Annotated in this window: 46 protein-coding genes (2 of these 46 cut by a window edge); 31 read left to right on the plus strand and 15 right to left on the minus strand. The window is 59.2% G+C overall.

Annotation, left to right across the window (positions count from 1 at the left end; all coding sequences use genetic code 11):
• On the plus strand, nucleotides 1–922 hold the 3' portion of the coding sequence (gene gabT / locus GA0071314_RS01780; protein WP_074395035.1) for a 4-aminobutyrate--2-oxoglutarate transaminase. Its footprint begins 350 nt before the window's first position; 922 of the gene's 1,272 nt are visible here — the last part of the coding sequence; its start codon lies off the left edge, out of view; it ends in the stop codon at nucleotides 920–922.
• Nucleotides 923–1,179: 257 nt separating this feature from the next.
• Here the strand turns inward: gabT and GA0071314_RS01785 are convergent, their stop codons facing one another.
• The 3 genes from GA0071314_RS01785 to GA0071314_RS01795 all read right to left on the minus strand — a co-directional run bounded on the left by GA0071314_RS01785 (nucleotide 1,180) and on the right by GA0071314_RS01795 (nucleotide 3,610).
• On the minus strand, nucleotides 1,180–1,470 hold the full coding sequence (locus GA0071314_RS01785) for a type II toxin-antitoxin system RelE/ParE family toxin (RefSeq protein WP_074395036.1): 291 nt from the start codon (nucleotides 1,468–1,470) through the stop codon (nucleotides 1,180–1,182).
• Nucleotides 1,463–1,684, minus strand: coding sequence for a TA system antitoxin ParD family protein (locus tag GA0071314_RS01790; RefSeq protein ID WP_074395037.1), 222 nt, complete (start codon nucleotides 1,682–1,684; stop codon nucleotides 1,463–1,465). Before GA0071314_RS01790 ends, GA0071314_RS01785 begins: the two co-directional genes overlap by 8 nt.
• Before the next feature lie 348 nt (nucleotides 1,685–2,032).
• A complete protein-coding gene (locus GA0071314_RS01795; RefSeq protein ID WP_074395038.1) occupies nucleotides 2,033–3,610 on the minus strand; it encodes a cryptochrome/deoxyribodipyrimidine photo-lyase family protein in 1,578 nt (525 codons plus the stop codon).
• A gap of 106 nt (nucleotides 3,611–3,716) precedes the next feature.
• Between GA0071314_RS01795 and GA0071314_RS01800 the strand changes: the two genes are divergently transcribed.
• From GA0071314_RS01800 to etfB, 9 genes are all read left to right on the plus strand, one after another.
• Entirely contained in the window at nucleotides 3,717–4,019 is a 303-nt protein-coding gene (locus GA0071314_RS01800; protein WP_074395039.1) for an antibiotic biosynthesis monooxygenase family protein, read from the plus strand.
• A gap of 43 nt (nucleotides 4,020–4,062) precedes the next feature.
• The gene (locus GA0071314_RS01805; RefSeq protein ID WP_074395040.1) at nucleotides 4,063–4,302 is read left to right on the plus strand and encodes a hypothetical protein; all 240 of its coding nucleotides are present in this window, start codon (nucleotides 4,063–4,065) and stop codon (nucleotides 4,300–4,302) included.
• A 20-nt stretch (nucleotides 4,303–4,322) separates the two neighbouring features.
• A complete protein-coding gene (locus GA0071314_RS01810) occupies nucleotides 4,323–5,465 on the plus strand; it encodes a GlxA family transcriptional regulator (protein ID WP_074395041.1) in 1,143 nt (380 codons plus the stop codon).
• A 236-nt stretch (nucleotides 5,466–5,701) separates the two neighbouring features.
• Nucleotides 5,702–6,679 (plus strand): dipeptidase, encoded by a 978-nt coding sequence (locus GA0071314_RS01815; protein WP_074395042.1) that lies wholly within the window; start codon nucleotides 5,702–5,704, stop codon nucleotides 6,677–6,679.
• Between the two features lie 191 nt (nucleotides 6,680–6,870).
• Nucleotides 6,871–7,416, plus strand: coding sequence for a DUF5943 domain-containing protein (locus GA0071314_RS01820; protein WP_074395043.1), 546 nt, complete (start codon nucleotides 6,871–6,873; stop codon nucleotides 7,414–7,416).
• A 23-nt stretch (nucleotides 7,417–7,439) separates the two neighbouring features.
• The gene (gene dgcA / locus GA0071314_RS01825; RefSeq protein ID WP_074395044.1) at nucleotides 7,440–9,524 is read left to right on the plus strand and encodes a dimethylglycine demethylation protein DgcA; all 2,085 of its coding nucleotides are present in this window, start codon (nucleotides 7,440–7,442) and stop codon (nucleotides 9,522–9,524) included.
• 170 nt (nucleotides 9,525–9,694) lie between these two features.
• Entirely contained in the window at nucleotides 9,695–11,713 is a 2,019-nt protein-coding gene (locus tag GA0071314_RS01830; RefSeq protein WP_074395045.1) for a (Fe-S)-binding protein, read from the plus strand.
• Nucleotides 11,710–12,978: an electron transfer flavoprotein subunit alpha gene (gene etfA, locus GA0071314_RS01835; protein ID WP_074395046.1), complete on the plus strand. Its 1,269-nt coding sequence runs from the start codon at nucleotides 11,710–11,712 to the stop codon at nucleotides 12,976–12,978. Before GA0071314_RS01830 ends, etfA begins: the two co-directional genes overlap by 4 nt.
• Complete coding sequence (etfB, locus tag GA0071314_RS01840) at nucleotides 12,968–13,798, plus strand: electron transfer flavoprotein subunit beta (protein ID WP_074395047.1); 831 nt, start codon at nucleotides 12,968–12,970, stop codon at nucleotides 13,796–13,798. The genes etfA and etfB overlap by 11 nt, the downstream gene beginning before the upstream one ends.
• Before the next feature lie 76 nt (nucleotides 13,799–13,874).
• Here etfB and GA0071314_RS01845 read toward each other — a convergent pair whose 3' ends face one another.
• Both GA0071314_RS01845 and GA0071314_RS01850 read right to left on the minus strand, forming a co-directional pair.
• A complete protein-coding gene (locus GA0071314_RS01845; RefSeq protein WP_074395048.1) occupies nucleotides 13,875–14,762 on the minus strand; it encodes a DMT family transporter in 888 nt (295 codons plus the stop codon).
• 105 nt (nucleotides 14,763–14,867) lie between these two features.
• Nucleotides 14,868–16,619: a sodium:solute symporter family protein gene (locus GA0071314_RS01850; protein WP_074398387.1), complete on the minus strand. Its 1,752-nt coding sequence runs from the start codon at nucleotides 16,617–16,619 to the stop codon at nucleotides 14,868–14,870.
• Nucleotides 16,620–16,897: 278 nt separating this feature from the next.
• Between GA0071314_RS01850 and betC the strand changes: the two genes are divergently transcribed.
• Nucleotides 16,898–18,412 (plus strand): choline-sulfatase, encoded by a 1,515-nt coding sequence (gene betC, locus GA0071314_RS01860; RefSeq protein ID WP_074395050.1) that lies wholly within the window; start codon nucleotides 16,898–16,900, stop codon nucleotides 18,410–18,412.
• A gap of 139 nt (nucleotides 18,413–18,551) precedes the next feature.
• On the opposite strand, the gene GA0071314_RS01865 is transcribed toward betC, so the two are convergent.
• Nucleotides 18,552–20,141 (minus strand): BCCT family transporter, encoded by a 1,590-nt coding sequence (locus tag GA0071314_RS01865; RefSeq protein WP_074395051.1) that lies wholly within the window; start codon nucleotides 20,139–20,141, stop codon nucleotides 18,552–18,554.
• Nucleotides 20,142–20,386: 245 nt separating this feature from the next.
• Here GA0071314_RS01865 and fdhA point away from each other — a divergent pair, with 245 nt between their 5' ends.
• The 7 genes from fdhA to GA0071314_RS01900 all read left to right on the plus strand — a co-directional run bounded on the left by fdhA (nucleotide 20,387) and on the right by GA0071314_RS01900 (nucleotide 31,099).
• Nucleotides 20,387–21,577 carry a formaldehyde dehydrogenase, glutathione-independent gene (gene fdhA / locus GA0071314_RS01870; protein WP_074395052.1) on the plus strand — a complete coding sequence of 397 codons (1,191 nt, stop codon included), beginning with the start codon at nucleotides 20,387–20,389 and terminating at the stop codon, nucleotides 21,575–21,577.
• Nucleotides 21,578–21,716: 139 nt separating this feature from the next.
• Nucleotides 21,717–23,435, plus strand: coding sequence for an NAD(P)H-dependent oxidoreductase subunit E (locus GA0071314_RS01875; RefSeq protein WP_074395053.1), 1,719 nt, complete (start codon nucleotides 21,717–21,719; stop codon nucleotides 23,433–23,435).
• Between the two features lie 4 nt (nucleotides 23,436–23,439).
• Nucleotides 23,440–26,286: a formate dehydrogenase subunit alpha gene (gene fdhF / locus GA0071314_RS01880; RefSeq protein WP_231896498.1), complete on the plus strand. Its 2,847-nt coding sequence runs from the start codon at nucleotides 23,440–23,442 to the stop codon at nucleotides 26,284–26,286.
• Between the two features lie 285 nt (nucleotides 26,287–26,571).
• Nucleotides 26,572–27,711 carry an ABC transporter ATP-binding protein gene (locus GA0071314_RS01885; protein WP_074395054.1) on the plus strand — a complete coding sequence of 380 codons (1,140 nt, stop codon included), beginning with the start codon at nucleotides 26,572–26,574 and terminating at the stop codon, nucleotides 27,709–27,711.
• A gap of 79 nt (nucleotides 27,712–27,790) precedes the next feature.
• Complete coding sequence (locus GA0071314_RS01890) at nucleotides 27,791–28,900, plus strand: extracellular solute-binding protein (protein ID WP_074395055.1); 1,110 nt, start codon at nucleotides 27,791–27,793, stop codon at nucleotides 28,898–28,900.
• Nucleotides 28,901–28,990: 90 nt separating this feature from the next.
• On the plus strand, nucleotides 28,991–30,244 hold the full coding sequence (locus GA0071314_RS01895; RefSeq protein WP_074395056.1) for an ABC transporter permease: 1,254 nt from the start codon (nucleotides 28,991–28,993) through the stop codon (nucleotides 30,242–30,244).
• A 3-nt stretch (nucleotides 30,245–30,247) separates the two neighbouring features.
• Nucleotides 30,248–31,099, plus strand: coding sequence for an ABC transporter permease (locus tag GA0071314_RS01900; protein ID WP_074395057.1), 852 nt, complete (start codon nucleotides 30,248–30,250; stop codon nucleotides 31,097–31,099).
• A 40-nt stretch (nucleotides 31,100–31,139) separates the two neighbouring features.
• Here the strand turns inward: GA0071314_RS01900 and GA0071314_RS01905 are convergent, their stop codons facing one another.
• From GA0071314_RS01905 to GA0071314_RS01915, 3 genes are all read right to left on the minus strand, one after another.
• Nucleotides 31,140–33,176, minus strand: coding sequence for an NADH:flavin oxidoreductase (locus GA0071314_RS01905; RefSeq protein WP_074398389.1), 2,037 nt, complete (start codon nucleotides 33,174–33,176; stop codon nucleotides 31,140–31,142).
• 156 nt (nucleotides 33,177–33,332) lie between these two features.
• Nucleotides 33,333–33,968 (minus strand): TetR/AcrR family transcriptional regulator, encoded by a 636-nt coding sequence (locus GA0071314_RS01910; protein ID WP_074395058.1) that lies wholly within the window; start codon nucleotides 33,966–33,968, stop codon nucleotides 33,333–33,335.
• A 122-nt stretch (nucleotides 33,969–34,090) separates the two neighbouring features.
• On the minus strand, nucleotides 34,091–35,377 hold the full coding sequence (locus GA0071314_RS01915; RefSeq protein ID WP_074395059.1) for an aromatic ring-hydroxylating oxygenase subunit alpha: 1,287 nt from the start codon (nucleotides 35,375–35,377) through the stop codon (nucleotides 34,091–34,093).
• Nucleotides 35,378–35,738: 361 nt separating this feature from the next.
• Between GA0071314_RS01915 and GA0071314_RS01920 the strand changes: the two genes are divergently transcribed.
• From GA0071314_RS01920 to GA0071314_RS01960, 9 genes are all read left to right on the plus strand, one after another.
• Nucleotides 35,739–36,845 carry a hybrid-cluster NAD(P)-dependent oxidoreductase gene (locus tag GA0071314_RS01920; protein WP_074398390.1) on the plus strand — a complete coding sequence of 369 codons (1,107 nt, stop codon included), beginning with the start codon at nucleotides 35,739–35,741 and terminating at the stop codon, nucleotides 36,843–36,845.
• A gap of 41 nt (nucleotides 36,846–36,886) precedes the next feature.
• Nucleotides 36,887–37,921 carry a GlxA family transcriptional regulator gene (locus GA0071314_RS01925; protein WP_074395060.1) on the plus strand — a complete coding sequence of 345 codons (1,035 nt, stop codon included), beginning with the start codon at nucleotides 36,887–36,889 and terminating at the stop codon, nucleotides 37,919–37,921.
• Nucleotides 37,922–38,207: 286 nt separating this feature from the next.
• Complete coding sequence (glyA, locus tag GA0071314_RS01930; protein ID WP_074395061.1) at nucleotides 38,208–39,509, plus strand: serine hydroxymethyltransferase; 1,302 nt, start codon at nucleotides 38,208–38,210, stop codon at nucleotides 39,507–39,509.
• Between the two features lie 25 nt (nucleotides 39,510–39,534).
• The gene (locus GA0071314_RS01935; protein ID WP_074395062.1) at nucleotides 39,535–40,785 is read left to right on the plus strand and encodes a sarcosine oxidase subunit beta family protein; all 1,251 of its coding nucleotides are present in this window, start codon (nucleotides 39,535–39,537) and stop codon (nucleotides 40,783–40,785) included.
• Nucleotides 40,786–40,799: 14 nt separating this feature from the next.
• Nucleotides 40,800–41,159: a sarcosine oxidase subunit delta gene (locus GA0071314_RS01940; protein ID WP_074395063.1), complete on the plus strand. Its 360-nt coding sequence runs from the start codon at nucleotides 40,800–40,802 to the stop codon at nucleotides 41,157–41,159.
• The gene (locus tag GA0071314_RS01945; protein WP_082934175.1) at nucleotides 41,156–44,206 is read left to right on the plus strand and encodes a sarcosine oxidase subunit alpha family protein; all 3,051 of its coding nucleotides are present in this window, start codon (nucleotides 41,156–41,158) and stop codon (nucleotides 44,204–44,206) included. Before GA0071314_RS01940 ends, GA0071314_RS01945 begins: the two co-directional genes overlap by 4 nt.
• Entirely contained in the window at nucleotides 44,199–44,861 is a 663-nt protein-coding gene (locus GA0071314_RS01950) for a sarcosine oxidase subunit gamma (RefSeq protein WP_082934176.1), read from the plus strand. The genes GA0071314_RS01945 and GA0071314_RS01950 overlap by 8 nt, the downstream gene beginning before the upstream one ends.
• 57 nt (nucleotides 44,862–44,918) lie before the next feature.
• Nucleotides 44,919–45,785 carry a formyltetrahydrofolate deformylase gene (gene purU, locus GA0071314_RS01955; protein WP_074395064.1) on the plus strand — a complete coding sequence of 289 codons (867 nt, stop codon included), beginning with the start codon at nucleotides 44,919–44,921 and terminating at the stop codon, nucleotides 45,783–45,785.
• Between the two features lie 36 nt (nucleotides 45,786–45,821).
• Nucleotides 45,822–47,201 (plus strand): L-serine ammonia-lyase, encoded by a 1,380-nt coding sequence (locus tag GA0071314_RS01960; RefSeq protein ID WP_074395065.1) that lies wholly within the window; start codon nucleotides 45,822–45,824, stop codon nucleotides 47,199–47,201.
• Between the two features lie 90 nt (nucleotides 47,202–47,291).
• Here GA0071314_RS01960 and GA0071314_RS01965 read toward each other — a convergent pair whose 3' ends face one another.
• The 5 genes from GA0071314_RS01965 to GA0071314_RS01985 are packed head-to-tail and all read right to left on the minus strand — an operon-like array spanning nucleotide 47,292 to nucleotide 52,635.
• Nucleotides 47,292–48,692 carry an amidase gene (locus GA0071314_RS01965; protein ID WP_074395066.1) on the minus strand — a complete coding sequence of 467 codons (1,401 nt, stop codon included), beginning with the start codon at nucleotides 48,690–48,692 and terminating at the stop codon, nucleotides 47,292–47,294.
• Nucleotides 48,693–48,694: 2 nt separating this feature from the next.
• On the minus strand, nucleotides 48,695–49,969 hold the full coding sequence (locus tag GA0071314_RS01970) for a Zn-dependent hydrolase (RefSeq protein ID WP_074395067.1): 1,275 nt from the start codon (nucleotides 49,967–49,969) through the stop codon (nucleotides 48,695–48,697).
• 30 nt (nucleotides 49,970–49,999) lie between these two features.
• Complete coding sequence (locus GA0071314_RS01975; RefSeq protein ID WP_074395068.1) at nucleotides 50,000–50,827, minus strand: FadR/GntR family transcriptional regulator; 828 nt, start codon at nucleotides 50,825–50,827, stop codon at nucleotides 50,000–50,002.
• 28 nt (nucleotides 50,828–50,855) lie between these two features.
• Nucleotides 50,856–52,379: a sodium:solute symporter family protein gene (locus tag GA0071314_RS01980; protein WP_074395069.1), complete on the minus strand. Its 1,524-nt coding sequence runs from the start codon at nucleotides 52,377–52,379 to the stop codon at nucleotides 50,856–50,858.
• Nucleotides 52,380–52,392: 13 nt separating this feature from the next.
• Nucleotides 52,393–52,635 (minus strand): hypothetical protein, encoded by a 243-nt coding sequence (locus GA0071314_RS01985; protein WP_074395070.1) that lies wholly within the window; start codon nucleotides 52,633–52,635, stop codon nucleotides 52,393–52,395.
• Between the two features lie 254 nt (nucleotides 52,636–52,889).
• On the opposite strand from GA0071314_RS01985, the gene GA0071314_RS01990 reads away from it, so the two are divergent.
• The 4 genes from GA0071314_RS01990 (at nucleotide 52,890) to abiEi (ending at nucleotide 57,104) form a co-directional block, all read left to right on the plus strand.
• Nucleotides 52,890–54,263: an aspartate aminotransferase family protein gene (locus tag GA0071314_RS01990; RefSeq protein WP_074395071.1), complete on the plus strand. Its 1,374-nt coding sequence runs from the start codon at nucleotides 52,890–52,892 to the stop codon at nucleotides 54,261–54,263.
• A 20-nt stretch (nucleotides 54,264–54,283) separates the two neighbouring features.
• Complete coding sequence (locus tag GA0071314_RS01995; protein ID WP_074395072.1) at nucleotides 54,284–55,780, plus strand: CoA-acylating methylmalonate-semialdehyde dehydrogenase; 1,497 nt, start codon at nucleotides 54,284–54,286, stop codon at nucleotides 55,778–55,780.
• Between the two features lie 95 nt (nucleotides 55,781–55,875).
• On the plus strand, nucleotides 55,876–56,496 hold the full coding sequence (locus GA0071314_RS02000; protein WP_074395073.1) for a TetR/AcrR family transcriptional regulator: 621 nt from the start codon (nucleotides 55,876–55,878) through the stop codon (nucleotides 56,494–56,496).
• A 68-nt stretch (nucleotides 56,497–56,564) separates the two neighbouring features.
• Entirely contained in the window at nucleotides 56,565–57,104 is a 540-nt protein-coding gene (gene abiEi / locus GA0071314_RS02005; protein WP_074395074.1) for a type IV toxin-antitoxin system AbiEi family antitoxin, read from the plus strand.
• A gap of 32 nt (nucleotides 57,105–57,136) precedes the next feature.
• On the opposite strand, the gene GA0071314_RS02010 is transcribed toward abiEi, so the two are convergent.
• On the minus strand, nucleotides 57,137–57,671 hold the 3' portion of the coding sequence (locus GA0071314_RS02010) for a helix-turn-helix domain-containing protein (protein ID WP_074395075.1). Its footprint extends 410 nt past the window's final position; only the last 535 of its 945 coding nucleotides appear in the window; its start codon lies beyond the right edge, outside the window; it ends in the stop codon at nucleotides 57,137–57,139.

The following is a 57,671-nucleotide window of genomic DNA, read 5'->3' on the forward strand; positions in this document are numbered from 1 at the left end:
CGCCGTGAAGATTGCCCGCGCCGCCACTGGCCGCACCGGCATCATTACCTTCGACGGCGCCTTTCACGGCCGCACCATGATGACCCTAGCGATGACCGGTAAGGTGCTTCCCTACAAGAACGACTTCGGCCCGATGCCGGGCGACGTGTTCCGCGCACCGTTCCCCAATCCGCTACATGGCATTAGCGAAGAGGCGTCGCTGGACGCCATTCGCACGCTGTTCAAGACCGATATCGCCCCGCACCGCACAGCGGCCATCGTGATTGAGCCGGTACAGGGCGAAGGCGGCTTCTACATTGCCTCACCGGGCTACTTAAAAGCGCTGCGCGCGCTGTGCGACGAACACGGCATTTTGCTGATCGCTGACGAAGTGCAGTCCGGCTTTGCCCGCACCGGCAAGCTGTTTGCGTTGGAGCACAGTGGCATTGAGGCGGATATTCTCACCACCGCCAAGAGCCTGGCCAACGGCATGCCGCTCTCGGCTGTCGTTGGTTCTGCCAAGGTGATGGACGCCTCCGGCCCCAACTCACTGGGCGGCACCTACAGCGGCAACCCGCTCTCCTGTGCCGCGGCGCTGGCGGTGATCGAGGTGATTGAAGAGGAAGATATCCTGGCCCGCAGCGAGCAGATGGGCAAAATGCTGGCCGAGCGTTTCGCGGTATGGGAAGAGCGCTTCCCCGCCGTTGCCCACGGCCGCCAGCTAGGCGCCATGGCGGCCTTTGAACTGCTTAACAGCGACGGCAAGCCGGACGCGCAGATGACCGGCGCGCTATGCGCCAAAGCGCGTGAGAAGGGCCTGATCCTGCTCTCCTGCGGCTTCTACGGCAACAGCATCCGCATTCTGGTGCCGCTGACGGTGTCTGTCGCCGTGCTGGAAGAAGGCTTGAGCATTATCGAGCAGTCTTTGGAAGCGCTTAGCTAATACCGTTTAAGCAGCACTAAACCCGCCATCGTCAAGCAGTGAAAGCTGTTGGCGATTGGCGGGTTTTGTTATGCGTTGAAAGCTCATAGCTGAGATAGTCATTCGCTCCCAAGGCCTTGTGCTAAGCTGGGTTTGGCAGGTTAGATGAGAAAAATAGCAATACAGGTACCCTCCAACGTATCGCAGGCACGGCGACGCCTTTTTCATTGCGGCTTCGCCTCCATTACAAAGCCGCGCGTGCTGCGGGCGTTACAGCGTCACTGCTTACGCTTAATATCGCGGTAGAAGTTTTCGTGTGAGCCTAGTGCCATCAGTTCAAGGACAAGAGTGCCATCATCAAAACTGTAGCCGAGTAGCGTCAGTTGCTTGTTCATCTTGAACTTATGGACTCGCAGGAAGGCTAGGTCCCCTTTCTTTTGTTCTCCGATGTTAGGGTTGGCCATAAGCTCCTTAACGGCCAAATCAAGGTCCTCTTTCTGGTTAGGCTTGAGCTTCTTTACCGCTTTTTTGAATGTAGGTGTCTGTAAGACACTCGTGGCTTTAACCAAAATCGTAGGCCTCTAGCTTTCCGGCGTCTCGTTCTGCCTGCGCGATGATGGCCTGCCTTACAAACTCGTAGGGTAAGTCGGGGTTATCTTCCATGATTTCGCCGATTTTTGCCCAATGTTCTATTTGCTTGGGCGGGGTCCGATTAAGCGCCTTGGCCATAATGGTTGCCTTTTCAATTAGCTTTTGATCTAAGCGAATGCTGTTCGTAGCCATTTGTACCTCCAAAGTTGGGTTTTCTTGAATGTAGCAATACGCAACAATTGATGCAAGTTGCTACAAAGTTCTGTTGTCGGGCTGTGTTTCCGCTGGCGCTCTAAAGCAGCTGCAAAGCGCGGCGTTAGGCACTTTCCTGTCAACTGAGTAAGCACATATCGGCCGTTCCTCAAACGAGACGCAGGATGGGTAGCGTTTGGCGGCATTGCTGAAGAAATTCACTAATAATATCAGCGATGTGGCGAATTTTAGGCTCCTCCTCATGGCGCATATGCCATGCCGTATTGTTCCCCGATGTGGCCGCGCCCTCTGTTGACAAGCTAGCTATAGCTAAGCGGTAACAGCTACCTATCCTTCCAACCCGCCGTCATCAAACAGCGAGAGCTGCTGCCGATTGGCGGGTTTTGCTTTTTTAGCGCGCTGCTTTGAAGGCCGACGCTGGCTAGCCAGCTTATCCACAATCGCTTGGCTGGCGTCTCGGGCATCCGGGGTGCGACGCAGCTCGTACAGCATCTTCTTCCAGTGGCGCGCCTCACACTCAAAGTCGTTGGGCAGCGGGTAGTGCTCGCCGGGCTGAAAGCCGAATCGCTGGTGCAGGCTTTCCGGCAGCGCCCAGGGTTTGGCGCGCCACTCCAGCGGCAGGGCAGTTAACTCCGGCACCCAGCGGGCGATGAACTCGCCGGTGGGGTCGTTATCCTCCGCTTGCTTGATGGGGTTGTAGACCCGCAGCGCGTTGGTGCCGGTAGCGCCCGCCTGCATCTGCACCTGAGGGTAGTGAATGCCCGGTTCGAAGTCGGTAAACAGCCGCGCCAGGTGGAGGGCGGGTTCACGCCAGTGCAGCCCTAAACCAAAGGTGGCGTGGGAAATCAGCATGGCGCGCATGCGAAAGTTAATCCAGCCGGTGGCGATCAGGCTGCGCATGCAGGCATCCACCAGCGGCACCCCGGTTTGGCCGCGCTTCCAGGCAATCAGGTTGGGGTGGTCGGGGTCGCGTTCGCGCAGGCCGCACAGTGCCGGGTGCAGCGTCTGGTACTCGATACTGGGCTCGCTTTCCAGCTTTTGAATAAAGTGGCAGTGCCAGTAAAGCCGCGAGGTAAAGGCGCGCAGCGAACGGGCCCAGGCGGTATCGTCGACGTGCTTTTGCCGCTGGCGGCGCAGTGATTGGACCACTTCGCGCATGGAAAGCGTGCCCCAGGCCAGGTGGGGCGACAGCCGCGAGCCAAATTCCCAGGCAAGCAAAGGTTTAGACAGCGATCCACGATAGCGCCGCCCGCGCTGGTTGATAAAGCTGCGCCATACTGCGCGGCCTTCGCGACGACCGCCTGACTGGCGCTCGGGGCAGGGCGTGGTATCAAATCCCAGCGTTAGGTTATGAAGCTGCTCAACGTCGATGTGATGAAAGGCTTGCCATCCTTGGGCCACTCGCGCGTTTTGCGGTGCAGAAAAGGGTGCCGCCGCCATTAGCGTTTCCCAATGAGTTTCCCAGCGAGTTTTGTGCCCGATGCGGCTGGTTAGACCCCGCACCACTCCCTGTTGGCGAGCCTCCTGCCACGTAATGCCATGTTGACGACACCATTGGTTAACGTTTTTATCGCGTTCAAAGCTCCAGGCGTTGCCGGTTCCCTGGTGGGAGTGAAGGGTAAAGTGGCTGTAGTGCACTTGCAGGGCGTTCAGCAAATCGACAATATCGCCCTGCCAAATACACAGCGGCAGGCCCAGCGTCTCCAGGGCGTTGGAAAGGTCGATAAGTGAGTCAGCGGCAAACTGCCAGTGGCGCAGAGCACTGTCGGGTGCTTGCCACTGTTCAGGTTCGATCGCAAAGATGGGCAGGACCGGGCCCGCCGCTGCCGCATTGGCAAGCGGTGCGTGGTCATGGATACGTAAATCGCGCTTAAACCAGACGACCTGAAGGTGTGTGTTCGCCATACGCCCCCGAGTGGCAAAGGGCTATCCGCCGTTACGCCTTGACGTTACCATCAAGCTACCGTTTGCGTAATCAACCTAGCGCTACCCAACCCGTAGGAGAGACACAATGTATATTGCCATGAACCGTTTCCGTATTGCCCCCGGCCGCGAAGAGGACTTCCTAGAGGTATGGCGTAACCGTGACTCTCACCTGGAAGAAGTGCCGGGCTTCAAACAGTTCCAAATGCTGCAAGGCGAAAGTCAGGAAGATCACACCGTGTTTATTTCTCACAGTGTCTGGGAGTCGGAAGAAGCCTTCCGCGACTGGACCAAGTCAGAGGCGTTTCGCAAGGCTCACGCCAATGCCAAGTCGCCCGAAGGGATTTACCTTGGCCCGCCCAAGTTTGAAGGCTATGAGGTGGTGCTCTAAGGCCATTCATTAACTAGACGTCATCAAATAAAGTGTCATAGGCATGGCCGCCAATCAGACCTTTCTGCTGAGCGATCATAGCCCACGGTTTGAAAGCGACATCGAGCGTTTAATTTGCGACGCGTTGCTGGCTTTTCGAGAGAAAATTTGTCGCGTTTTAAACTATTCGTGCCAATATACGACTAAAGAGCAGTACCCATGTGTGGGTGAGAATTTGACGCCGCACAGGGAAGCCGAACAACGCCAGCGACACCTAAATCAACAAGAAAATTTGATGACGTAAAGGTGACCGAGGTAGTAAAGATGAGTTCTCATCAAGCAAATGACCAGACAGCACCGCTCAATCGTACAGGCGAACCGCAAACCCTGGGCTTTCTACTGTTAGATAACTTCACATTGATTTCTCTGGCATCCGCAATAGAACCTTTGCGGATGGCCAACCAGTTGGCCGGCCGAGAGCTGTATCGCTGGTATACCCTGACCCAGGACGGCTTGCCCGTGCGCGCCAGCGACGGCTTACAGGTGACGCCGGACGCCTCTATGCATACCCCGCTGTCGCTTGAGTGGGTGGTCGTTTGCGGCGGGGTAGGCCCGCAGCACAGCGTTACCCGGGAGCACGTGCGCTGGCTTCAGTCGCAGTCGCGCCAACTAAAACGGTTAGGCTCGGTATGTACGGGCAGCTGGGCGCTGGGGCAGGCGGGGCTGCTCGATCACTATCAAACCAGCGTACACTGGGAGTGCTTGGCTTCCATGCAGGAGGCTTTTCCAAAAGTCGTTCTGACCCCGCATTTATTCTCTATCGACCGTGATCGATTCACCGCCTCTGGTGGCACCGCACCGCTGGATATGATGCTCAACCTGATTGCCCACGACTATGGACGCGAGCTTTCGGCAGGCATCTCAGAGATGTTTATCTATGAGCGCGTGCGTACCGAGCAGGATCAGCAGCGTGTGCCGCTCAAACACGTGCTGGGTACTGCCCAGCCCAAGCTGTTGGAAATCGTCGCCTTGATGGAATCCAATCTTGAAGAACCGATCGAACTCGATGAATTGGCACGTTACGTTAATGTGTCCCGTCGCCAGTTAGAGCGGTTGTTCCAACGCTACCTGCTCTGCTCACCGTCTAAATATTATCTCAAGTTGCGGTTGGTACGGGCACGGCAGTTGCTTAAGCAAACCTCCTTATCGATTATTGAGATCGCTTCCGTTTGCGGTTTCGTTTCCACGCCTCATTTTTCCAAGTGTTACCGTGAATACTTTGGCGTGCCGCCGAGAAACGAGCGTCTGGGTGGCTATGATCGCCAAGGCAATAACAGTCAGCCGTTACCTTTAATCAGGCAGTGGGGAAGCAAGCCGACAGCCAACGAGCCGTCATCAGGTGCTCAGCAGGCGCTTGCCAATGCACAGGGCGAACCTACTTTTGCCAGCGTGTTGTTGCTGGACTAATCTCCACTGCGCAAGCAATGCTTATAACGTGCTACCCGTTGCCGGGTAGCACGTTTTTTATGATCGCTACTGGCTATTTTGGCGTTATTCGGCGGCAATGTTGGCAGAAGCACGCGTAGTGGTCGTGTTCAAGACACAATGACGTTTTTGGAATTTCCGCTGTCGTTTCCAAGAGCAGTTCACCCCAACGTCAGCGCTATGCTCGCTACATTCATCAATGTTGCTGGAGCTTAGCCATGACCCCCACCGAACTGCACGATGACGCTATCGTCATCGATGGTCTGATTATCGCCAAATGGAACCGTGAGCTGCTTGAAGACATGCGGCGCGGCGGGCTTACTGCCGCCAACTGCACGGTCTCGGTGTGGGAGGGGTTTCAGGCCACGGTCGATAACATTGTCGCCTCCAACCAGCTGATGGCGGAATGTAGCGACCTGGTACGCCCCGTGCGAACCACCGCGGATATTACCCGCGCTAAAGAAGAGGGCAAAACGGGCATTATCTACGGCTTCCAGAACGCCCACGCCTTTGAGGACCAGATCGGCTATGTCGAGATCTTCAAGCAGTTGGGCGTGGGCATCGTGCAGATGTGCTACAACACCCAGAATCTGGTGGGTACCGGCTGCTACGAGCGCGACGGCGGGCTCTCCGGATTTGGTCGCGAAATCGTCGCCGAGATGAACCGCGTCGGCATCATGTGCGACCTTTCCCACGTGGGTGCCAAAACGTCCGAAGAAGTCATCCTCGAGTCCAAAAAGCCGGTCTGCTACTCCCACTGCCTGCCCTCAGGTCTCAAAGAACATCCGCGCAATAAATCCGATCAAGAGCTGAAGTTCATTGCCGACCACGGCGGCTTTGTCGGCGTCACCATGTTTACACCGTTCCTCAAGAAGGGTGTCGATTCGACCATCGACGATTACTGCGAGGCCATCGAGTACATCATGAACATCGTCGGTGAAGACGCCATCGGCATCGGTACCGATTTCACCCAGGGGCACGACCAAGCGTTCTTCGAGTGGTTGACCCATGACAAGGGCTACGCCCGCCGCCTGACGGACTTCGGCAAGATCATCAACCCCGAAGGCATTCGCACCATTGGTGAGTTTCCCAACCTGACCGAGGCGCTACTGAAGCGCGGAATGAGCGAGTCCCAGGTGCGCAAGATCATGGGCGAGAACTGGGTGCGGGTATTGAAGGATGTATGGGGTGCCTGATTGAACTGAGACCGACACTGGACGCGATCGGGGCGTCGGGGATAGGCCGGAGAGGAGGTTCTTCGCCATGGATGGCGAAGGTAGCGCCCAGGGATGGGTTCACAGCGCCTCCTCGCAGGTCTATCGCCGAACCAGCCCCGAGACTGCCAAGCCAGATGTATTGAAGAACAATGATTTTGAGGAATATAACCGTGACCAAACTGGCCCCTGCACTGCCCATCGAAGTGGATAGCGAGACCGGCGTCTGGACAAGCGACGCCCTGCCGATGCTGTATGTACCGCGACACTTCTTTATCAACAACCATGTGGCCGTCGAAGAGGCGCTGGGTGCCGAGAAGTATGCCGAGATCCTCTACCACGCCGGCTACAAGAGCGCCTGGCACTGGTGCGAGAAAGAAGCCGAATGCCATGGGATCGAGGGCGTGGCCGTCTTTGAGCACTATATGCTGCGCCTCTCCCAGCGCGGCTGGGGACTCTTTATTACCGAGCACATCGACCTCGATGCCGGTACAGCGAGCGTGCGTCTAGAGCACAGCGCCTTTGTTTACCAGCTGGGCAAGACGGGAAAAAAAGAAGAGTACATGTTCACCGGCTGGTTCGCCGGGGCTATGGACCAGATCCTCGCGGCACGTGGCAGTTCACTGCGCACCGTCGCCGAGCAGACCCAGAGTGCCGCCGAGCCTGACTGCGATGTGGGCATCTTTGACGTCAAGCCGCTGACCGACGGCGCCCGCTAACCCGGCTACGAGGAGAGAACATCATGGCATTCGACGCAATCTTCGAGCCGATCGACATCGGCAAGCTGACCATCCGCAACCGCGTGGTCAGTACCGCTCACGCCGAGGTGCATGCCACCGACGGCGGCATGACCACCGAGCGCTACGTCAAGTACTACGAGGAAAAGGCCAAGGGCGGCTGCGGCCTGTGTATCTGCGGTGGCTCGTCGGTGGTGTCCATCGACAGCCCCCAGGGCTGGTGGAGCTCGGTAAATCTTTCCACCGACCGCATCATCCCGCACTTCCAGAACTTGGCCGATGCCGTGCACAAGCATGGCGGCAAGATCATGATCCAGATTACCCATATGGGACGCCGCTCGCGGTGGGACGGCTTTGACTGGTCGACCCTGCTATCGCCCTCGGGTATCCGTGAACCGGTGCACCGCTCCACCTGTAAGACCATTGAGGAAGAGGAGATCTGGCGCATCATTGGTGACTTCGCCCAGGCCGCGCGCCGAGCGAAAGAGGGCGGGCTCGACGGTGTCGAACTGTCTGCCGTGCACCAGCACCTGATCGACCAGTTCTGGAGCCCAAGGGTCAACAAGCGTACCGACGAGTGGGGCGGGAGCTTCGAAAATCGTATGCGCTTCGGTATGGAAGTGCTCAAGGCGGTGCGCGCTGAAGTGGGTGACGACTTCTGCGTCGGCATGCGGATCTGTGGCGACGAGTTCCATCCGGATGGCCTCTCCCACGACGACATGAAGCAGATCGCCGCCTACTACGATGCCACCGGCATGGTGGATTTCTTCGGCGTGGTCGGCTCCGGTTGCGACACCCACAACACCTTGGCCAACGTCATTCCTAATATGTCCTACCCGCCAGAGCCTTTCCTACATCTGGCGGCAGGGATCAAGGAAGTGGTGAACGTGCCGGTGATCCACGCCCAGAACATCAAGGATCCCAACCAGGCCCAGCGTATTCTCGAAGGGGGCTATGTCGATCTGGTCGGCATGACCCGGGCACATATTGCCGACCCCCACCTGATCGCCAAGATCAAGATGGGCCAGATCGACCAGATTAAACAGTGCGTGGGCGCTAACTACTGCATCGACCGCCAGTATCAGGGCCTTGATGTGCTGTGTATCCAAAACGCCGCCACGTCCCGTGAGTACATGGGGCTGCCGCATATCATTGAGAAGACCGAAGGCGCCAAGCGCAAAGTCGTGGTGGTCGGCGGTGGCCCTGGCGGTATGGAAGCAGCGCGGGTCGCTGCGGAGCGCGGTCACGATGTCACTCTGTTTGAGGCTGCTGACGCTTTGGGCGGACAGATCACCATTGCCGCCCAGGCCCCACAGCGCGATCAGATTGCCGGTATCACCCGCTGGTTTCAGTTGGAATTGGCTCGGCTGAAAGTCGATCTGCGCCTGGGCACCCGCGCCGATGAGGCGACCCTGCTCGACCTGCGCCCGGATATCGTCGTGCTGGCCACCGGCGGCCAGCCCTTCCTCAGCCAGTTCCCGGAGTGGGGCTACGACGAGAACCCTGAGGAGAGCCTGGTGGTCAGCACCTGGGATATCCTCAGCGGCAAGGTCGCCCCGGGCAAGAACGTGCTGATTTATGACGCCATCTGCGAGTTCTCCGGCGTCTCGGCGGCGGATTACCTGGCCGACAAGGGCGCCAAGGTGGAGATCGTCACCGACGATATCAAACCCGGCGCGGCGGTGGGCGGCACCACCTTCCCCACCTACTATCGCAGCCTCTACGAGAAAGAGGTGATCATGTCCTCGGACCTGATGCTGCACAAGGTCTACCGCGAGGGTGATGGCCTGGTGGCGGTGCTCGAGAACGAGTACACCGGTGCCCTGGAAGAGCGCGTGGTGGATCAGGTGGTGGTCGAGAACGGCGTGCGTCCCGATGAAGCGCTTTACTACGCCCTGAAAGCCCAGTCCCGCAACAAAGGACAGGTGGACCTGGAGGCGCTGTACGCCATCAAACCGCAGCCGTGCCTGGTTGATGAGAAAGGCGAGGAAGGCGATGGCTTTCTGCTGTTCCGCCTGGGCGACTGCACGGCACCGCGAAATACCCATGCGGCTATCTATGATGCCCTGCGGATCTGCAAGGACTTTTAACGCGAGCTTGAAGCAGGGGATCTGGGCGCCGGTAGCGGGCTGTTGCGAGGGTTGTTTGCCATGGATGGCAAACGTAGCGCCCAGGGATGGGTTTACAGCGCCCTCGCAACAGCCCGCTACCGGTATTCCCGGATGCGATCGCTAGTTGTTCCAGCCATGAGGTGAGCACCATGCTCGAAACGCTCTTGCCGATATTAATCTTCACCGCCCTGGCGCTGGCGGCGATCGGCGCTGTACGCCGTATACGCCTGTGGCGTCAGGGGCGCCCCTCGCCGGTCAATTTCTTCAAGGGGTTGGCGGCCGTGCCGCGCCGCTATCTGGTGGATCTGCACCATGTGGTGGGGCGCGACAAGATGATTTCCAACACCCACGTGGCTACCGCCGGTGGCTTCGTGGCGGCCGCCGTGCTGATGATCCTGGTGCACGGGCTGGGGCTGGCAAGCCCGATCCTGGGAGGGCTGCTGCTGCTGGCCAGCACCTCCATGTTTATTGGCAGCCTGTTTGTCGCGCGGCGGCGCATTAATCCCCCCGCCCGGCTCTCCAAAGGTCCCTGGATGCGCCTGCCCAAGAGCCTGATGGCGTTCTCGCTGGGCGTCTTTCTGATCACGCTGCCCACGGTGGGGCTGCTGCCCGAAGGTCTGCTTGAAGGAAGCGGCAGCTGGCTGCTGGCGCTGGTATTGGCGGGCGTCGTGGCCTGGGGCCTGGGGGAAATGTTTTTCGGCATGACCTGGGGCGGGCCCATGAAGCACGCCTTCGCCGGCGCCCTGCACCTGGCCTTCCACCGTCGCGCCGAGCGCTTCTCCACGAAAAATGGGGGCGTCGGCCGGTCGACGGGCCTCAAAGCGCTCGACCTGGAAGATGAAGCAGCGCCCCTGGGCGTGGAAAAGCCCGCCGACTTCACCTGGAACCAACTGCTGGGCTTCGACGCCTGCGTGCAATGCGGTCGCTGCGAGGCGGTGTGTCCGGCGTTTGCCGCCGGTCAGCCGCTCAACCCCAAGAAGCTGATCCAGGACATGGTGGTGGGCATGGCCGGGGGCAGCGATGCCGCCTATGCCGGCTCTCCCTACCCTGGCAAACCGGTAGGTGAACACGCGGGCTCGCCCCATGGGCCCATTGTGGCGCTACAAGGCAAGGCGCTGGTCGACGCCGATACGCTATGGTCATGCACGACCTGCCGCGCCTGCGTGGAAGAGTGCCCGATGATGATCGAGCACGTGGATGCGATCGTCGATATGCGCCGCCACCTGACCCTGGAACGGGGCAAGACGCCCAACAAAGGCGCCGAGGTGCTCGACAACCTGATCGCCACTGACAATCCCGGTGGTTTCGACCCCGGCTCGCGGCTCAACTGGGCGGCGGATCTCGACCTGCCGCTGATGGCCGATATCAAGCAGGTCGACGTGCTGCTGTGGCTGGGTGATGGCGCCTTTGATATGCGCAACCAGCGCACCCTGCGCGCCCTGATCAAGGTGCTTAAAGCCGCTGAGGTAGACTTCGCGGTGCTGGGTAATGAAGAACGCGACAGCGGCGATGTGGCACGGCGTCTGGGCGACGAGGCGACGTTCCAGTCCCTGGCGAAACGCAATATTGCCACCCTGTCCAAGTATCAGTTCTTGCAGATTGTGACCTGCGACCCCCACAGTTTTCATGTGTTGGGTAACGAGTACGGCGAACTGGGCGGTCCCGATGTTAATGCCAACTACAAGGTGCGTCACCACAGCACCTTTATCGCCGAGCTGTTTGAAGCCGGTCGGCTGTCCTTTGCCCCCTGGAAGGGCGGCAGCGTCACCTATCACGACCCGTGCTACCTGGGCCGTTATAACGGCGAGTTTGAGGCGCCCCGCAACGTGCTCAAGGCGCTGGGTATCGAGGTCAAGGAGATGGAGCGCTCCGGCTTCCGTTCGCGCTGCTGCGGTGGCGGTGGCGGGGCACCGATCACCGATATTCCCGGCAAGCAGCGGATTCCCGACATGCGCATGAACGACGTCAAGGAGACCGGGGCCGAACTGGTCGCGGTGGGCTGCCCGCAGTGCACCGCCATGCTGGAAGGTGTGGTGGATGCCAGCGCCGAGGTGCGCGACATCGCTGAGCTGGTGGCCGATGCGCTGGTTGAGCGCCCCGCCGCCGATGCGCCCGACGCGTCCCGCCGGCCGGCAGCAAACGCAACGGCTGAAGAGGTGACCGTATGAGCGAGATTATACGTCGCGATCCGCGTCGCGAGTGGATCGCCCGGAACCGTCTGCATCCCGACTACGCCACGGTGCTGGCTGCAATGGGCGGTGGTGCGACCAGCGAATGGATGGGCCCCAACGGCGTGGTGCGCAAGGACCCGCGTGCCATCGGCTTTATCGGCCCCAATGGCGTCAGGCGGATTGACCGTAGCGGCCTCCAGCAGGGCGGGCAGTCACCCGCCGCCGCTGCGGCGGCACGCGATAGTCGGCGCACGGTGACCATTGAGCAGCCCGCCTTCCTGGTGGCCGTGGTGCCCGACATGACCGGTGGACGTCTCTCCGGTCACGACAAGGACCTGCTGGGGCTGGCCCGGCGCGTGGCGGATGCCGACGCCGACCAGCCAGGCGCCGTGGTGGCGATCCTGTTCGGCGAGCACAAGGAAGACGCCCTAGGCGAAGCCGGCATCGATTGCGTCGTGCACCTTGAGGATGAGCGCTACGCAGGCTTCGCCCCCGAGGCACGCCTGGCGGTGTTAAGCGCCGTCGAGCGGGAGATGGCGCCGCGTTTCTGGCTGCTACCGGACTCTCCGCTGGGCGGTGCCGATCTGGGGCGGCGGCTGTCCCTGCGTCTGGGCGAGCGGGCCGCCACCGGGGTGTGGCAGATTGAGGCCGACCAGGACGCACCGCTTGGCTGGCAGTGTACGGCCCGGGGCGGCGCCGGAAGCCTGGATATTCAACGGCCTCTACCGCGGGTGGCGCTGGCGCTGGCCGAGTGTGCCGAGCCGGTGGACGAGACCCGCCACGCAGCCGAGCACCTGACCCTTTCGGCGTCAATTCCCACCAACTTGTCCCGCATTGAAGACCTGGGGCAGGTGGCGGTGGACCCCGCCGGCGTGGCGCTGGACGAGGCCGAGTTCATCCTTTCCGGCGGCAACGGCGTCAAGGATTGGGAGGCTTTCCATCACGCTGCGAACGTCCTCGGCGCGACCGAAGGCGCGTCACGCGTCGCGGTGGACGACGGCTTCATGGCCCGCGACCGGCAGGTGGGCGCGACCGGTACCTGGGTCACTGCCCGGGTCTATGTGGCGGTGGGCATTTCGGGCGCTATCCAGCACCTGCAGGGCATTCAGCGCTGCGACAAGGTGGTGGCGATCAACCTCGATCCGGGGTGCGACATTATCAAGCGCGCCGACCTGGCGGTGATCGGCGACAGTACCCAGATCCTGGCCGCGTTAGTGGACATGGTGGAACAGCAGCGGGGAGGGCAGCGCGATGCAGCCTGAACGACAGCAACAGGGAATCGACGTGGCGGTACTGGTCTCCATCGGTCGCCACCCAACCACCGGTCGCCCGCGGCGCGCCGAGCAGGATGCCCGGGGGCTGGAGCTTGCACTGGCCATGGAGGCGGATCTGCCGGATATGCGGATCAGCGTGCTGCACGCGGGTCCTCAGGATGATGACAGCGAAGCCGCCCTGCGCGGCTACTTAGGTATGTCCACAGGCGCTGGCATGGGGCTTGAGTCCATGACCCTGCTCGAGCAGCCCGAGGGCAGCGACGCCATTCCCGCGCTGGCGGCGCACCTGGCGAACGCCGCGCCCCAACTGGTGATCACCGGCGCCCGGGCGGAGCGCGGTGAAGGGTCGGGGCTTTTGCCCTATGCCCTGGCCGAGCGCCTGGGCTGGCCGCTGGTGAACGGTCTGGCAGCGGTCGAGTCGGTGGAAAACGGCGTGGTGACGCTGCTTCAGGCATTGCCCCGGGGGCAGCGTCGCCGACTCCAGGTGCGCCTCCCGGCCATCATCAGCGTGGACGAAGCGGCCCCGGCGGCTCGCCAAAGCGCCTTCGGTCCGGCGCGTCGGGCCACCTTCGCGTTCGCACCCACCAATCCTGAAGCCGACAGCGAGCTGGCGCAATGGCAGCTGGCCCCCGCGCGTAAACGGCCCAAGCGTCTGAAGATCGTCAAATCCGCTTCGGCCAGGGATCGCTTCAAGGCGGCAGCCGCCAAGTCGGAGGGCAAGGGCGGGCAGGTGCTCACCGACGTGACCCCCGAGCAGGGCGCCGAGGCGATCTACAAGCTGCTCAAGGAAGAGGATGTACTGCGCTGACGTTGCTTGCGCATCACGCTGCTAACCCTCTTTCAAGCCCGCTTTGGCGGGCTTTTCTTTTGTTGAGGCGTGCGTGCTATTGGCTGGTAAACCCCGGATAAAGCAGCAGGCGCTGTCTTTCCAGGCGCAAGCCGATCCAGGCGTGCACGACCAGCACCAGAATCACCACGCCACCGCCAATAAGCGTCGAGGTCGTGGGTGTCTCACCCAGCAGCCACCAGACCCACAGCGTGCCCAATGCGGTTTCGACCAGGTAGAACAGCGCCACCTCCGTCGACGGCAGGTAGCGGGTGGCGCTGTTGATCAGCACCGTGGCAAGCGGCATCTGCACCAGGCCCATGAGGGCCAGTACGCCATAACGCTGGGCATCCAGCGTCAGCGGCGAGGCCATGGGTAGGGCAATGGCCGCCGAGAGCAGCCCTCCGCCGGCAATTACCGTCATAGGGTCAATCGCTGGATAGCGGCGCAGCAGCGTCAGGTTGCCACCGATGGCCGCCGCGGCTGCCAAGGCATAGAGGTTGCCGGTTAGCATCCCCATGGCTCCCTCGCCCATAAATACCAGGCCCATGCCCAGCATGCAGACGGCAATGGCCACCAGCGTTCGCAGCGCGACTTTTTCGCCCAGGAAAACCCGCGAAAACAGCGCGGCAAATAGCGGCGCGGTACTCAGGATCACCACCACGTTGGCCACGTTGGCGTTCATGACCGCCAGCACAAACAGGCTGGATATCAGGCCCAGCAGCAGGGCTGAGGCCAATGAGGAAAACGGGTTGCTGCAGAGCGTCGCAAGCCGCTTGCCTGCCCAGCACAGAAGCCCCAGCACGCAAAACATCAACAAACCGCGCCAGAACACGATGGTCCAGCCGTCGGTGCGCGCCAGGCGTATCAGCAATCCGTCGAAGCTCAGGAACACCACGCCTAGGACTACCGTAAGCAGACCGCGTTGGTACGAACTTAGCTGCATTGACTTACTCCCGGCGGGTAAAAAGCTAACCGCCCGCCGGTTAGGCGAGCGGTTGAGAAATGCGCAGCGGGCCAATGGTCATTGGCTCGCTCGGCTGCCCTGCGCTTAGCGATTGTCTGCCATGGTTGCGCGCGCAACAGCGGCTTGCTGATGGCGAGGGCGCACTATCCAGTAGCCCACGCCCCCGGCAATCAGCAGCATGCTGCCGCAACCTACTGCCAGCAGGTAGGCGCCTTGAACCGCGCCTGATGAGAGCGCAAAGCGCTCGGCGAAGCCCGCCAGGGTGACCGCATACTGTTGCCACAAAAACAGCCCGATAGCGACCCCGGAGAGCATGGTACATAGCGCAATCCAGCGGGTGCCGGACACCCAGCCGCTCAGCGCCCGGGTATCAAACTCATGCAGAAACGCACGGTAGTCTACCTCGGACTGGCTCACGCGGGTCATGGTGGATGCCAGCACGATTGCCGCCAGCGCCATCAGCGTACTCAACAGCACCGGGTGTAAATACACTGGCAGACTGATCCACTCGGCCTGCGCCATTAACGATAGGACCAGGTTGCCGACAAATCCGACCACCAGGCCCCAGCTGGCCCCGGCGGCGGTAATCCGCCGGCTCCAGATGCTCATCAAAGCCACCGGACCCCAGGAGGAGGCAAACAGCGTGGCGGCAAACCAGACCACCGCCATGACCGCGGGCGGCTGAAAAAGCGCCAGCAATAGAGCTGTAAGCCCCGCCGAAAGCACAGCGATACGGCTTTTACGCATGGCCTTTTTTTCGTCCAGCGAGGCAGGGAGAATATCGTTGGAGAGGCTAAAGCCGATGATCGACAGGAACGTCGAGCAGGACGACAGGCCGGCGGCAAACACCCCGGTGAGAATCACCACCCCAAGCCAGGTCGGCAGGATGTTGAGCGCCACCCAGACCATGGAACGTTCGGGCTCGAGGGTCGGGTCGTAGAGATTGATTGCCGCGCCGGTCATCATCATCAGCGCATAGAAGACGGCGAGCGCCACCGCCGTCAGCATGGCCGAGCGCATGACCACGTGCTCGTTGCGAGCCATCAGGTAGCGGCTGGACTGCCAGGGGCTTGCCGCCAGCACCGCCGCCCAGACAAGGCCCAGGGTCAGGCCCCAGACAAGCGCCTCGCCGGGAGAGGAGAAGTTGGCATCAGGCCCTTCGATCACCCCATGCCACAGGCCAATGCCGGGCTTGTCCGTCTGGGTTAAAAGCCCCTCAACGACGCCACTCCAGCCGCCAAGATCCTGAATGACATACAGCGACCCGCCCACCGCGGCCAGCGAAAAAATCACGAACATGACGGTGTCGGTGATCATCACGCCGGGCGAGCCCGAATACAGAATGAAGCCGGTGTAGGTCATCCACACCAGCACCAGACCCACCCAGTAGGGCATGCCGGTCAGCTCGGCGAACATGATGCCCGCGCCTTGCATGACCCCCAGCAGATACGCCCCCAGGCCGATGACCGTGGTGAGCCCGGCAATGACCTGGACGCGCCGCGAGGCAAAGCGCTTGCCAAAAAACTCCGGCACGGTTTTGGCGCCGCTACGGCGCAGGTAACGGCCGAACACCAAGGCCCCCAGCAGGCAGCCCGAGGTGCTGACCGCCGCAAAAATCAGCATGACGAACGGATAGCCCTGGTAGGCAAAGCCCGTTTCGCCGAGAAAGGCGCTGGTGCTCAGGTAGCTGGCCACCAGCGTACCCAGGATAAAGAAAGTGGGCGCATTGCGGCCAGCGACCAGGTAGTCATCCAGTCCCTTGACGCGCCGCCCAGCCAGATGCCCGATGACAAAATAGCCGACCAGGCTCAACAGTATTGCGATGGTATAAATCATGAGCATAACCATGGGGTTGTTAACATTGTGCCGTCATGGTGCAGCGCTTTATAAGCACGCTCATAGTCGCCAGCGGCACCCAATGAAAGAATTACGACATGCCGTTAAAAAGTCGGGACGTCGCGTCGTGGCAGCACAAAAGGCAACGCTGGGTGGGTCGGCCGCTGAGCCCCAGCTAAGCTGGGGCTTTGAGCCTAAATAAATCGTTTGTGCCGCTTTGTCTTTGTAACGCAAGCTGAGGCTTCTTCCGTCACCCTAACCACACCCCAGAGGCAGCGATGACAAAACCCAATATTCTGGTGCTGATGGCCGACCAGGTTAACGGCACGCTGTTTGAAGATGGCCCGGCAGATTTTCTGCATATGCCGAACGTGAAGGCACTGGCCGAGCGCTCGGTGCGCTTTCGCAATGCCTACACGCCGAGCTATCTCTGTGCTCCCGGGCGTGCGGCTTTCATGTCAGGTCAACTTCCCTCCCGTACCGGCGTCTACGACAACGCTGCCGAGTTTCCGTCGAGCATTCCGACCTGGGCGCACCACTTGCGGCGCGCTGGCTACCAAACGTGTCTCTCGGGCAAGATGCACTTCGTCGGCCCGGATCAGCTACACGGCTTCGAGTCGCGCCTGACGACCGATGTCTATCCGCCTGATTTCGGCTGGACGCCGGACTATCGCACCCCTGGTGTACGCATCGACTGGTGGTATCACAACCTGGGCTCTGTTACCGGGGCCGGCATCGCCGAGATATCCAATCAAATGGAGTATGATGACGAGGTTGCCTTCCACGCCGAGCAAAAGCTCTACGACCTGGCGCGCGGTCATGACGAACGCCCCTGGGCATTATGCGTGAGCTTTACTCATCCCCACGATCCCTACGTAGCGCGCCGCCAATACTGGGATCTCTACCGTGACTGCGAGCATCTCGAGCCAACGGTGGGTGAGATTCCCTACGCCGAGCAGGATCCGCACTCGCAGCGTCTCTTCGATGCCAACGACTATACCCAGTTCGACATAAAGCCCGAGAATATCCGCCGTGCTCGCCAAGGATATTTCGCCAACCTGTCTTACATCGACGACAAGGTGGGCGGTATTCTCGACGTGCTCGAGCGCACCCGCATGCTCGACAACACCATCATTCTGTTCGTCTCCGATCATGGCGACATGCTTGGCGAGCGCGGATTGTGGTTCAAAATGAGCCCCTACGAAGGCTCATCACGCGTACCGCTGATGATCAGTGCGCCGGGTCTTGAGCCCAAGTGTGTCGGTACGCCGGTGTCTGCGCTGGATATCAATCCGACGCTGGCTGATCTGGTGGGTATCGACCTGAGTGCCATCGAACCGTGGACCGACGGCGAGTCGCTGGCACCGCTGATGAAGGGCGAAAGGCGCGATACACCGGTTTGCTTGGAATACGCCGCCGAGGGCAGCTACGCGCCGCTGATCACGATCCGGCATCGTCAGTGGAAGTTCAACCATTGCGAGCTTGATCCGCCGCAGCTATTCAATCTCGCCGAAGACCCGCACGAGTTGAATAATCTGGCGGAAGATCCGGCGCATGCCGAACAACTCGCCGACTTCCAACAGCAATGCCGCGAGCGCTGGGACATGGCGCGCTTCGACGCCGAGGTGCGCGAAAGCCAGGCGAGACGGTTGATCGTCTACGAAGCACTGCGCAACGGCGCCTACTATCCGTGGGATTATCAGCCGCTGCAGGTGGCCTCGGAGCGCTATATGCGCAACCACATGGACCTCAACATACTCGAAGAGGCCCAGCGGTTTCCCCGCGGAGAGTGAGCCACGCTCGCGAAAAGATAAGCGGCCGGGGCACGGCGCTGGGAAGGGGTATGCTCGCGTTTAGCGTTTTTGCTATCACTGATGGCTAAACGAGCCCCAAGAAGGAGCGCCTACAAGGCGCTCCCGTCATGTTGCGACATCACTTTTGGAGCGACGTGGTGGGTACCTTGCCAGAAAGTCGCTGCTGCTCCTTGTGCAGTCCTATATACAAGCTGAAGCACATCACCAGCAGCACCAGCGTAAAGGGCAGGCCGGTGGCGACCGCGCCTGCCTGCAGCGCGCTGAGGGCCGTGCTCCCCCCGCCATACAGCAGCACGCCGGCAATCACCCCTTCAAGCGTGGCCCAAAAGACCCGCTGGCTTTTGGGGGCATCGGTCTTGCCGCCCGCGGTGATGTTGTCGATCACCAGCGAGCCGGAGTCCGATGAGGTAATAAAGAACACCAGCACCAGAATGATCGCGAGCGTCGAGGTAATGCTGGTCAGGGGCAATTGTTCCAGCATGTGGAACATGGCAAGCGAGACGTCGTCAATACCGTTTGCCAGCTCGCCCACTTCGTTTGAGGCCTGAAAAATCGCCGTGCCGCCAAAGGCGCTCATCCATACCAGGGTGACCAGCGTCGGCACCAGCAGCACCGCGATCAGGAACTCACGCACCGTCCGGCCTCGCGACACGCGCGCGATAAACATGCCGACAAACGGAGACCAGGAGATCCACCATGCCCAGTAAAAGATGGTCCAGCCGTGATACCAGGTATCGTCGTCGCGACCAACCCAGTTCGACAGCGGCAGAAGGTGGCTTGCATAGTCCAGCGCGGTGGTGCCAATCCCTGTCAGAATCATCAGGGTCGGCCCCGCCACGACCACAAACAGCAACAGCACGGCCGCGATGACCATGTTGATATTTGAGAAAAGCTTCACGCCGCCGTCGATACCCCGCCATACCGAGATCAGCGCAATCACCGTGACTACCACGATAATCGCCAGCTGGGTGCCGATGGTATTAGGGATATCGAACAGATAGGCAAGCCCGCCAGCTGCCTGGGTAGCGCCAAAGCCAAGCGAAGTGGCCAGGCCGAAAATAGTGGCCAGCACGGCAAGAATATCGATGATATGGCCTGCCCAGCCGCGGGTTCGCTCGCCAAGTATCGGGTAAAAGGCGGAGCGAAGCGTAAGCGGCAGGCCCTTGTTATAGGCAAAGAAAGCCAGTGACAGTGCCACCACACCATAAATGGCCCAGGGGTGCAGGCCCCAATGGAACATGGTCGCCCCCATGGCGGCGCTGGCGCCCTCCGGGGTGCCCGCCGGCGCATTCAAAGGCGTGCCGTACCAGTCGGTGTAGTAGGCCACGGGCTCAGCAACGCTCCAGAACATCAGGCCGATGCCCATGCCCGCCGCAAACAGCATGGCGAACCAGGAGGTGCGCGAGTATTCCGGCTTCGCATCTTTGCCGCCCAGACGAATCCGCCCCAAAGGCAAGCAGATCAGTACGAGACAGAACACCACAAAGATGTTGCCCGCGATCATGAATAGCCAGTCGAAGTGTTCGATCGACCAGTTCTTGGCAAGCCCCAGGTGAGTATTAGCGGCATCTGGGTAGACCAGCGCGTAGATAATAAACAGTAGGATGGCGAGAGCGGAAAGCGGAAAGACGGGGTTATGAAAATCCAGCCCCATTATCTGAGTATTGTCCTGTCCGGGCGACAGGACCGGGTCGTCATTGTTGTTCATCAGGGTTCCTTGGTTGCTCTTGTTAGACGTCGGATATGAGCCAGGCATCGCCGACGCACCGAATTGTTGGCCCTGTTTAAGAACAAGAGTGTCGTGAAAGCGACCTCTATCTATTCGTTCTGGCTAGGATGTCTTGAATAGATATGTGAGTGCCTTTTTGGGGTAAGTCCTAAGACGCGGAGGGGATAGGGTGGAAAAGCGCAATCCACCCTATCGAGCAGAACAATAAACTACAGGAGCCAGCCATGAATGCAGCCAACCGCGGAGTGGTCTACAAAGGACCGGGTGAAGTCGCCGTTGAATCCATTGCCTATCCTGAACTTGCTTTAGGCAATCGCAAATGCGAGCACGGCGTGATTCTCAAGGTCGTTACCACCAATATCTGTGGCAGCGACCAGCATATGGTGCGTGGTCGCACCACTGCCTCACCTGGCCTGGTACTCGGCCACGAAATCACTGGGCTGGTTATTGAGACCGGCCGTGACGTCGAATTCATCAAACCGGGCGACCTGGTCTCGGTGCCATTCAACATCGCCTGTGGCCGCTGCCGCAACTGTAAAGAGGGCCGCACCGGTATTTGCCTCAACGTCAATCCAGCCCGCCCTGGCGCCGCCTATGGCTATGTGGATATGGGCGGCTGGGTCGGCGGCCAGACCGAATATGTCATGGTCCCCTACGCCGACTTTAATCTGCTGAAGTTCCCGGACGCCGATCAGGCCATGGAGAAGATCAAGGATCTGACCCTGCTTTCCGATATCTTCCCCACCGGCTTCCACGGCTGCGTGACCGCCGGTGTCGGCCCGGGCAGCACCGTCTATATCGCCGGTGCCGGGCCCGTCGGGCTTGCGGCCGCGGTTTCCGCTCAGTTGCTGGGTGCGGCCTGCGTGATCGTTGGCGATATGATCGAAGAGCGCCTGGCCCAGGCCCGCAGCTTTGGCTGCGAGACCATCGACCTGACCCAGGACGGTGACATGGCCGACAAGATCGAGGTGATTCTCGGCGAGCGCGAGGTCGATGCCTTTGTCGACTGCGTTGGCTTCGAAGCCCACGCCTGTGGCTGCAACCACGGCAAAGAAGCGCCCGCCACGGTGCTCAACTCGGCGATGTCGCTGACCCGCGCGGGTGGCCAGATCGGTATCCCCGGCCTGTACGTGACCGAAGATCCCGGCGCGGAAGACGATGCTGCCAAGCAGGGTGCCTTGAGCATGCGCTTTGGTCTTGGTTGGGCTAAGTCCCACAGTTTCCATACTGGGCAGTGTCCGGTGATGCAGTACCATCGCCCACTGATGCAGGCTATTCTGTTTGGCAAGGTCAATATCGCCGATGCGGTCAATGTCCAGATGATTAACCTGGATCAGGCGCCCCAGGGCTACGCTGACTTCGATGGTGGTGCGGCCAAGAAATTCGTTATTGACCCACATGGCAGCGTGGCCTAATAACGTATTAACTCAGCACTTTAGTAAACAGCCCTAACCCCTGCCTGGCGGTGGGGTAGCGAGACCCTAGACGGCGCCCCGCGGGGTGCCGTCTTCGTTCCTACGTAAAAAAGCCGATCAAGATAATAATGAGTGCCCAATGACCGTTCAGACCGTGACCCCCAAGCGCCCCTTTCGCGGCAAGCCCCGCGGCCGTGAGCTCGATCCCAACCGCCTTGAGGGATTGCGTGACCTGCTGGGCGACGAACGCGAAGACGCCACGCTGCGCCGCCGTGACCTGCTGATCGAACATTTGCATGTTATTCAGGATGCCCGGGGCCATCTGCTGCTGGCGGACCTGCGTGCCCTGGCGGCCTACATGAACCTGCCCATGGCGGCCGTCTACGAGACGGCCACCTTCTATGCCCACTTCGATGTGATTCACGACGATCAGGAGACGCCGCCCGCGTTGACCATCCGCGTTTGTGATTCTCTGGCCTGCCAGCTGGCCGGTGCCGAGGCGCTGAAGGCCCAGTTGGAAGCCAATGTGGATATCGAGCAGGTGCGGGTACTGCGGGCGCCCTGCATGGGCCGCTGCGACACGGCACCGGTGGCGGAAGTAGGACATCATCATGTTTTGTTTGCCACCCAAGAGAGTATTGCGACGGTGATCGAGGGGGCGCACTTTCACCCCGCTACCGTCGACTGGCAGCGGCTGGACGACTACCGGCACGAGGGTGGTTTCGCACTGCTCAAGGCCTGCCGCGACGGTGAGGTCACGGTGGAAGCGTTGATGGAGGCGATGCAGCAGGCCAACCTGCGTGGCTTGGGCGGCGCGGGCTTCCCCACCTTCAAGAAGTGGACCTTCGTGCGTCAGGAGGCCGGCCCCCGCTACTGCGCCATCAATGCCGACGAGGGCGAACCTGGCACCTTCAAGGACCGCTATTACCTTGAACGCTCGCCCCACCAGTTTCTTGAAGGCGCCCTGGTCAGCGCCTGGGCGGTCGACGCCGAGGCGCTGTATATCTATTTGCGCGATGAGTATCCGGCCTTGCATGGCGTACTGCGCGAGGCCATTGGCGAGCTTGAGGCCGCCGGCCTGGTGGCGCCTGGTTACATCGTGCTGCGTCGCGGCGCCGGGGCCTATATCTGCGGCGAAGAGTCGGCGATGATCGAATCCCTGGAAGGCAAGCCGGGCAAGCCCCGCCATCGCCCGCCGTTTGTGGCCCAGAAAGGGCTCTTTGATCAGCCGACGCTGGTCAATAACGTCGAGACCGTCTATTGGATCCCCATGATCTGGCAGCGTGGCGCGGAGGCTTTCGCAAGCCAGGGTCGCCACGGCCGCGTGGGGGTGCGCAGTTTCTCGGTCTCGGGCCGGGTCAAAAACCCTGGCGTGTATCTGGCGCCGGCGGGGATCACGCTTAGCGAATTGATTGACGAGTATTGCGGCGGCATGGCCGACGGCCACCGTCTGGCGGCCTACCTGCCCGGCGGCGCCTCCGGCGGCATTCTGCCCGCCGCCAAGGCCAATATCCCCCTCGACTTCGACACCCTTCAGGAACACGGCTGTTTTATCGGCTCCGCCGCGGTGATCATACTTTCTGACAAGGACGATCTGCGCGGGGTCGCGACCAACCTGCTGGCTTTCTTTGCCGATGAATCCTGTGGTCAATGCACGCCCTGCCGGGTGGGCACGGAAAAGATGCTCACGCTGCTCGAGCGCAATGAATGGGACGCCGGGCTGATGACGCAGCTTTCCCTGGTGATGATAGATGCCTCTATCTGTGGGCTTGGCCAGGCAGCACCTAACCCGGTGCTCGGGCTGCTCAAGGATTTCCGCGGCGAGCTGGCCGCCCAGAACGTCATCGTCAAGGGGTAGGGGGATGAACATGACCATGAGCGAACAAAACTCGGACACAAGCTTCACGCTGACGCTGGACGGCATTGACGTCAGCGCTTACCCCGGTGAAAGCCTCTGGCAGGTGGCCAAGCGCGCCGGTGAAACCATTCCCCATCTTTGTTTCAAGGACGCCAGCGGCTACCGCGCCGACGGCAACTGCCGGGCCTGCATGGTGGAAATCGAGGGTGAGCGGGCGTTGGCCGCCAGCTGCCTACGCCAGGCGGCGCCCGGGATGGTGGTCAATAGCGCGGGCTCTGAACGCGCAAACGCGGCCCGCAAGACGGTCATGGAGATGCTGCTAGTCGACCAGCCAGAGCGGGAAGCGAGCCCCGACAGCTCAAGCCACTTTTGGGCCATGGCTGACCAGTTGGCTATTGATGCCACAGAGGTGCGCCGCAAGCTGCCCCGGCGCGATGAGCGCGAGGCGCCCACCGTACACCATGTGGCCTCCCGGGCGGATAGCCTGGAACATGACAGCAGCCACTCTGCCATGCGCGTCAACCTTGATGCCTGTATCGAGTGCAACCTGTGCGTGCGCGCCTGCCGTGATGTGCAGGTCAACGACGTCATCGGCCTGGCGCACCGCGGCGCGGCCTCGAAGATCGTCTTCGACTTCGACGACCCCATGGGGGATAGCACCTGCGTGGCCTGCGGGGAGTGTGTCCAGGCCTGTCCCACCGGCGCCCTGATGCCCGCGACCCTGGTCGATCAACATGGCCACGGCGACTCCGCAGCGGCCGATCGCCAGGTCGACTCGGTATGCCCGTACTGCGGGGTGGGCTGCCAACTGACCTACCATATCAAGGACGACGAGATCCTGTATGTGGAGGGCCGCGAAGGCCCCTCCAACCAGAACCGGCTATGCGTCAAAGGGCGCTTCGGCTACGACTATCCGCGCCATCCCTCCAGGCTGATCACGCCGCTGATTCGTCGCGAAGGCGTGGCCAAGGGCATCGATCCGGATTTCGATCCCGCCAAGCCCCTGACCCATTTTCGCGAGGCGAGCTGGGACGAAGCCCTGGAGGTTGCCGCCGGCGGGCTGGTGGACCTGAAAGCGGCCCATGGCCCCGACGCCCTGGCCGGGTTCGGCAGCGCCAAGTGCTCCAACGAAGAGGCGTGGCTATTCCAGAAGCTGGTGCGTACCGGCTTCGGCTCCAACCATGTGGATCACTGCACGCGGTTGTGCCACGCAAGCTCGGTGGCGGCGTTGATGGAGTGCATTGGCTCCGGTGCCGTGACCGCCTCCTTCATGCAGGCCGAGCAGGCAGACGTGGTGATCCTGACCGGCTGTAACCCGGCGGTGAACCATCCCGTGGCGGCCACCTTCTTCAAGCAGGCCGCCAAGCGCGGTACCAAGATCGTGATCCTCGACCCCCGCGGCCAGGCGCTGGATGCCTACGCTCACCTGAGCGTGCGCTTCTCGCCGGGCGCCGACGTGGCGCTGTTCAACGCCATGCTCAACGTGATCATCAGTGAAGAACTTTATGACACGGCCTATATTGCCGAGCACACCGAAGGCTTCGAGGCCCTTAAAGTGCATACGGTAGATATGACGCCCGAAGCGATGAGCAGCCTATGCGGCGTTGCGCCTGAAACCATTCGTCAAGTGGCGCGGCTCTATGCCAACGCCGAGCGGGCGATGATCTTCTGGGGCATGGGTATTTCCCAGCATACTCACGGCACCGACAACGCGCGTGGCCTGATCTCGCTGGCGCTGGCCTGCGGCCAAACCGGGCGCCCCGGCACCGGCTTGCACCCTTTGCGAGGGCAGAACAACGTTCAGGGGGCGTCCGATGCGGGCATGATCCCCATGGTGATGCCCGACTACCAGCCGGTCAGCGATGATCAGGTACGCGCGGCGTTTGAAGAGCTGTGGAACTCCAAGCTGGATCCCAAGCCGGGCCTCACCGTGGTGGAAATCATGGATGCCATCGCCGCCGGCACCATCCGCGGCATGCTCATTCAGGGCGAGAACCCGGCCATGTCCGACCCGGACCTGGACCACGCCAGGGCAGCCTTGGCCAAGCTGGAGCATCTGGTGGTTCAGGACCTCTTCGTCACCGAGACCGCCCAGTTCGCCGACGTCATCCTGCCGGCCTCCGCCTGGCCGGAGAAGAACGGTACCGTGACCAACACCAATCGCCAGGTGCAGATGGGCCGTGCGGCCGTGCCGCTACCCGGCCAGGCCAAGCCGGATTGGTGGATTACCCAGGAAATGGCCAAACGTTTCGGCCTGGACTGGAACTACCAGCACCCGCGGGATGTCTTCACCGAGATGAAGCAAGGCATGGCCTCTCTCGACCATATTTCCTGGGAGCGTTTGGAGCGCGAGCAGTCGGTCACCTATCCCTGCCCAGCGGAAGACGCGCCGGGGCACGACGTGGTCTTCAGCGATGCGTTTCCCACCGCCAGCGGCCGGGCGAAATTTGCGCCCACGCGCCCGTTACCGCCGGATGAGCCGGTGGACAACGACTACCCGACGGTACTGACCACTGGTCGCCAACTGGAGCACTGGCATACCGGTTCCATGACCCGCCGCGCCAAGGTGCTCGACGACCTGGAGCCGGAAGCCGTAGCGAGCCTGGCGCCCGCTGAGTTTATCCGGCTGGGAATGGCGCCGGGCGATGATCTGACGATCGCCACCCGGCGAGGCTCCATCACCCTCAAGGCGAGAACCGACCCGGGCATGCCCGAGGGCATGGTCTTCGTGCCCTTCTGTTACGGCGAAGCGGCAGCGAATCTACTCACCAATCCGGCGCTGGACCCGTTTGGGAAGATTCCCGAGTTCAAGTACGCCGCCTGCCGGTTGAGCCGCGCCGACGTGGCCTGACTGATCACCATTCCCCTGCCCGCCCATGGAGGTTGCCTCCATGGGCGTTTTCGTTTCCAGGCATGCAGAAAACACTTCCTTAGTTGACTTTGCTGCGCGTGTGACAGGTTGATATTCAACGCTAATTGTCCCCTCGAAAATTGTAATGCGATGTAAGCTCGCCTTATTGTCGTTATCAAGCATTAGCAAAAAAATATAAATCAATCGCGTTCCAGGGGAGGCGTGAGGTGGGTGTTGAAACGTGCACCGACCTTAGCGCAACGGGACCTTTATCGGGGGATGTGCATGAACGAGACCCTTGCAGACGCTGGGGAGGCGAGGGCGGCGACGAGCGAGGCGCCGTCGAGTTTTGCCCGCTTCGTCAATGTCCAAAAGAGCTATGACGGTGTCGAACTGGTCGTCAAGGACTTCAACCTTGATATCCGCAAGGGTGAATTCGTCACCCTGCTGGGGCCTTCGGGCTCTGGAAAGACCACTTGCCTGATGATGATGGCAGGCTTCGAAACCCCCACCCACGGTGAGATTCTGCTGAAAGACGAGCCGATCAGCGGCTTGCCGCCGCACAAGCGCGGCATCGGCATGGTCTTCCAGAACTATGCGCTGTTCCCGCACATGACGGTGGCTGAGAACCTCGCCTTCCCGCTCGAAGTACGTCACCTCAACAAAGCACAGATCAAGGAAAAAGTCGCCAAGGCACTGGCCATGGTGCGCCTTGAAGAGTTTGGCGACCGCCGCCCGGCACAGCTCTCCGGCGGCCAGCAGCAGCGCGTGGCCTTGGCCCGGGCGCTGGTCTTCGAGCCTGAACTGGTGCTGATGGACGAGCCCTTGGGTGCGCTGGACAAGAATCTGCGTGAAGAGATGCAGTACGAGATCAAGCGCATTCACGCCCGCCTCGGGGTGACCATGATCTATGTCACCCACGACCAGACCGAAGCACTGACCATGTCCGACCGCATTGCGGTCTTCAACGACGGTGTCGTGCAGCAGCTGGCCTCGCCGGATGAGCTCTACGAGCGGCCAGAGAACGCTTTCGTTGCCTATTTCATTGGCGAAAACAACCGCCTGCAGGGTGAGGTCAGTGAGCGCCTTGGTGATAACTGCAAGGTGCGCCTTGATAGCGGCGACACGGTGGTTGCCAAAGCAGTGGCGGTAAGCGGCGCGGGCACACGCACGACGCTGTCGCTTCGCCCCGAGCGGGTCAGCATCCTGCGCGGGGATGCGGCGGAACAGTTCGAGAATCAATTTACCGCCACCGTGCAGGAAGTGATCTACCTTGGCGACCATTTGCGCACGCGGGTGTCGGTGTGCGGTAACGATGACTTTATTTTGAAAACACCCAACGCCCAGGGGGGCGGGGTTATGCGCCCCGGCCAGCAGATTCAGGTCGGCTGGTCGAGCGCCGATTGCCGAGCGCTGGATGCATGAGCAGGACGGCAGTCAAGTGCGCCGTTTCTCGGCATCCCACGGTGTCGGCGGCGATGGCAACAATAAACGGAGAATAACCATGAAAATCAGCATCAATAATCGCATTGTCAAGACGGGTGTCGCTGCCCTGGGGGTCTCGGCACTGGCCGTGGCGGTCAGCGCCCATGCCGAGCAGACGTTGAACATTGTGTCCTGGGGCGGTGCTTACAGCATGAGCCAGCACGAGGCTTACGATAAGCCGTGGATGGAAAAGACCGGCGACGAGATCGTCAATATTGACCGCAGCGGGAATGCCCTGGCCGGATTACGCTCCCAAAGTCAGGCTGGCAACGTCACCTGGGATCTGGTCGACATGCTCCCGGCCGATGCCATGATTGCCTGTGATGAAGGCCTGATCGAGCCGCTTGACCATGACGAACTGCTGGCCGACGCCCCGGATGGTACGCCGCCCAGTGAGGACTTCGTCGACGGTGCCCTGGGCGACTGTTTCGTGGCATCCATCGTCTATTCGAATATCGTCGCCTTCAACAGCGAGATGTTTCCCGAAGACGACCAGCCCAGCACCATCGAGGATGTCTTCGACCTGGAAAACTACCCGGGCAAGCGGGCCCTGCTGCGCAAGCCGATCAACAACATGGAATGGGCCTTGATCGCTGATGGCGTCGAGCGTGATGAGGTTTACGCCATGCTTGAGACTGAAGAAGGCGTTGAACGTGCTCTTGCCAAGCTCGATACCATCAAGGACGAGATCATCTGGTGGGAAGAGGGCGCCCAGCCACCGCAGCTGCTGGCCGACCAAGAGGTGGCCTTCGCCTCTGCGTATAATGGCCGGATCTTTAATGCCATGGTTACTGAAGACCAACCCTTCGAGATCATCTGGGATGCCCAGGTATTCGAGCTGGATGGCTGGGTCGTACCTACCGGAAAGCTCGACAAGGTGAAGGATTATCTCCATTTCGCCACCGATACCCAGCGTCTCGCTGACCAGGCCAAGTACATTTCCTACGGCCCGGCGCGCAAATCTTCCGCGGAATTTGTCTCCACTCATGCCGAGACCGGCATCGAGATGGAAGAGCATATGCCCACCTATGATCCGAACTTTGAGACGGCGATACAGAAAGATGACCTGTTCTGGGCGGACTTCAACGACGAGCTGACCCAGCGCTTTGACGCCTGGCTGTCCCAATAAGGGTCTGCCGCCGCCCGGTGACCATCGGGCGGCGGCATGTTGATCACCGATCTTGCTGATCGCTTCTTTCGCCTGATGGGAGAGACCTAAGTGTCCGAGTCTCCGGAAGCCCCTTTGAGAACGGCGGATGGTGTGCCGCTCAAGGTCAGTCTGCGTCGTACTGTGCGACGCTCGAAAATCAAGGCGCTGCTACTGGTCGCGCCGCTGCTGGCGTTCCTGATCATTGCCTTCGTGATGCCCATTCTTGAGATGCTGTGGCGCAGCGTCGACAATCCTGAGGTTTCTACCTACTTGCCGCGTACTGCCGCCGCCCTGGAGCGCTGGGACGGCACTGACCTGCCCGACGAGGAGGCCTTCGCCGCGCTTGCCGAGGACCTGCGCGTGGGCCAGGCCGAGCGCAGCATGGGAACCTTGTCCAGTCGGTTGAACTACGAGAAGTCGGGCATGCGCTCGGCGATAAGCCGCACTGCGCGTGGTGCCGCTAACCTCGAGCCGCCGTTCCGTGAGTCTCTGGTTGACGCCCATCGTGCTTGGGGAGAGACCGACACATGGCGGTTGATCAAGCGTGAGTCACGGCCTTTCACGCCGTCTTACTATCTGGCGGCGGTAGACCGCCAGATGAGCCCGGACGGCGAGATCGTCAAGGTGCCGGAGCACATGCGGGTCCATGCCACTCTGTTCTGGCGAACGCTGTGGATGAGTGCCGTCATCACCGGCCTGACGCTGCTGCTCGGTTATCCGGTGGCCTTCCTGCTGGCGAGTCTTCCGGCGCGTCGCTCCAACCTGCTGATGATCCTGGTATTGCTGCCGTTCTGGACCTCGCTGCTGGTGCGCACCACCACCTGGATCGCCATCCTGCAATCCCAGGGCGTGCTCAACGACGTGATGGTGTCGCTAGGTGTGGTGGCAGACGAGGCGCGTTGGCAGATGATTCACAACAAGATGGGCACCATCATCGCCATGACGCACATCCTGCTGCCGTTCATGATCCTGCCGCTCTACTCGGTAATGAAGACCATCCCGCCAAGCTACATGCGGGCGGCGCGTTCGCTCGGGGGCAAGCCGTTTCTCAGTTTCCGCCGCGTCTACTTCCCGCTGACGATTCCGGGCATCGCCGCTGGCGGTATTCTGGTGTTCATTCTGTCGATCGGCTATTACATCACGCCGGCGCTGGTGGGCGGGCAGTCAGGGCGCTTTATCACCAACTATATCGCCTATCACATGCAGACATCGCTCAACTGGGGGCTGGCGGCCGCCATTGCCTCGATCCTGCTGTTCGTGGTGATTATCTGCTATCTGGTATTCAATCGCCTGATCGGCGTCGACAAGGTCAAGCTGGGGTAAACGATGGCCATTCCTTCTTATGCCACTCGTGGCGAGCGTATCTGGCACTACTTATTCCTGGGCATCTGCGGGCTGGTCTTTCTGTTCCTGATTGGGCCGCTGCTGGTGATTATCCCGCTGTCGTTCAATTCGCAGCCCTACTTTACCTTCAGCAAGGAAATGCTGACCTTCGACCCGGCCGGTTATTCGCTGCGCTGGTATCAGGACTTCTTTACGTCGAGCGCATGGCTCAATGCCATCAAGAACAGCTTCATTATCGGCATCGCGTCGACGTTTCTGGCCACGGTGCTGGGGACGGTGGCGGCGCTGGGTTTGTCGAGTCGGTACATGCCGGCGCGTGGCGTCATCATGGCGCTGCTGATCTCGCCGATGATCGTGCCGCTGATTATCTCGGCGGCGGCGATGTTCTTCTTCTTTTCCAAGGTCAATCTCGCCCAGACCTACGTGGGGGTGATTCTGGCCCATACGGCGCTGGGCATTCCCTTCGTGATCATCACCGTGACCGCCACGCTATCGAGCTTCGACACCACGCTGATCCGCGCCGCGCATAGCCTCGGCGCCAATCCCACGCGGACCTTCTTCAAGGTGGTGCTGCCGCTGGTCACGCCAGGGGTGGTGTCGGGGGCGCTGTTCGCCTTCATTACGTCCTTCGACGAGGTGGTGGTGGTGCTGTTCATTGCGGGGCCTGAGCAGCGCACCATGCCGATTCAGATGTGGTCCGGCATTCGCGAGCAGATCAGCCCGACGATCCTTGCCGTGGCCACCCTGCTGGTACTGCTATCGATGCTGCTGCTCACCACCCTTGAGCTGTTACGCCGTCGCAGCGAGCGGCTGCGTGGGGTCACACCCGAGTGAGCCTAAACAGCATGAAAGCCACGCTGGTTTGCTGCGGGAACTAAATGTCCTTGACCAACCTGAGCGCGTCGTAGATGGCCGCGTGGGTGTTCCGGGACTCGACGGCATCGCCGATCCGGAACAGCTGGAAACGGCCATCCGGATTGTTGATGACGCGCTGGGGGTTGCCCACGATCAGGTCATCGTAGTTCACCTCGCCGCCGTTGCTGGCATGCGGTTTGAGCTCGAAATAGATGTCGGCCATGGGCGTGATGCCGTAGTTGACCACCACCTGATCAATGCGCCGTTCGTGCTCGAGGTCCATGTAGTCGCTGGTGATCTTGGCCAGTAGCTCGCCACCATCGCGGGCCACGGACTTCAGCCGGTAAGTCGGCGTGAAGGTGACGTTGGGGCGCTGCAGGGAGCGCATGTAGGGCACCAGGTTCATGGCCATGATCTCTGCGGAGAAGGTGCGATCCGGCGTCATGATTTCGAGCTCGGCCCCCGCAGCGGCAATGATCTCCGCCGCCTGCAGGGCGGCGTGGTCGCCAGCATCGTCGAATAGCAGCACCCGCTTACCCGGTGGCACATGACCGGACAGGATATCCCAGGTGTTGACCACCAGCTCACTGCCGACCTCAGGCTGATCTTCCATGGGATAGCCGCCGGTGGCCACGATCACCACGTCCGGCTGCTCGGCGAGCACGTCCTCCACCTCGGCCCAGACGTTGTAGCGAATCTCGACGCCAAGCACTTCGCACTGCGCCAGGCGCCAATCGATAATGCCCAGCATCTCACGGCGCCGCGCGCTCTGGGCGGTGAGTCGCACCTGCCCACCGGCATCGCTGGCAGCTTCCAGCACCACCACCGAATGACCCCGCTCGCCGGCGACCCGGGCAGCTTCCAGCCCCGCCGGCCCGGCGCCAATGATCACTACTCGCCGCTGCTGAGCTGCCCTAGGGATAGTGTGGGGCATGCTGGTTTCGCGCCCGGTGGCGGCGTTGTGGATGCAGTAGGCGGCGCCACCCTGATAGATACGATCCAGACAGTAGTTGGCACCGACGCAGGGGCGGATCTCCTCTTCTCGGCCTTCGATGATCTTGCGCACGATGTGCGGGTCGGCCATATGAGCGCGGGTCATGCCGATCATGTCGACCTTGCCTGAGGCGATGGCATAACGGGCAGTGGCGACATCCTGGATCTTGGCGCCATGGAAGGTGGGAAAGTCGACCTCGCGACGTATTTCACCGGCGAAATCCAGGTGCGGGGCGCTGGGCATGCCCTGGATGGGAATCACGTCGGTGAGCCCCGCGTCTGTGTCGATGTGGCCGCGAACCACGTTGAGGAAGTCGACCAGGCCGCTGTCCTTCAGGCGCCGTGAGATATCCATCCCGTCGCCGGACGTCAGCCCGCCCGGCAGCATCTCATCGCCGGTGTAGCGCACGCCGACGATAAACGCTTCCCCCACCCGCTGGCGAATGGCGCGCAGCACCTCGAAAGTGAAACGCAATCGATTGTCGAGATCCCCGCCGTAAGGCCCCTCAAGGGTATTGGTCAGCGGCGACCAGAACTGATCCATCAGGTGGCCATAGGCCTGCAGCTCGATTCCATCGAGGCCGGCGGCGTGCATGCGCTCGGCGGCATCGGCGTAATCGCGGATCAGGCGCTCGATATCCCACTCCTCGACCTGCTTGGGAAAAGCGCGGTGGGACGCCTCGCGACGATGCGAAGACGATACCGCTGGAAGCCAATCGCCCTTGTCCCAACGGGTGCGCCGGCCCAGGTGAGTCAGCTGGATCATTACCGCAGTGCCGTGTTCGTGGCAGGCGTCGGTCAGCTCGCGCATCCACGGCACCACTTCATCCTTATAGGCGAGGATGTTGTTGAACACCGGCGGGCTGTCCTTGGCCACCGCCGCGGACCCGGCGGTCATGGTCAGGCCAAGGCCTGCCTTGGCGCGCTCGACGTGGTAGGCACGGTAGAGTGCCTTGGGCATCCCGTCCTCGGGGTAAGCGGGCTCATGGGCGGTCATCATAAGCCTGTTTTTCAGGGTCAGGTGCTTTAGCTGAAAGGGCTGCAGTAGCGGATCGTTAAGCATGGATAGGACGCCATTTTGTTGTGCATTGGATAAATCTAGGTGTCTATGTTCATAGTTGTCAATATAATGTTCATCGATGTACATTTTGAGGCGATCACGTTCACCCGCCATCACCGCGGCCAGGTAGATGGCGTTAGCCGGTCGGGCTTACGGTGGTCAGTCGGTGTCGGGTGGAGCATACCCATGGCGGGCATGGAAGCGTTGCAGCTCCCTGCAACCAGGCGGCTGGCCGGTGAATATCTCGACATAGGCGGGGATGCGCTGCATGCGCACCTCGAGGGATTCCTGAGCCTTCATCGAAATATAGCCGATCTGGGTTAGGTAGATGGTGCGGCCACGCACGTTGGCCGCTAGCGAATCATAGCCGTAGCGTTCGAACATACGCGTCAGCGCTTCGATACGGGTGGCATCGGCAGCATCGATTTCACGCACCACTGGCGCCGACTGCAGCGCCCAGCTGCGCATGGCGAATTCCAGCTGTGAGTCGAACAGCTGAGGGTTCAGCCAGCAGTCGAAGACGTTGAGCATCGCCTCGACGATATTCTCGGCATAGGCTTCGGTCTGATCCACCAGGCCCTGGGTGTTCTTTTCACGCCAGCGTGCGATCAGCGCTTCCAGCAGCGCCTCGCGGTCCTTGAAGAACCAGTAGAAACTGGTGCGAGAAAGCTTGAGCCGCTTGGCCAGGGGAAGAATGCGCACGCTGTCGACGCCCGATTCGAGCAGCAGCTCAAATGCCGCGTCGAGCCAGACGTCTTGGGAGCCCTTGGCGGCGGGCGTGTTGGAGTATGACATCGAGCTCGTCTCTAGGAATGTTGTGACAAAGTGTACACAGGTGTCTGTTATGTGTACACATTGTCAGTTCCTTGGGCTGAGCCCTAGAGACGGCAACCGTCGCTGCCTTTAGATTTCAAACGTCAGCCTTGGGCTAGATGCAGCGCAGGCGCCTCGTATCCCAAGTTTTCGAGCATGCGCCTTGCATACCAGTCGACAAAATCAATAACGCCGAACTCATAGGTCTCGGAGTAGGGGCCGGGTTGGTAGGCTTTGGAGTTGATGCCGCGCTGGTTCTCCTCGGCCAGCTGGCGATCCTGGTCGTTAGTGGCATCCCAGACGCGGCGAAGCTGTTCGGGGTCGTAGTCGACACCTTCCACGGCATCCTTGTGGACCAGCCACTTGGTGGTCACCACGGTTTGCTGCGGGCCAAGCGGCAGCACGCGGAACACGACCGCGTGATCACCCATGAAGTGGTTCCACGAGTTGGGCAGGTGCAGGATGCGCAGGGAGCCCATGTCGGGGCTCTTCAGGCGGCCCATCAGCTTCTTGCAGCCGGGCTGGCCGTCCATGGTCATCGACACGATGCCATCCAGCAGCGGCGTGCGGGTCAGACGGTTCTGCTGGCCATGCCGCGTCAGCTGGTAGGGAATCTGCTCCTGATCCCAGTCCGCCTGTTTGCGGGCCACCAGCGCCTTGTAGGCGGGCGTGGCGCGTGGGTCGTCGGTGTCATCGAACTCCTGCAGCGAGTTCAGCAGCTCGGGGTGGGCGCCGTTGCAGTGATAGCACTCGCGGTTGTTTTCGATGACCAGCTTCCAGTTGGCCTGCTCGATGATGCTGGACTCGGTGGCGACCTTGACGTTGTCCATCTGGTATGGCTCGAGATAGTGCTCGAGGGTGGTCAGGAAGTCGTCAATCGCGGGTGGTTCATCGCTCAGGTTGATAAAGATGAAGCCGCCGGCGGTGCGCACGTTGACCGGCTTGAGGCCAAACTGGTTGAGGTCAAAGTCAGTGCCCATGTCGCTGCCGGCAAACAGTAGTCGACCATCAAGTTCGTAGGTCCACTGGTGGTAGGGGCAGACGAGTTTGGCGACCTTGCCCTTGTCTTTGACGCAAAGACGCGACCCGCGGTGGCGGCAGACGTTATGAAACGCATGGACAGCGCCTTCATTGCCACGCACGATGACAATGGGGTTGTCACCGATATCCAGCGTCATGAAGTTACCCTTGGCCGGGATCTCGCACGTCATGCCGGCAAACAGCCACTCTTTCTCGAAGACCTCCTGCATGTCCAACGCGAACAGGCGGGCATCGTTGTAAAACGGCTGTGGAAGCGAAAAGGTTCGCTCTCTTTCCTGCAACATCTCGGCCGTTGACTCACGAGCCGCCGCGAGCGGGTCGTCCATCCGATTAGAAACACTTTTTTGCATACCAGTATCCTCGTAAACCTCTGCTCCCCCTAAAGGGCTGCGAGTCGGCCGTTAGTCAAGATTGCTTAATCTTGTTGTTGTGTTGCGTAACCTGGCGTTTTTTCATGCCCGAACTGAATCAAGTCACAGATTGTGTTGCAGGCGTGCCCCTGCCAGTTATCTACTCGCGACATTAGGTGACGCAGTGGCGACTAAAACAGAGGTTTCTAAACGATAAAGAGTGGCACGAGGTAAGTGCGCGTCGCTGTCAGGTAAGTCGGTTAGCTGGCGCGTACCCAAAATGCAGCTCAAAGGTACTGGCCGTATAACGAATGCGGTCCGGTGATGCATAGCGATGAAGGCTGGTCAGGCAGAGGCGAAAATGACAACTAATTTCTTCAATCCGGTCACGACCCAAACCTGGACCAACGGACGTCACCAGGTACGTTGCGTCAAGGTGATCCAGGAAACCCAGGATGTACGCACGTTCTGCTTTATGGCCGAGCAGCCGGTACTGTTCTTCTTCAAGCCTGGTCAGTTCGTAACGCTTGAGCTTGAGATCAACAATGAGCCGGTTATGCGCTCTTATACGATCTCCAGTTCTCCCTCTATCCCTTACAGCTTTTCGATCACCGTCAAGCAGATTCCGGATGGCAAGGTATCTAATTGGCTGCATGCCAATCTAAAGGTGGGCGACGAGTTAGTCGTGCACGGGCCGGTAGGTAACTTTAACTCTATCGATTACCCGGCCGAGAAAGTGTTGTTTCTCTCGGGTGGTGTGGGTATTACCCCGTTAATGTCGATGACACGCTGGCTTTTCGATACCAACGCCGCTGTCGACGTTGAGTTCATCCACAGCGCCCGTGCCCCACGCGATGTCATTTATCACCGCGAATTGGTGCATATGTTTTCGCGCATCCCTGAGTTTAAGCTGCATATCATATGCGAGAGTAAGGAAGATATTGGTGAGGCCTGGGCCGGCTACCGCGGCTACCTCACTAAGCCGCTGTTCGAGCTGATGGTGCCGGATTTCATGGATAGGGAGATATTTTGTTGCGGCCCTACTCCGTATATGGAGGCCATCAAACGCATCCTGCGTAGCAACAACTTTGACATGAACCACTACCACGAAGAGTCGTTTGGCGCTACGCCGGTTGATGTCCGTGAGGATGTACGTGAGCTTGCCGAGCAAGCAGAAGTCGACGCCGAAAATGTCGATAGCAATGAACTGCACAGCATCGAATTCGCGTCATCAGGAAAAAGTGTGCGTATCCAGCCTAGTGAGACCGTGCATGCGGCGGCGGCAAAACTTGGTCTGCATATTCCCAAGGCCTGCGGTATGGGGATTTGCGGCACTTGCCGAGTCGAACTTAAGTCGGGTGAAGTGGAAATGGAGCATAACGGTGGTATTACGGAGGAAGATGTCGAAGACGGCTACATTCTGTCCTGCTGCAGTCGTCCCAAGGGTAACCTGGTCGTGGATTTTTAGTGGCACATGGTGTTAGTGGCACATGAAAGAGGTACTTGCGAATGACGATGTTATTGAATAAGCCTCTTTCCATTGGGTTTGTGCTGCTACACCGCTTTACGCTCTTTCCTTTTGCCGCCTTCGTAGACTGTTTGCGCTTGGCTGCCGACGAAGGCGATCGCAGTCGTCAGTTGCGCTGCCACTGGCGCTTCATGACCAGCGGCGGGCAGGCGGCACTTTCCAGCTGCGGGGCGAGCATCTCTCCCTGTGAGGCGTTTCGCGATCCCCATGAATTTGACTACATCGTGGTGATCGGTGGCGTCCAAGACGACCAGGATGGCCCGGATAGCGCCGCTCTTACTTACCTTCGCCAGGCAGCAAGCTTAGGTGTGCCATTGATTGGCGTGTGTACAGGCGTATTCGCGCTGATTCAGGCGGGGTTAATGACGGGACGCCGCTGTTGTATCAGTTGGTATCACCATCGAGACATGAACCACCGTTTTCCTGACACTGAGCCTGTCGCTGATCGTTTGTTCATCGATGATGGCGACAGGATTACCTGTGCAGGCGGCGCCGCAGCGGCTGATCTGGCGGGCTACCTGATAGAAAAGCACCTGGGTAAGGCGTGGGCGATGAAAAGCCTGAACATCATGCTGCTTGATGAAGCCCGAAAAGGCGCGCATCCCCAGCCACAGCCTGTTGTGTTCGGCAAGGTTGATGACCGATTGGTGCGTCGCGCGATCGCCGTGCTTGAGCAACATCTCGGAGAGATGATCTCGATGGATGAGCTGGCAGGGCGAGTGGGCACCTCCCGTCGAAACCTGGAGCGTCGATTCAGTGACGTTCTGGGCGTGGGTCCACAGAAATTCGCGCGGGATCTTCGCCTTCGATACGGCGCTTGGCTACTGCATTACACAGGCAAAAGTATTACCGAGATAGGCGAGCGCTGTGGCTTCGCCGATACGGCCCATTTCTCACGTCATTTTCGTAGTGCCTTTAGTATGACGCCGTCGGAAATGCGCAAACGTGCTAGCTCGCCCAGTCGTGACCAAGTTGATCCTTTCTTCCTAAATATTGATGACCGCTTGGCCGTCTGAGAGGGCTGGGCGCCCGGCTTATCAAGCTTTATGGCGAGGCCGCTCTGCTCATAAAAAGCACCCAAAAACGGCGTTTTAAACAATGAGTTGCTGTTTGGTGTTCCATGCGTTCAGGAAATATGTCGCATTTGTTCAATTTATTTCAGCGAGTGTGGCGTATTAATAGTAAGGAGCGAAAGCACTGGCATGCCCACAGTCGGGGTCATAAGCGCCTCAACGTGAACCGCTGCCAGTTCAGCCACTAAATCGCCCATGTCACGGCTGCCGATAACAACAGGAGATTTTTATGAACCATTCCACACTTGCCAACTTCGATTCCCAAATTGCGGCGGCCATCGCTGATGAGGTGGCGCGTCAGGAAGCGCATATCGAGCTAATTGCCTCCGAGAACTATGCCAGCCGGGCAGTGATTGAGGCTCAGGGCACGGTGCTTACTAACAAATACGCCGAGGGCTACCCCGGTAAGCGCTACTACGGTGGCTGTGAGCATGTCGATGTGGTCGAGCAGTTGGCGATCAACCGCGCTTGCGATTTGTTTGGCGCTGAATATGCCAATGTTCAACCGCACTCCGGAGCCCAGGCGAATGCCGCGGTTTTCATGGCGTTGATCAAACCGGGCGATACGGTGCTGGGTATGAGTCTCGCCCATGGCGGGCATTTGACTCACGGTGCCGCGCCTAATTTTTCCGGCAAGCATTACCATGCCGTGCAGTACGGCCTCAAGCCGGAAACCGGTGAGATCGATTACGAAGAAGTTGAACGCTTGGCTCGCGAGCACCAGCCGAAGATGATTATTGCCGGCTTCTCGGCGTATTCGCGGGTCGTCGATTGGCGTCGTTTCCGCACCATTGCGGATGAAGTAGGTGCTTGGCTGATGGTCGATATGGCGCATGTCGCTGGGTTAGTGGCCGCCGGTCATTACCCAAGCCCGGTGCCCCACGCCCATGTGGTCACGACCACCACTCATAAGACTTTGCGTGGTCCGCGTGGCGGGCTGATTCTTTCAGATCATGGCGACGCCGCGCTGTATAAAAAGCTCAATGGCGCTGTCTTCCCTGGCCAGCAGGGCGGCCCGCTAATGCACGTGATAGCCGCTAAAGCGGTCGCGTTCAAAGAGGCGATGAGCCAGGACTTTGTGCAATACCAGCAGCGTGTGATCGCAAACGCGCGCGCCATGGCAAATGTGTTCATGGAACGAGGCTTCGATGTGGTGTCCGGCGGCACCGATGACCACCTCTTCCTGTTGTCACTGATCAAGCAGGGTGTGACCGGCAAGGACGCGGATGCGGCCCTGGGCCGGGCACATATTACTGTCAATAAAAACGCAGTGCCCAACGATCCGGAAAGCCCCTTTGTCACCTCGGGGCTGCGTATTGGCACGCCTGCCGCGACATCGCGTGGCTTCGATGAAACGGACTGTGCGCAATTGGCCAGTTGGATCTGCGACATCCTTGATGTCCTGGCTGAGCGCGGAAGCACCGATGCGGTGGAAAGCGAAGTGCGTGAGAAAGTCTCAGCACTTTGCGAGCGCCATCCGGTTTATGGCGAGAGCCGTGAACCACAAGTAACGGCCGAGACGGCGCTGTAACGCCATTACGAATCAGGAGAGTTATATGCAACGCTATTCAGGGTTCGGGCTGGCCAAGCACGCGCTAAGTCATCATGAAAACTGGGAGCGCCAGTGGCGTAATCCCACCCCCAAGAAGCAGTACGACGTCGTGATCGTCGGCGGTGGTGGCCATGGCCTGGCCACTGCCTACTATCTGGCCAAGGAGCACGGTATCACGAATGTGGCCGTGGTCGAGAAAGGTTGGCTGGGCGGCGGTAACACGGCGCGTAATACCACCATCGTTCGTTCCAACTATCTTTGGGACGAGTCGGCAGCGCTTTACGAGCACTCCATGAAGCTGTGGGAGGGGCTATCCCAGGACATCAACTACAACGTGATGTTCTCCCAGCGTGGGGTGATGAACCTGGCCCACACGCTCCAGGATATGCGCGATGTGCAGCGCCGCGTAAATGCCAACCGCTTGAACGGTATCGACAGCGAGGTACTCACCCCTGAGCAAATCCAGGCAATCGTACCGATTATGGACTGCTCTAAAAATGCGCGTTATCCCATTCTGGGCGCCTCGTGGCAACCGAGAGCCGGGGTGGCGCGTCATGATGCGGTGGCCTGGGGCTTCGCCCGAGCAGCCGATGCGCTGGGCGTGGATATTCTGCAGAACACCGAGGTGACTGGCTTCAAGATTCGCGACGGCCGTATCTACGGAGTGCATACCAATCGCGGTGATATCGAAGCAAAAACCGTGGGCTGCGTGGCCGCAGGTAATTCCGGGGTATTGGCCAAGATGGCTGGCTTCAGGCTGCCATTGGAATCTCACCCGTTGCAGGCATTGGTGTCTGAACCGCTCAAGCCGGTGCTGGATACAGTGGTGATGTCCAACCATGTGCACGGTTATATCAGCCAGACTGACAAGGGAGACCTGGTCATCGGCGCAGGCATCGACGGCTATAACGGCTATGGGCAGCGTGGCAGCTACCCCACCGTCGAGCACACGCTGCAAGCGGTGATTGAGATGTTCCCCATCTTTTCGCGGGTGCGCATGAACCGCCAATGGGGCGGCATTGTGGATACCTGCCCGGATGCGTGCCCGATCCTTTCCGCCACACCGGTTAAGGGGTTGTTCTTTAACTGTGGCTGGGGCACTGGTGGCTTTAAAGCCACCCCAGGATCAGGCCATGTATTCGCCTGGACCCTGGCGAAAAACCAGGCGCATCCCATTGCGGCGCCGTTCTCTATTAATCGCTTTCACACTGGTGCGCTGGTGGACGAGCACGGCGCCGCAGGCGTGGCCCACTAAAAGGAGTCAGTACCATGTTGCATATTTACTGCCCTTATTGCGAAGAGCTCCGAGAAGAAGAGGAGTTTCATCCCAAGGGCCAAGCGCATATCACACGGCCAGCAGACCCCGACGCCTGTAGCGATGAAGAGTGGGGCGACTATCTGTTTTTCCGTGATAACCCGCGCGGCATCCACCATGAAATGTGGGTGCACGCCATCGGCTGTCGAAAGTTCTTTAATGTCACACGTAACACGGTGACGTACGAGATTCTTGAGACGTATCCCATGGGCGAGCAGCCGCACTTTACGGCGGAGTACCCCGAGGGCAAGTCCACTGATCAGGTCAACGCCACACAACAAGAGCTGTCGCGTCAGGAAGGAGTTCACGTATGAGCCAGTTGTTGAAACAGCCAAATCGTGTTCGCGAAGGGGGGCGAATTGATCGCTCGAAAACGCTGAGCTTTACCTTCAATGGCAAGCAATATCAGGGCCATGCCGGTGATACCCTGGCCTCGGCGCTGCTTGCTAACGGCGTGAATATCGTCAACCGCAGCTTCAAGTATTCGCGGCCGCGGGGGATCGTGGCGGCCGGGGCTGAGGAACCCAATGCATTGGTGCAGCTAGGCAGCACCGAAGCGGCTCAGGTGCCCAACGTGCGGGCCACGCAGCAGGCGCTGTTTGATGGCCTGGTGGCGCGCAGCACCAACGGCTGGCCATCTGCGCAACGCGACATGATGAGCTTCGTGGGTAAGCTCGGTGGGCGCTTTATGCCGCCGGGTTTTTACTACAAGACGTTTATGGCGCCTGCCTCCATGTGGATGACCTACGAGAAGGTTATTCGTAAAGGAGCGGGGCTTGGCCGCAGCCCGATGGAGCGCGATCCGGATCATTACGACCATCTCAACCAGCATTGCGACCTATTGGTCGTGGGGGCTGGCCCGGCCGGGCTGTCCGCAGCGCTCACCGCCGCGCGCAGTGGTGCGCGGGTGATTCTTTGCGATGAGCAGGAAGAGATGGGCGGCTCGCTACTCGATAGCCGCGAACAACTCGATGGCCAGCCGGCCAATCAATGGGTCGAGCGCGTTGTGAGCGAGCTTGCTCAGATGGATAACGTCACCCTACTGCCGCGTACCACGGCGAATGGTTACCACGACCATCACTTTGTCACCCTCCATGAGCGGCGCACCGAGCACCTTGGTGAGACGGCTCCACTGCTTGATGGGCGTCGCCCGAGCCGTTCACGCATGCATCGCGTGCGTGCGGGGCAAGTGCTGCTGGCAACCGGTGCCCACGAACGTCCCTTGGTTTATGGCCATAACGACGTGCCGGGCAATATGACCGCGGGAGCAGTGTCGGCTTACATCCGTCGCTATGGCGTGGTGCCCGGCAACAAGCTGGTGCTTTCAACCACCAATGATTACGCCTATCGCGCGGCTCTCGACTGGCTTGATGCCGGCCGTGAGGTGGTCGCCGTTGTGGATGCTCGCCTGGCGCCGGATGGCGATTTGGTCGAACAGGTTCGTGCGCGCGGTGTGCGCATTATCGACGGCGCCGCCGTACTGGAAGCGAAGGGCGGGGATCGAGTAAGCGGCGCACGCGTTGCGACGATCGATGCAGAAGCTTTCAAAGTGACCGGCCCGTCTGAAACCTTGTCGTGTGACACCATCGCAAGCTCTGGTGGCTACAGTCCGGCCATTCACCTGGCGTCGCATACCGGGGCACGGCCGACTTGGAACGACGAGATTCTCGGTTTCGTGCCTAGCCTGGTCAAAGGCGTGCATGCCGCAGGTAGCGTACGTGGCCTGCATAAGCTCGCGGATGGCCTGGCGGATGGTTGTGCAGCAGCGGCTGAGGCGCTATCGGCGCTTGGCCAGTCGGTAACGGCCATCGAACTGCCACATGTTGATACTGCCCGCCAAGGTGTCGCCTGCGCGCTGTATCAGGTGCCGCACGAGAAATCGACGCTGCGTGGTCCCAAACAGTTTGTGGATATGCAGAACGACGTGACGGCGGCCGCGATCGAGCTTGCGACGCGCGAAGGGTTTGAGTCCATCGAGCACGTTAAACGCTACACTGCGATGGGTTTTGGTACCGATCAAGGCAAACTTGGCAATATTAATGGCATGGCGATTGCGGCACGTTGCCTAAATAAGACGATCCCCGAGGTAGGCACTACCGTGTTCCGGCCCAACTATACGCCGGTGACGTTTGGTGCCATTGTGGGCCGCCACTGCCGTGACCTGTTTGACCCCGAGCGTTATACCGCCTTGCACCAGTGGCATGTCGAGCAGGGGGCCGAGTTTGAAGAGGTGGGTCAGTGGAAACGTCCCTGGTATTTCCCGAGAACCGTCGATGGCAAGACAGAATCGATGCACGACGCGGTGGCCAGAGAGTGCCTTGCGGTGCGTCAAGGGGTGGGTGTTTTAGATGCCTCGACGCTGGGCAAGATTGATATCCAGGGCCCGGATGCCCGAGAGTTCCTGGGGCGAATTTACACCAATAAGTGGGCCAAGCTAGCGCCCGGGCGCGTACGTTACGGCCTGATGTGCAAAGACGATGGCATGCTGATGGATGACGGCACCACCAGCTGCCTGGGTGAGAATCACTTCTTGATGACCACCACTACCGGCGGTGCGGCGGGCGTGATGGAGTGGTTGGAACTGTGGCATCAAACCGAATGGCCCGAGTTACAGGTGTATTTCAATTCGGTGACCGACCACTGGGCGACGATCACGGTCACCGGGCCGGAGGCACGCAAGCTGCTTGCCGAGATCACCGATATCGACCTGGATCGCGAGACCTTCAAATTTATGGACTGGCGCGAGGGCAAGGTTGCCGACGTGCCAGCACGGGTCTTCCGTATCTCCTTTACGGGCGAGCTGTCCTTCGAGATTAATGTCCAAGCCAACTATGCGCTGCATGTTTGGAAGACGCTTTTCGCGCACGGCGAGAAATACGACCTGACCCCCTATGGCACCGAGACCATGCACGTGCTCCGGGCTGAGAAAGGCCTGATCATTGCAGGGCAGGAGACCGATGGGTCGGTCACGCCGGAAGACCTCGGCATGCAGTGGGCGGTGGGCTATGACAAGCCTTTTCCATGGGTCGGCAAGCGAGCGCTAACCCGTTCGGATACGCGGCGCGTGGATCGCAAGCAGATGGTCGGCCTGAAGCCCCAAGACCCCTCTGTGGTGTTTGAAGAAGGCGCACAGATCGTGCTTGATCCTGATCACGCTATCCCCATGCCCATGGTGGGGCACGTGACGTCCAGCTATTACAGCCCGATACTCGAAAGCGGCTTTGCACTGGCGGTGGTCAAAGGCGGGCATCAGCGTATGGGCGAGATCGTCTATTTGCCGATGGGCGATGGCAAGACTCATGCCGCCGAAATCGTCAGCCCTATCTTTTACGACCCCAAGGGAGAGCGCCAGCATGTCTGAACACACATCTGCAAATACGCTAACCGGCACCAATATGTATGATGTTCGCCCCACTGCCGATGTGCTGACAGAGTCTCCACTGGCTTGGTCGTATCATCGTACTGGCCGCCCTAGCGTTTCAGACCGTAGTCGCGTGGTGATGCGCGAGCGCGCCATGTTAGGCCATGTGATGTTGCGCGGTGGTGCCATTGTGCTTGATGAAGCAGTTCGGCAAGTCCTCGGCTTTGGCCTGCCGGCACGCCCTAATACGCTTAGCCAGGATCAAAGCGGCGAGCGTTCTGCCCAGTGGCTCTCACCGGACGAATGGCTCGTCATTGTCCCCGGTGGCGAAGAGTTTTCCCTGGAAGCAAAACTGCGCGAGGCGCTGGGCGATGCTCACTATGCCATCGTCAACGCCAGCGGTGGCCAGACGTTGATTGAGCTTGAAGGCGACGCCGCCACGGAGCTTCTGATGAAATCGGCACCTTATGACGTGCATCCTGCGGCCTTCCCCGTTGGCAAAGGCGTCACCACAGTCTTTGCTAAAAGTAATCTGATCCTGCGTCGCCCTGCCGAGGACCGTTGGGAGTTGGTATTGCGCCGTAGCTTCGCCGATTACCTCTATCGCTGGCTGCTTGATGCGGGCGAAGAGTATGCCATCGGCGTTAAAGACTGATGAGTGGACGCCGGCAAATGCCGGCGTCCACTCTTTCTTCACTGGGGGGAGCCTACTATGCAAGATAAAAATAACCGTTGGATATTGGCGGCTCAGTGCGCCAGTAGGCTTGGCACGGTCGATGTTGTCACGCGCTTTTTAAAAGAGCAGCGCTGTTACATCACCGAGCAGCAGTCGTTTGATGATCGACTAAGCGATCGCTTTTTTATCCGCACCGAGTTTCGGCCGGAAGACGAGGCGTTCGATGCTGAGGCTTTTCAATCGGGATTTGCCGAGCGGGCCGCTGACTTCTCAATGAGTTTCGAGCTGACGGCACCCGAAACGCGGATGCCGGTGGTGATCATGGTGTCCAAGGCCGATCATTGCCTCAACGACTTGCTGTATCGTTATCGCATTGGTCAATTGCCCATCGATATTCGCGCCATTGTCTCCAACCATCCAGATTTGGCGTCCCTGGCCGAATGGCATGATATTCCTTACCGTTATTTGCCGATCACCCCCGAAACCAAGCCAGAGCAAGAGGCTCAAGTCTGGGACGAAATAGAAGCAGCCGGCGCTGAACTGGTCATTCTCGCGCGCTATATGCAGGTGCTCTCAAGTGGCATGTGCAAAAAGTTAACGGGGAAAGCGATCAATATTCATCACTCGCTGCTGCCAGGTTTCAAAGGGGCTCGCCCTTATCATCAGGCCTATGAGAAGGGGGTCAAGCTAGTGGGGGCGACCGCTCACTACATTAACGATGACCTCGACGAAGGGCCGATCATTACCCAAGGGGTCGAGCCCGTCAGCCATACCGACTATCCGGAAGACTTAGTGGCCAAGGGGCGTGATGTCGAGTGTTTGACGCTTGCTCGGGCCGTTACACTGCATGTGGAGCGACGTGTCTTCCTGCATGCCAACCGCACCGTAGTTTTTGACCGCTAGTCAGATAATGACAACACCTCTGGAAGGTAGATAAGCATGTCAATTAGTGTTTTCGATCTTTTTAAGATCGGCATCGGACCATCGAGCTCGCATACAGTCGGCCCTATGCGGGCCGCTTTTGACTTCATCGGTGAGCTTGAGGCAAAGAAACTGTTGAACGAAGTAACTCGCGTGGAGGTGCACCTCTTCGGTTCTCTCTCCGCCACGGGAGTTGGCCATGGCACCGATCACGCCGTGATCATGGGCCTGATGGGGAAAAGGCCAGATGATATCGACCCAGATGTTATTGCGCCCTCTATCAATGCGTTAAAAGCCTCTGAGGTGCTGCTCCTGAACAGCCATTACAGCGTGCCCTTTCAGTGGCAGCGAGACATGCAGCTGTTCGAGGAAAGCCTGCCCCATCACCCCAACGCCATGCGGCTGATCGCACATGGACACAGCGCTGAGCTGTATCAGAATACCTACTACTCGGTAGGCGGTGGGTTTGTGGTGGATCAGGCCCAGGCAGAGCAAGGCCAATTGGATAGCGATACCACTAAGCTTCCCTATGACTTCCAGACCGCCGCCGACTTGTTGACCATGTGCCAGGAAAGCGGCTTGCGCATTAGTGAGTTGATGCTCGAAAACGAGCGCGCCTGGCGCAGTGAGGCCGAGATCCGCAAGGGGCTTTGCGATATCTGGGAGGCGATGAAAGCCTGTGTGAACAAAGGGCTTGAGGCCGAAGGCGTGTTGCCCGGCGGGCTTAATGTTCGTCGGCGGGCGCGTTTGCTGCATCAACGATTGCAGGCGGTTGATGAAAATCCCTCAGTGATTACCACGACGATGTCGGCGATGGATTGGGTCAACCTCTATGCGCTGGCGGTCAATGAAGAAAATGCCGCGGGTGGGCGTATGGTGACGGCGCCGACAAATGGTGCCGCGGGTATTATCCCGGCGGTATTGCATTACTACATGCACTTTCGCGAAGGGGCCAGCGAACGAGACGTCGTCGACTTCCTGCTGGCGGCGGGTGCTGTGGGCATTCTATGCAAGAAAAACGCCTCGATCTCGGGTGCTGAGGTAGGTTGCCAAGGGGAAGTTGGCTCTGCCTGTGCGATGGCGGCCGCAGGCCTTGCCGAATTGATGGGTGGTACGGTGGCGCAGGTAGAAAACGCCGCTGAAATAGGCCTGGAGCATAACCTGGGGCTAACCTGCGATCCTGTCGGCGGTCTAGTCCAGGTACCCTGCATCGAGCGCAATGCCATCGCGTCGATAAAAGCTATTAACGCGGCGCAAATGGCACTAAGGGGTGATGGCCAACACTTTATTTCGTTGGACAAAGTGATCCGCACCATGCGCGATACGGGCGCTGACATGCAGGATAAATATAAAGAAACCTCGAAAGGCGGGTTGGCGGTTAATACGATTGAGTGTTGAGTGAAGTGATTAACCGCAACCGAAAGTTGATGCTATACAACAGGCACGCGTTGCGTGCCTGTCATCATTGCACCATGAACGCTTAACATTTTAAGCCAGAGAAGGCGGCGTTAGCAGGGGCAGATAACGTTCCAGCAACTGGGCAGCCTGTAGCACCTTAAGGTCTTGGTATTTGCCTGCCACAAGGTGTAGCCCCACCGGTAGCCCCTGGCTATCCAGCCCGCAAGGCAGCGAGGCGGCGGGCTGCTGGGTGAGATTGAAGGGGTAGCTGAATGGCGTCCAGTCCATCCAATCGCGGTGGGCTCCACCCGGTGGCACGTTGTGGCCCGCAGCAAATGGCGCAATCGGCATGGTGGGCGTGACCAGCAAATCATACTGCTGATGAAACGCCGCCATGTGGGCCGTCAATTCGCTACGCTCGCGCCGCGCGGCGAGGTAGTCGGAAAGCGATACATCCTGCCCACGTCGAGCGATATCCAGAAACCCTGGGTCGAGCGCTGCCTGCTGCTGTTCGTCCAGTTTTTCGAGTGCTTGAGTGGCACCTGCAAACCAGAGCTTGTTGAATGTCCTAAGCGGATCGCTGAAGCCAGGATCAACCCGCTCAACCGTTGCACCCAGCTCTTCGAGATGGGCAACGGCTTCTTCTACCCGCTGAGCAATATCCGGCGCTACCTCCACATAGCCCAGGTTGGCGCTAAAGGCGATGCGCCAGCCGCGTAGATCAACAGGGGGCGGGGTTAGCCAGTTTGGTCCATGTGGATTACCGGAGTAGCCATCCCGAGGATCCGGCTGCGCCATCACGTTGAGCATTAGCGCGCTATCCGTCACAGTGCGGGTGATTGGGCCGAGGTGGGAGAGCGTACTCATAGCGCTGGCGGGCCACTGGGGCACCCAGCCAAAGGTTGGCTTAATGCCAAAGGTGCCGGTAAAGCTGCAAGGGATACGGATAGAACCGCCCGCGTCGCTGCCCTGATGCAACAAGCCCAGATTGAGCGCGGATGCCGCGGCAGCACCCCCTGACGAGCCGCCCGGAGTAAGTTCTATATTCCAGGGGTTGCGGGTAATGCCGTGCAGCGGATTATCGGTAACGCCTTTCCAACCAAACTCTGGCGAGGTGGTTTTGCCGATCACGATGGCTCCGGCACTGCGTAGATGGCGGCTGATAGGAGCGTCTACCTCCCAGGGGCCATCCGGTGCAGTGGTCGTCGACCCCAAGCGCGTAGGCAGCCCTTTGGTCAGCGTCAAATCCTTGATGGTGACGGGAATGCCGTCCAGCGGGCCAAGCGGTGCACCTGCCTGCCAGCGCTGTGCGGATTTTTCCGCCAAACGCCGGGCCTCTACCTCGTTAACGCAGGTAAACGCATTTACCTTGGGGTTATCGCGGGCAATCCGCCCCAAGCAGTCATCCACCAGTGCCTCCGGCGAGAGCGATCCCTCGCCAAAACGCTCCAGTGCGGTAACGGCTGTTAGAGTGTCAAACGTTTCAGCCATGGTTATACGCTTTCCTTAACGCCCGCCGCATTTAGCATGGCGTGTAATAGAACGTTACAGCCTGAGTGAACGTGCTCCGCGGTGGCGCTCTCAATTTCGTTGTGGCTGATACCATCCTTGCAGGGAATAAAGATCATTGCGGCGGGGGCCACGCGGCCGACAAACATTGCATCGTGGCCTGCGCCGCTAATGATATCCATATGGGAGAGGTTGAGCTTTTCCGCTGCCTGGCGAACCGCATCTACGCATTCCTTATCGAAGAATTCGGGAGCAAAGTTGGCGGTGGGTTCCAGAAGGTATTCAAGCCCATGGCGTTGGCAAATCTCCTCAACGGCTGCGGTGACTGCTTGGCCCATGGTTTCAAGCGCTTCTGGTTCCCAGTGGCGCATATCCAATGTCATTTTGACCTGGCCGGGAATCACGTTGCGCGAACCAGGGTGCAGCGTCATGCAGCCGACCGTGCCTCGGCCATGAGGCTGGTGCTCTTGGGCAATGCGGTTGAGCGCTTGGGTAACTTCCGCAGCACCCATCATGGCGTCGCGGCGCAGGTTCATCGGCGTAGGGCCTGCGTGAGCTTCAAGCCCGGTTAGGGTTAAATCAAACCACTTTTGCCCCAGTCCGCCGATAACCACGCCAATAGTGGTGTCGGTATCTTCCAGGATTGGCCCCTGCTCAATGTGGGGCTCAAAGTAGGCGCTGATCTCACTCGGCGAGACGCTGTCGTTGCCGCGGTAGTGAATGGCGTCCAAGGCATCGCTGACCGTGACGCCGTCGGCGTCAGTGCGCGCCATCATGGCATCAAACTCAAGCGCCTCGGTAAAGACACCAGAGCCCATCATGCAAGGAGCGAAGCGGCAGCCCTCTTCATTGGTCCAGGCCACTACTTCAACGGGTGCTTTTGTGGTGATGTTGTGCTGGTTAAGGGTGCGGATCACTTCCAGGCCAGAGAGTACGCCGAAGCAGCCGTCGTACTTGCCGCCGGTGGGCTGGCTATCCAAATGGCTGCCCGCCATCACCGCTTTGGCGGTGGGGTCGCTGCCTTCCCGGCGGGCAAAGATATTGCCGATATTATCGATGCGAATCGTGCAGCCCTCTGCCCGACACCATTGAATAAATAGATCACGCCCCTGGCGCTCTAAATCGGTAAGCGCTTGGCGGTTAACCCCACCTTTAGCGGTGGCGCCTAACGTTGCCATCTCCATTAGCGACTGCCAAAGGCGGTCGCTGTCGGTGCGTAGATCAGTGATATTGGTAGTTGGGTTCACGTAGGTGTTCATCTTGGTGTCCTCGCAGGGTCAAACGCAGCGCTAGGGTGCAACGTTATCTGTCAATAAGTCGTGTAGCTTGGAGCGATGATTGTGGGGGTACAGAAAGTCACTGCTTATCAGCATTTGTGCCGCCATTTCCGCTTCCAGTGCACTCATATGGCTTTCTGCGTCCGCCATATGCTCGGTCATGATCTGGCGTACACGCAGGGTATCTTCGGCCCGGTAAGCCTCCACCAGTTGTCGGTGGTAATTCTGGTTGGCGTGGTCGAACTGTTTACGCTCTGGCACGTAGGCCTTTTTGATCACCACCAAGTCGCGCAGCATGTCGTTTAAAAATTGGCATATAAACGCTAGCAAAGGGTTAGGGCAGGCGCGGGCCAGTAATTGGTGGAACTCCAGCTCCAAAAACCGCTGGTGCCGGTGGTCCTCCTCACCGCCGCAGCAACTGCAGGCCGTCATATTGGCTTCAAGCTGCTGGTAATCGTCCTCTGTCAGTCTGCCTACTACCGATGCTGCCAGCTCGACTTCCAATAGTTTGCGCAACTGGTAAACCTGCTTGCCATCCAACTGCTGAAAATGCAGGAAGTTACGCAGCATGCGGCTGGCGGGCTCCATGCCCGGCTGATTGATTACCGCGCCTCCTTTAGGCCCGGTTTTTAAGGTAATAAGCCCCTCAACCTCCAGAATCTTCAGTGCTTCGCGCACCGTGGCTTTGGCACTGCCATAAAGCTCCATCAGGGCTTTTTCGTTAGGCAGGCGATCACCTTCCCCAAGCGACTCGGCGGCAATCCAGCGCTTGATATCATCGCTGATCAGCTCGGCGAGCTTGGGTCGGCGCCTGGAGGTTGGAACAGGGGCTTGAGCCATCAACACACTCCTTGGTTGTCGTTAGCGATCATTTGTAGCTGTCGATAGAGGCCGTTTCCTGCGTGTAGGCAGGTAACCGCTCGGGGTGGTACTCAGCATCATAGTCGTAGCGTGCCTGGGTAAAGCGCTCCACTACCGCTGTATCGCGACGATGCAGCGCATGGCTTAGGCCAACAAACAGCAGGGTATTTAGCAATAAGCCCCAGATGCCTGCATGGAAACCCCAAGGAGCGCTTAGCGGCCCAAAGGTCATCAGTAGCACACAGGCAACGCCGCCCCACAAGCCAGCAAGCGCAGCAGTAGGGTGGGCTTTTTTCCAGGCGATAGCGCCGATGGTGGGAATCACCAGTTGTGCGGTGCCCGCCAAAGCGGCAATGCCAATCGTCACTAGTACTCCGGGCACGGTGAGCGCCATGATGTAAGCGGCGAGGGAAAAGCCCACCAGTGATAAGCGGCCAATAAAAACAATACGTGCTTGGCTTGCTTCACGATTCACATAGCGCTTGTAGATATCCATCGTCACTACGGTGGAAACCGCGTGGATCTGTGAATTAGCAGTCGACATGGCGGCTGAAGCCCCGGCGGCCATAATCAGTGAAGCGAGCAGGTAAGGCGCATACTCCATCAGCATAATGGGCAGGATTTGGTCAGGGTTGTCTACATCGGGCTCAAGCAAGACCCCAGAGTAGCCAGATAGCACCGATCCCACATAGGCAAAGGCCGCCAAGCCCAGTAGAAATGGCATTAAGTTAAATAGCTTACCGCTTTTCACCGAATACATGCGTAGCCAAATTTGTGGCCCCATAAAAGCACCAATGGCGGTTACGACAAAGAGCGAGAACCACATGGGGTAGCCCATCGTGCCGTTAGGCCCTGGCATAGTGAGATGTTCTGGAGAGGACTGTTGTAACTGGCTAAAAAGCGCCGCCGGGCCACCCACTTGGGAAGAAATGTAGTAACCAGCGTACATCATGCCAAAGAACAACAGGGCGCCATAAATCACGTCGGTCCAGGCGATAGCGCGAATGCCGCCAATCCATACGTAGATAATGATAATGAAGTAGAACAGCAGCGCTGCCAGCCAGAACGGAATCAACCCACCGGAGGCCACTTCAATTAAGTATGCCCCACCGGTTAGCTGAATCTGTAAATAAGGGATAGTGAAAATAAGAGTAATAGCGGCCACGGTAATGCGCAGGGCTTCGCTATTATAAAAATCACCGATTAAATCCGAAGGTGTTAAGTAGTTGAACCGCTTGCCTAAAAACCACACCCGCTTGCCAATCCAGTAATACATAAAGCCAAATAGCAGGTTCCAGGCCAGCGCGGTAAGAAATACCGGGCCGTTGGTATAAAATGTGGCATTAGAGCCCAAGAAAGCAAAAGCACTCCACCAGGTTGCCGCCACGGTGAAGAACACAGCGATGCTGCCCATGGCGCGGCCTTGTACGAAAAAATCTTCACTGGTTTCCTGCGATTGACGCGCTGATAAAACCCCAACTATCAAGGGGATAATCATAAAAGCCGCGATAATTAATAAGCTGCCGGTCATACGTTATCCCCCTTTATGGCTGTTTAATGGCGTGCTTGGCATTGGGTGCTGGGCTACCCCAGTTGGTAAAGTACGCCACCAAAAAAAGTGCTGTTAACACAAACCACCAAAATAGGTTCCAGACAATAAGAAACGGAATGCCCAGTACCATGGGTTCTATTCGGTTAGCCAGCATAATGACCGGGCTTTCCAGCATTAAAAAGCTGAAAATTATGCCACCGTAGAGCGCTAGTTTGTGCGGAGTTAAATACTTCATAGTGAGTAAGCCCTTCAGTTGTAAGAAATTTGTGAGCAGTGCAATGCACTGTGGGGCGTGACCTGTATTATTAGTATTTATTCGTATAAATATAACAATTAGGCAATTTGGTGATCAGCGTCAAGCGACTAGGATGCTGAAACAGCTTTTTTGCGTATGGATTTTCTAACGTGAACAAAAGAAAAGCATAATTTTACAAACGTGTTTAGTCAGCCATGCTGAGGTGATGCCTTATAGCGATGGAGCTGGACACCATGTTTGGACTAAAAAGCAAAACATCCCCGCAGGCTTCTGCGGATGCTGTTGAAGATCACTCGCCTAATGCCGCGCTTAATCAGCATTACTGGATGCCGTTTAGCTCGAATCGGGACTTTCGTGCCAACCCGCGGGTGATTACCGGAGCGGAAGGTCGCTATTACATCGACGACCAGGGCCGTAAGCTGTTTGATTCGCTTTCCGGCCTATGGACCTGTGGTGCGGGCCACAACCGCGAAGAGATCCAAAAAGCCGTTGCAGCGCAGCTAGGCACCCTCGACTTTGCCCCTGGCTTCCAAATTGGCCACCCGCTGGCGTTCAAGCTGGCGGAAAAGGTCTCAAGCCTCACGCCCGCCGGGCTCGACCATGTGTTTTTCACTAACTCAGGCTCAGAAGCCGCGGATACCTCGGTCAAAATGGCCAAGGCCTACTGGCGCTTGAAAGGCAAGCCAGAGAAAACCCGCATGATCGGCCGTGCCAAGGGCTACCATGGCGTCAACATTGGCGGCACTAGCCTGGGCGGTATTGGCCCCAACCGGAAACACTACGGCCCATTGATGGACGTCACGCACCTACCGCATACCCTGCAAGCGGGCCACGCCTATACGCGTGGCCAGGCGGAAACCGGCGTCGAGCTTGCCGATGCGCTGCTCGATCAAATCGCGCTGCACGACGCCTCGACCATTGCGGCGGTGATTGTCGAGCCGATGTCAGGCTCGGCGGGGGTGATTGTGCCCCCCAAAGGCTACCTGGATCGGCTGCGTGAGATATGTACCGCCCACGATATCCTGCTGATCTTCGACGAGGTGATCACTGCCTTCGGGCGCAGTGGTGCCACCACAGGTGCCGAGGCCTTTGGCGTGACGCCGGATATCATGAACGTTGCCAAGCAGATCACCAACGGCGCCATCCCCATGGGCGCGGTGATCGCCTCCAGCGAGATTTTCGATACCTTTATGCACGCGGGCGGCCCCCAGCACGCGGTTGAATTCCCCCACGGCTATACTTACAGCGCCCACCCGGTGGCCTGTGCGGCGGGGCTCGCTGCGCTTGACATGATGGAGCGTGACAACTTCCCCGCCCAGGTGAAGGCCATCGCGCCTACCTTTGAGCAGAAGCTGCACGCCCTGAAAGGGCGCAACCATATTGTCGATATTCGCAACTACGGTCTGGCCGGGGCGATTCAGTTGGCCCCCCGCGATGGCGATCCCACGATTCGTCCCCGCGACGCGCACATGGCGCTTTGGGAGGCGGGCTTCTACGTGCGCTACGGCGGCGACACGCTGCAGTTCGGCCCTCCGTTTGGCACTACCGAGGCCGAACTCGAGCGCCTGTTCGACGCGGTGGCGACCACCCTGGATTCGCTGGCATAGGTTATTTCGGAGAGTAAAACATGAGTGTTGTTTCCCACCTGATTAACGGTGAGTTGATCGAAAGTCAGCGCACGCTGGACGTGACTAACCCCTCAACGGGCAAGGTGATCCGCCAGGTGGCGGATGCTAATGCTGCCGACGTGGAACGCGCGATTGCCGCCGCCCAGGCGGCGTTTCCCGCCTGGCGCGATACGCCACCCAACAAGCGCGCCCAGGTCATGTACCGCTTCAAGCAGCTGCTCGAAGATAACGCCGACCGCCTGGTGCAGCTGGTCAGCGAAGAGCACGGCAAAACCCCTGAAGACGCCATGGGCGAGCTCAAACGGGGTATAGAGAACGTCGAGTACGCCTGCGGCGTGCCGGAGCTGCTGAAGGGTGAGTATTCCCACAACGTCGGGCCGGGCATCGATGCCTGGTCCAACTTCCAGCCTCTGGGCGTGGTGGCGGGCATTACCCCGTTCAACTTCCCCGCCATGGTGCCGCTGTGGATGTACCCGATGGCGATTGCCTGCGGTAACACCTTTATCCTCAAGCCGTCGGAAAAAGACCCCTCCGCGGCCATGGCGGTGGCGGAACTGCTCCAGGAAGCCGGGCTCCCCAACGGTGTGATGAACGTGGTGCACGGCGGGCGCGAAGCGGTGGAAACGCTGCTCGATGCCAAGGCCGTCAAAGCCATTTCGTTTGTCGGCTCCACCCCGGTCGCCGAGGCGATCTATACCCGTGGCTCCGCCGCCGGTAAGCGTGTGCAGGCCTTGGGCGGCGCTAAAAACCACGCCGTGGTGCTGCCGGATGCCGATCTGGAAAACGCCGCCAACACCCTGATGGGCGCGGCATATGGCAGCTGCGGCGAGCGCTGTATGGCGATCTCGGTCGCCGTATGCGTGGGCGATGAGACCGCCAATCGACTGGTGGAAACCATGCTGCCCAAAATCGCCCACCTCAAAGTGGGCCCGGGCACCGAGAAAGGCCTGGATATGGGGCCGCTGGTCACCGCCGAGCACCGCGATAAAGTGCTGAGCTTTATCGAGGACGGCGTGAGTGCCGGAGCCACGCTGGTCGCCGATGGGCGTAAGCTGACAGTGCCGGGCCATGAAGAGGGTTACTTTGTCGGCGGCTGCCTGTTCGATAACGTCACCGCCGAGATGCGTATCTACCAGGAAGAGATTTTCGGGCCGGTACTCTGCGTTGTTCGGGTGGGCAGCCTGGACGACGCCATGCAGCTGATCAACGACCACGAGTACGGCAACGGCACCTGCCTGTTCACCCGCGATGGCGAAGCCGCCCGCCGCTTTACCGACGGTATTGAAGTGGGCATGGTCGGGGTCAACGTACCGCTGCCAGTGCCTGTGGCGTATCACAGCTTTGGCGGCTGGAAGCGCTCGCTGTTTGGCGACCTTCATGCCTACGGGCCTGACTCGGTGCGCTTCTATACCCGCCGCAAGGCGGTGTCCCAGCGCTGGCCGTCGGTCAGTGAAGCGACCCAGGCCGAGTTCTCGTTCCCGGCCAATCAGAGTTGACGTCCTGGGGTAACTAGGACATCTTCTCAGCACCATCGCCCGGCGGTGGTGCTTTTTTTGGTGCGTACTTCAGGCGTAAAAGGGACGAGGACAGCGTGGCAAGAACTCAGGACGAAATTCGGCAAACCAACGTGAAAAAGATTCTTCAGGCGGCGGAACAGCTGTTTGCTGAAAAGGGCTATGCCGGCGCCTCCATGGGCGATATCGCCCAGCTGGCCGACATTCCCAAATCCAATGTGCACTATTACTTTGCGACCAAAAAAGCCCTCTATCAGGAAGTGCTGCTGGAGCTTTTGGAGGTATGGAAGCAGGACGCGCTGTGCTTTGAGCTCTATGACGATCCCCGCGTGGTGCTCTCCAGCTACATTCGCGCCAAGATGAACCACTCGCGTAACCGCGCCCACGGTTCCAAGGTCTGGGCCGCCGAGGTGATGCAGGGTGCACCGATCCTTAAAGAGTGCCTGCGCGACAACCTTTACGAATGGGCCAAGCTCAAGGAGGCCAAGATTCGTGAATGGATCGACACGGGCCAGATCAATCCCGTCGAGCCTTCCTATCTGCTCTACATGATCTGGGCGTCGACCCAGCACTACGCCGACTTCGACTACCAGATCTACCTGCTCAACGACGACCAACCGCTTGACGACCTGCAGTTTGAAAAAGCCGTGCAGTCAGTCACCTCGGTCATCCTTCGGGGGATTGGCCTGACGGCGTGAACGAAAAGTGGCTTGAAGGCATTTAAGTGTACATCTATGCTATGTATATATAGTCTAGGTGTTCACTTATGAATCATATGGTCGCCCGCCAACGCTTGGATGCATGGGATCGCCAGGGGCGCACTATTTTCACGTTGCGAGATCTCGCCAAGCTGTTCCATGAAGATAACTCGAAAACGCTACAGGAAGGGGTGAACCGCCTCCGTCGTCATGGAGTGCTGGAAAGTGTTGCGCGGGGTATCTATCGCTATACCCTGTCTCGAACTCCAGACGCTTATCGACTGGAGCGTATCGCCCGGGCCATGCGGCGCGGCGAATATAGTTACGTCTCCTTAGAGTCGGCTTTATCTGAATATGGCGCTATCTCACAGATTCCGGTGGATCGACTGACTGTTATGACCACCGGCCGAAAGGGCACTTATCGCACACCTTATGGCACCATCGAGTTCACCCATACACGCCGCCCAGTCACCGAGCTGATGGGGCGCATGAAAGATATTGGTCGGCCCCTCAAAATCGCGACGCCTGAAGCCGCTTGGGCTGACCTTAAACGCGTAGGGCGAAATACCCATATGGTCGATGTTGAGGTGTTGAATGAACCGAATTGAGCCTGGGGATTATGAAAAGCTAGTGGTGAAAGCTATGAGAAATCCGGCTTATATACTGAACATTTGGCTCTATAATCTCTTGGAGTGGCCTTGACAACTTGAGAGAATGTCTTTGAGAAAGATGAAGCGCTATTAAACCCGCAACGCTCGGAGATCAATCCAATAGGCAGTTCCGTAGTTATCAGTAGCTGTGATGCTTTGTGAATGCGCTGAGCGATGACATATTGAAGAGGTGTCATACCAAAAGTGGTTTTAAAAGCATGAATAAAGTAATATTTGCTAAGGCAAGCCACTTTGGCTAGTTCGTCAAGCGAAATATCATTAGCTAAATTGGCCTGAATAAAATCAATCACCTCTCTACGTCGTGCCCGAGATAACCTAGGTTTTTTGGAGATTTCCTTTTTTTCAACGCTGCTATATCGTTTCAAAACATGTAGTGCAAACAAGTTAAGCGTTTGCTCTACATAAAGTGATGAAATAGCTGAAGGAGAAGCCAATGCATCCTTGAGCCCGCACGCCAAACCGGTCATTACGGGATCCTGAATGTTCATGCGATGGCCGACTCGG

The sequence above is a fragment of the Halomonas sp. HL-93 genome (assembly GCF_900086985.1).
Lineage (GTDB): Bacteria > Pseudomonadota > Gammaproteobacteria > Pseudomonadales > Halomonadaceae > Vreelandella.

What these genes read in the sequence shown, in the direction of transcription:
- dgcA (WP_074395044.1), top strand. Translation starts at nt 7,440, where the DNA reads ATGGCATTCGACGCAATCTTCGAGCCGATCGACATCGGCAAGCTGACC.
- GA0071314_RS01970 (WP_074395067.1), bottom strand. Translation starts at nt 49,969, where the DNA reads ATGAACACCTACGTGAACCCAACTACCAATATCACTGATCTACGCACC.
- GA0071314_RS01960 (WP_074395065.1), top strand. Translation starts at nt 45,822, where the DNA reads ATGTCAATTAGTGTTTTCGATCTTTTTAAGATCGGCATCGGACCATCG.
- GA0071314_RS01830 (WP_074395045.1), top strand. Translation starts at nt 9,695, where the DNA reads ATGCTCGAAACGCTCTTGCCGATATTAATCTTCACCGCCCTGGCGCTG.
- GA0071314_RS01925 (WP_074395060.1), top strand. Translation starts at nt 36,887, where the DNA reads ATGACGATGTTATTGAATAAGCCTCTTTCCATTGGGTTTGTGCTGCTA.
- betC (WP_074395050.1), top strand. Translation starts at nt 16,898, where the DNA reads ATGACAAAACCCAATATTCTGGTGCTGATGGCCGACCAGGTTAACGGC.
- GA0071314_RS01990 (WP_074395071.1), top strand. Translation starts at nt 52,890, where the DNA reads ATGTTTGGACTAAAAAGCAAAACATCCCCGCAGGCTTCTGCGGATGCT.
- GA0071314_RS01815 (WP_074395042.1), top strand. Translation starts at nt 5,702, where the DNA reads ATGACCCCCACCGAACTGCACGATGACGCTATCGTCATCGATGGTCTG.
- abiEi (WP_074395074.1), top strand. Translation starts at nt 56,565, where the DNA reads ATGAATCATATGGTCGCCCGCCAACGCTTGGATGCATGGGATCGCCAG.
- GA0071314_RS01790 (WP_074395037.1), bottom strand. Translation starts at nt 1,684, where the DNA reads ATGGCTACGAACAGCATTCGCTTAGATCAAAAGCTAATTGAAAAGGCA.
- GA0071314_RS01980 (WP_074395069.1), bottom strand. Translation starts at nt 52,379, where the DNA reads ATGACCGGCAGCTTATTAATTATCGCGGCTTTTATGATTATCCCCTTG.
- GA0071314_RS01920 (WP_074398390.1), top strand. Translation starts at nt 35,739, where the DNA reads ATGACAACTAATTTCTTCAATCCGGTCACGACCCAAACCTGGACCAAC.
- GA0071314_RS01885 (WP_074395054.1), top strand. Translation starts at nt 26,572, where the DNA reads ATGAACGAGACCCTTGCAGACGCTGGGGAGGCGAGGGCGGCGACGAGC.
- GA0071314_RS01850 (WP_074398387.1), bottom strand. Translation starts at nt 16,619, where the DNA reads ATGATTTATACCATCGCAATACTGTTGAGCCTGGTCGGCTATTTTGTC.
- GA0071314_RS01910 (WP_074395058.1), bottom strand. Translation starts at nt 33,968, where the DNA reads ATGTCATACTCCAACACGCCCGCCGCCAAGGGCTCCCAAGACGTCTGG.
- fdhF (WP_231896498.1), top strand. Translation starts at nt 23,440, where the DNA reads ATGAACATGACCATGAGCGAACAAAACTCGGACACAAGCTTCACGCTG.
- GA0071314_RS01865 (WP_074395051.1), bottom strand. Translation starts at nt 20,141, where the DNA reads ATGAACAACAATGACGACCCGGTCCTGTCGCCCGGACAGGACAATACT.
- GA0071314_RS01795 (WP_074395038.1), bottom strand. Translation starts at nt 3,610, where the DNA reads ATGGCGAACACACACCTTCAGGTCGTCTGGTTTAAGCGCGATTTACGT.
- GA0071314_RS01915 (WP_074395059.1), bottom strand. Translation starts at nt 35,377, where the DNA reads ATGCAAAAAAGTGTTTCTAATCGGATGGACGACCCGCTCGCGGCGGCT.
- etfB (WP_074395047.1), top strand. Translation starts at nt 12,968, where the DNA reads ATGCAGCCTGAACGACAGCAACAGGGAATCGACGTGGCGGTACTGGTC.
- GA0071314_RS01950 (WP_082934176.1), top strand. Translation starts at nt 44,199, where the DNA reads ATGTCTGAACACACATCTGCAAATACGCTAACCGGCACCAATATGTAT.
- GA0071314_RS01800 (WP_074395039.1), top strand. Translation starts at nt 3,717, where the DNA reads ATGTATATTGCCATGAACCGTTTCCGTATTGCCCCCGGCCGCGAAGAG.
- fdhA (WP_074395052.1), top strand. Translation starts at nt 20,387, where the DNA reads ATGAATGCAGCCAACCGCGGAGTGGTCTACAAAGGACCGGGTGAAGTC.
- GA0071314_RS01890 (WP_074395055.1), top strand. Translation starts at nt 27,791, where the DNA reads ATGAAAATCAGCATCAATAATCGCATTGTCAAGACGGGTGTCGCTGCC.
- GA0071314_RS01985 (WP_074395070.1), bottom strand. Translation starts at nt 52,635, where the DNA reads ATGAAGTATTTAACTCCGCACAAACTAGCGCTCTACGGTGGCATAATT.
- GA0071314_RS01975 (WP_074395068.1), bottom strand. Translation starts at nt 50,827, where the DNA reads ATGGCTCAAGCCCCTGTTCCAACCTCCAGGCGCCGACCCAAGCTCGCC.
- GA0071314_RS01810 (WP_074395041.1), top strand. Translation starts at nt 4,323, where the DNA reads ATGAGTTCTCATCAAGCAAATGACCAGACAGCACCGCTCAATCGTACA.
- GA0071314_RS01875 (WP_074395053.1), top strand. Translation starts at nt 21,717, where the DNA reads ATGACCGTTCAGACCGTGACCCCCAAGCGCCCCTTTCGCGGCAAGCCC.
- purU (WP_074395064.1), top strand. Translation starts at nt 44,919, where the DNA reads ATGCAAGATAAAAATAACCGTTGGATATTGGCGGCTCAGTGCGCCAGT.
- glyA (WP_074395061.1), top strand. Translation starts at nt 38,208, where the DNA reads ATGAACCATTCCACACTTGCCAACTTCGATTCCCAAATTGCGGCGGCC.
- GA0071314_RS01995 (WP_074395072.1), top strand. Translation starts at nt 54,284, where the DNA reads ATGAGTGTTGTTTCCCACCTGATTAACGGTGAGTTGATCGAAAGTCAG.
- GA0071314_RS01905 (WP_074398389.1), bottom strand. Translation starts at nt 33,176, where the DNA reads ATGCTTAACGATCCGCTACTGCAGCCCTTTCAGCTAAAGCACCTGACC.
- etfA (WP_074395046.1), top strand. Translation starts at nt 11,710, where the DNA reads ATGAGCGAGATTATACGTCGCGATCCGCGTCGCGAGTGGATCGCCCGG.
- GA0071314_RS01845 (WP_074395048.1), bottom strand. Translation starts at nt 14,762, where the DNA reads ATGCAGCTAAGTTCGTACCAACGCGGTCTGCTTACGGTAGTCCTAGGC.
- GA0071314_RS01940 (WP_074395063.1), top strand. Translation starts at nt 40,800, where the DNA reads ATGTTGCATATTTACTGCCCTTATTGCGAAGAGCTCCGAGAAGAAGAG.
- GA0071314_RS01900 (WP_074395057.1), top strand. Translation starts at nt 30,248, where the DNA reads ATGGCCATTCCTTCTTATGCCACTCGTGGCGAGCGTATCTGGCACTAC.
- GA0071314_RS01965 (WP_074395066.1), bottom strand. Translation starts at nt 48,692, where the DNA reads ATGGCTGAAACGTTTGACACTCTAACAGCCGTTACCGCACTGGAGCGT.
- GA0071314_RS01805 (WP_074395040.1), top strand. Translation starts at nt 4,063, where the DNA reads ATGGCCGCCAATCAGACCTTTCTGCTGAGCGATCATAGCCCACGGTTT.
- GA0071314_RS01945 (WP_082934175.1), top strand. Translation starts at nt 41,156, where the DNA reads ATGAGCCAGTTGTTGAAACAGCCAAATCGTGTTCGCGAAGGGGGGCGA.
- GA0071314_RS01935 (WP_074395062.1), top strand. Translation starts at nt 39,535, where the DNA reads ATGCAACGCTATTCAGGGTTCGGGCTGGCCAAGCACGCGCTAAGTCAT.